Below are 57,671 nucleotides of genomic sequence, written 5' to 3'. Positions count from 1 at the left end.
AGTCGGCACCGATTTTGAGTGCGCCGGTACCGCCAACGGCTTGGGTGGTGATGACGCGGCCAGCGGCGATCAGTGGCGAGTCATTACCAAACAGCAATTTCTGTACGGCCTGGTCGTAGGCCGCAATGCCGTCGATTGGCAAGTAACCACGGGAAGCGTGTTGAGCGACGCGAATCGTCTCGGCTTCGACAACGGCGCGCAGGAGTGGAATTCGCCCCTCCTCGTTGCAGTAAACACCGACCCCCAGGTTGACCTTGTTGGTACGGGTATCGGCGTTGAATGCTTCGTTGAGGCCCAGGATTGGATCACGTGGTGCCATTTCGACAGCGGAGAACAGGCTCATTTTGCGGCGGCTCTGAATGGAAAGTGGAGGGACGTGTAGCGCTCCAGCCGAATGCACTAGAGCGGTGCACAAACGGGGAGCTAGTATAGAGGCCATCTGCGATTGATGGCGACAGACGATTCGGCTTTTACGGTAAGTTTTTCCGATTATTTCTCGACCGTTAGTCGATTGGCATCGTCAAAGGTTTTACCCGATGTAGGACGTTTGCCTTGAAAGCGAGGGCAATCGGCTCCACATTGAGCACAATCCAGTTTTTTCCTCGGGCGACATCGGTCGTTTGCGGTCTTTCCCGTTGCTGCCCGGTTCGCCCGGACAGGCGCGACTCCTGCTTCGAAAACCGAGAGGTATTTCATGTCTGAATTCCAGCTAGTCACCCGCTTCGAGCCCGCCGGCGATCAGCCGGAAGCCATCCGCCTGATGGTCGAGGGCATCGAAGCCGGGCTGGCGCACCAGACGTTGCTCGGTGTGACCGGCTCGGGCAAGACCTTCAGCATCGCCAACGTGATCGCCCAGATTCAGCGTCCGACCCTGGTGCTGGCGCCGAACAAGACCCTGGCCGCGCAGTTGTATGGTGAGTTCAAGGCGTTCTTCCCGAACAACGCCGTCGAATACTTCGTTTCCTACTACGACTACTACCAGCCCGAAGCCTACGTGCCGTCATCGGATACGTTCATCGAGAAAGACGCCTCGATCAACGATCACATCGAGCAGATGCGATTGTCCGCGACCAAGGCACTGCTGGAGCGCAAGGACGCGATCATCGTCACCACGGTGTCGTGCATCTACGGTCTGGGCAGTCCGGAAACCTATTTGAAAATGGTGCTGCACGTGGATCGCGGCGACAAGCTCGATCAGCGTGCGTTGCTGCGTCGCTTGGCGGATCTGCAATACACCCGCAATGACATGGAATTTGCTCGTGCGACCTTCCGGGTCCGCGGCGATGTGATCGATATCCACCCGGCGGAATCCGATTTTGAAGCGATCCGCATCGAGCTGTTCGATGACGAAGTCGAGAGCCTGTCCGCCTTCGATCCGCTGACCGGCGAAGTGATCCGCAAGCTGCCGCGTTTCACGTTCTATCCGAAAAGCCACTACGTGACCCCGCGAGAAACCCTGCTGGGTGCCGTCGAAGGGATCAAAGTCGAGTTGCAGGAGCGCCTGGACTACCTGCGCTCCAACAATAAACTCGTTGAGGCCCAGCGCCTGGAGCAGCGCACCCGTTTTGACCTGGAGATGATCCTCGAACTGGGTTACTGCAACGGCATCGAAAACTACTCGCGTTACCTGTCGGGCCGTGAATCCGGCCAGGCGCCGCCCACTTTGTTTGACTACCTGCCGGCTGACGCCTTGCTGGTGATCGACGAATCCCACGTCAGCGTGCCGCAAGTCGGCGCCATGTATAAGGGCGACCGTTCGCGTAAAGAGACGTTGGTGGAATACGGTTTCCGTCTGCCGTCCGCGCTGGATAACCGGCCGATGCGCTTCGACGAGTTCGAAAGCATCAGCCCGCAGACCATTTTTGTTTCGGCAACGCCAGGCAATTACGAGGCGGAACACGCCGGTCGCGTGGTCGAGCAACTGGTCCGCCCGACTGGCCTTGTAGACCCGCAAATCGAAATCCGCCCGGCGTTGACCCAAGTCGACGATCTGCTCTCGGAAATCGGCAAGCGCGTCGCGCTGGAAGAGCGGGTGCTGGTCACCACGCTGACCAAGCGGATGTCCGAAGACTTGACCGATTACCTGGCCGACCACGGCGTGCGGGTGCGTTATCTGCACTCGGACATCGACACGGTGGAGCGGGTCGAAATCATCCGCGATCTGCGTTTGGGCACCTTCGATGTGCTGGTGGGGATCAACCTGCTGCGTGAAGGCCTGGACATGCCGGAAGTCTCGCTGGTGGCGATCCTCGATGCGGACAAGGAAGGCTTTCTGCGTTCCGAGCGCTCGCTGATCCAGACCATCGGCCGGGCGGCGCGCAACCTCAATGGTCGGGCGATTCTCTACGCGGATCGCATCACCGGTTCCATGGAGCGTGCGATCGGCGAAACCGAGCGTCGTCGCGACAAGCAGATCGCCTTTAACCTGGCCAATGGCATCACACCCAAAGGTGTGTTCAAGGACGTTGCCGACATCATGGAAGGCGCCACCGTGCCGGGTTCGCGCAGCAAGAAGCGCAAAGGCATGGCCAAGGCGGCCGAGGAAAACGCCAAGTACGAAGCCGAATTGCGCTCACCGGGCGAAGTCGCCAAGCGGATCAAGGCGCTGGAAGAGAAAATGTACCAACTTGCCCGCGACCTGGAGTTCGAAGCAGCGGCGCAGATGCGCGACGAGATCAGCAAGTTGCGGGAGCGGTTGATCACTGTTTGATATTTGCGGTGCCTGAGCTGGCCTCATCGCGAGCAAGCTCGCTCCCACAAGGATTGAGGGTGTTCACATGATTTGTGGCCACTCACAGAACCCTGTGGGAGCGAGCTTGCTCGCGATAGCGGTCGTTTGAGCGCCGCGGATCTTGGTTAGTGCGCCTCGCCAGCCTTCAATCCCGCCGGCAACGCCTTGGTCAGCAACACCGCCAGCATGCTGACCCCCAGCGCAATCCCGACAAAGTGAAACGCATCGTTGTAAGCCATGATCGACGCCTGCTGATGCGCGATTTCACTGAGCTTGCCCAGCGCGGCCGTCTCACTGCCAAACCGATCCGTCAGCGACGCCATGCGTTCGGCCACCTGCGGGTTGGTCGGCACAATCGCTTCACGTAAATAATCAAAGTAAGTCTTGGTTCGCGCATCCAGCAACGTGGCGAGGAGGGCGATGCCAATCGCGCCGCCCAGGTTGCGCAGGATGTTGAACAGGCTCGACGCCGACCCCGCGTCTTGCGGCAGGATGTAGGCGGTAGCGATCAACGAAATGGTCACCATGATCAGCGGCTGGCCCAGCGCGCGGATGATCTGGATTTGATTGAACTGCGGCCCGGCGAAGTCCGGGTTCAACACCCCCGATGAAAAACTCGCCAATCCAAATAGCCCGAAACCCAACGTGCACAGCCATTTCGGCGAGACGTACTTCATCAGTTTCGGCACCAGCGGAATCAGAAACAGCTGCGGTACACCCATCCACATGATCACTTCACCGATTTGCAGGGCGTTGTAGTTCTGGATCTGCGCCAGGTACAGCGGCAACAGGTAGATCGATCCGTACAATCCGACACCCATCCCGACACTGGAAATACTCGATAAACCAAAGTTTCGATTGCGCAGGATGCCGAGGTTGATCAGCGGATTGGGCTTGGAAGTCTGCACGATCACAAAGGTGATCAGGCTGACCAGCGCAATGCTGCCCAGGGTCACGATCAGGCTCGATTCCAGCCAGTCCTTGCGATGGCCTTCCTCCAAAAACACCTGCAAACAACCGAGGCCCACGCCCAGCGTGAGAATGCCCAGGTAGTCGGTGCTTTTCAGCAGTTCCCAGTGGGCTTCTTTCTTCTCCAGGCCGTACATCAGGCCTGCGATCATGATCAGGCCCGGCGGAATGTTGATGTAGAAGATGTATTCCCAGCCCCAGTTCTCGGTCAGCCAACCGCCGAGGGTCGGACCGATGGAGGGTGCGAACGTCGCGGTCATGGCGAACATGGCCATGCCTTTGGCGCGGTGGTGTTCGGGGAGTTTGATCAGGGTGAGAGTGAACGCCAGCGGGATCAGCGCGCCGCCGGTGAAGCCCTGCAAGGCACGGAAGACGATCATGCTTTCCAGGCTCCAGGCCATGGAGCAGAGCAGAGAAGCGGCAAGAAATCCGAGGGATACCCACACCGCCAGCCGTCGCGCCGAGAGCAACTGCACCAGCCACGCTGTCAGCGGAATCATGATGATTTCCGCCACCAGGTACGAGGTGGAAATCCACGAGCCTTCTTCCAGGGTGGCCGACAGCGCGCCCTGAATATCCTTGAGCGACGAGTTGGTGATCTGGATGTCGAGCACCGCCATGAAGGCGCCGAGCATCACGCTCATCACCGCAATCCAGTCCCGCCGGGTCGGTTCGCCGACCGGGCGGATCAGTTGGTCACCGGCCATCGTCAGGCGTGTCTTTGATGTTCACTTTGGCGGTGACTGACATACCCGGACGAATCTTGCCTTGCAGCGGATTGTTCGCGGCGAAGGTCAGTTTGACCGGAATCCGTTGTACGACTTTGGTGAAGTTGCCGGTGGCATTGTCCGGCGGCAACAGGCTGAACTGCGCACCCGAAGCGGCAAAAAGGCTGTCGACTCGTGCTTCGATGGGCGTGTTGCTGTAGGCATCGAACGTCAGCTCGGCTGTTTGGCCGGGCTGCATGTGGCCAATCTGGGTTTCCTTGAAGTTGGCCTGAATCCAGATGTCCTGGTCCGGGACGATCGACATCAGGTAAGCACCCGCTTGCACATACTGACCCTCGCGGGCCGCGCGCTGGCCGACCAGGCCGCTGATGGGCGCGTGGATTTCGCTACGGGTCAGGTTCAGTTCGGCCTGGGCCAGATCGGTTTTGGCGTTGGCGATCATGGCGTCGAGGCGTTTGATTTCAGCGGCCAGGGAGTTGATTTGTTGGCGCTGGCTTTGGGCGTCCGCTTGGGCCTTGGTCACTTGCGAGCGGGCGATGTGGTTGTCGGCGGAGAGGGTGGTTACCCGTTCTTCCGAGACATAGCCGGGTTTGCGCAGGGTTTGCGCGCGAGACAAGTCGATCTGTGAGCGACCGAGACTCGCCTGGCTGGACGCGACTTGCGCCTCGCTGGCGGCGATCAGGCTGGCTTGCTGAGTCAGTTTGCTTCGGGCTTGCAGGCGTTCGGCTTCACGGGTGGCGAGGGCGGCATTGGCGCGGTCGACGGCAAGGTGGAAGTCATCGCCTTCGAGCTTGATCAGCAGCTGGCCTTTCTCGACGTGCTGGTTGTCCTGCACCAGCACCTGTTCGATGCGCGCGCCCAATTGACTCGACACACGGGTGATCTCGCCCTGGACATAAGCGTTGTCGGTGCTTTCATAGAATCGCCCCTTGAAGAACCATTGGGCGAAAAAGCCCCCGGCTATCAGCAGGACGAGCAGCAGGAAAATAAACAGGCGACGCTTGAGTTGGGCAGGCATGGGCAGACTGTAGTCGAGAATTTGTAAGGAAAGTTATCAGTGGTCGAATCTGGCACACAGCGAATGATGGGTAAATGCCATCGGCTGATAATCGGCCATTCACCGAGTCTAGAGCCCGTTGTAGACGCAACCTTGGCTTAAATGCCCTGCTCACTGGAGCCGGGCGGGCAACGCCTGTTACCATTCGCCCTTTGTTTTATCTTCATTTCGAGACTTGCCATGACCACCGTCCGCACTCGCATCGCGCCATCGCCTACCGGGGATCCCCACGTAGGTACCGCTTACATCGCTTTGTTCAACTACTGCTTTGCCAAGCAGCACGGCGGTGAGTTCATCCTGCGGATCGAAGACACCGACCAATTGCGTTCGACCCGCGAGTCCGAACAACAGATTTTCGACGCCCTGCGCTGGTTGGGTATCGACTGGAGCGAAGGCCCGGACGTTGGCGGCCCGCACGGTCCTTACCGTCAGAGCGAGCGTGGCGACATCTATCAGAAGTACTGCCAGCAGCTGGTCGAGATGGGCCACGCTTTCCCGTGCTTCTGCACCGCTGAAGAGCTGGACCAGATGCGCGCCGAGCAAATGGCCCGCGGCGAAACCCCGCGTTACGACGGCCGTGCGCTGTTGCTGTCCAAGGAAGAAGTCGCGCGTCGCCTGGCCGCCGGCGAGCCGCACGTGATCCGCATGAAAGTGCCGAGCGAAGGCGTTTGCGTGGTGCCGGACATGTTGCGTGGCGACGTCGAGATCCCGTGGGATCGCATGGACATGCAAGTGCTGATGAAGACCGACGGCCTGCCGACGTACTTCCTGGCCAACGTCGTCGATGACCACCTGATGGGCATCACCCACGTTCTGCGCGGCGAAGAGTGGCTGCCCTCGGCACCGAAACTGATCCTGCTGTACGAATACTTCGGCTGGGAACAACCGGAGCTGTGCTACATGCCGCTGCTACGTAACCCGGACAAGAGCAAGCTGTCCAAACGCAAGAACCCGACCTCGGTGACCTTCTACGAGCGCATGGGTTTCATGCCGGAAGCGATGCTCAACTACCTCGGTCGCATGGGCTGGTCGATGCCGGACGAGCGCGAGAAGTTCTCGCTGCAGGAAATGGTCGATAACTTCGACCTGAGCCGTGTGTCCCTCGGCGGGCCGATTTTTGACATCGAGAAGCTGTCGTGGCTCAACGGCCAATGGCTGCGTGACTTGCCGGTGGAAGAGTTCGCTTCGCGCCTGCAAACCTGGGCGCTGAACCCTGAATACATGATGAAGATCGCGCCACACGTGCAAGGTCGGGTTGAAACCTTCAGCCAGGTTGCACCGCTGGCCGGTTTCTTCTTTGCCGGTGGCGTGAATCCGGACGCCAAGCTGTTTGAATCCAAAAAGCTCTCGGGCGATCAGGTGCGTCAGTTGATGCAGTTAATCCTGTGGAAGCTGGAAAGCCTGCGTCAGTGGGAGAAGGACAGCATCACCGCAACGATTCAAGCGGTGGTCGAATCCCTGGAGCTGAAGCTGCGTGACGCCATGCCGCTGATGTTCGCCTCGATCACTGGCCAGGCCAGTTCGGTATCGGTGCTCGATGCGATGGAAATCCTTGGCCCGGACCTGACCCGTTTCCGTCTGCGCCAGGCGATCGACTTGCTGGGCGGCGTGTCGAAGAAGGAAAACAAGGAGTGGGAAAAACTGCTGGGCAATATTGCCTAAACGGCGTTTGACTCTGTAGGAGCTGCCGAAGGCTGCGATCTTTTGATCTCGATCTTCGGCGCTTCCCCCGAATTTACGGGGGGAGGGCGGTAAGTGATTGTTATGTCGGCAAAAAACTTTGAAATATTTTAAAAATAAGTTTGACAGCCTTTCGATGCGCCATTAAGATTCGCCCCGTCCTCAGCGATGAGGGGCTATAGCTCAGCTGGGAGAGCGCTTGCATGGCATGCAAGAGGTCGACGGTTCGATCCCGTCTAGCTCCACCAATTTACACTTCAAGGTCTGGCCACACCGGCCTTGAAGCGATCAACACTCAGCGTTGATCTGTTGTATAGAAGGGTTTGCGTCCCCTTCGTCTAGTGGCCTAGGACACCGCCCTTTCACGGCGGTAACAGGGGTTCGAGTCCCCTAGGGGACGCCAGTTTTACAGAAGCGATGTTGCAAGATGTCGCTCCGCCGCGAGGCGAAAAATCCGGGGCTATAGCTCAGCTGGGAGAGCGCCTGCATGGCATGCAGGAGGTCAGCGGTTCGATCCCGCTTAGCTCCACCAATTTTACAGTTCAAGGTCTGGCCACACCGGCCTTGAATCGATCAGCTCTCAGCACTGATCAGTTGTATAGAAGGTTTTGCGTCCCCTTCGTCTAGTGGCCTAGGACACCGCCCTTTCACGGCGGTAACAGGGGTTCGAGTCCCCTAGGGGACGCCACGATTACCCGCTCTGCGGGATTTTATAAGGGTCATTCAATTATTGAATGGCCCTTTTGTTTGTCTGGCGTTTGGCCAAATCCCCTATTTCTTTCAAACTGTTCTTCAGACCAGCGGTCACATCCACGACTTGCGTAAAATTATTATGAGAATAATATTCTAGTCGTAATATTCGGAGGCAACGATGAACGATAAAAAAGCTCAAACACGCGAACGCATCCTCAAGGCTGCCAGCGCTGCGCTGATTCAGCGCGGCCCGGCCGAACCGAGCGTGGGCGAAGTGATGGGCGCGGCCGGCCTGACCGTCGGCGGCTTCTATGCGCACTTCGAAAGCAAGGACGCGATGATGCTGGAAGCGTTCAAGCAACTGCTGGATCAGCGTCGTAGCTTGATTGCCGACATGGACGCTGAATTGACCGGCGAAGAGCGTCGTGCGCTGGTTGCTGCGTTTTACCTATCACGCAAACACCGTGATTCCTCTGAGTCGGCCTGCCCGATTCCGGCTTCGGTCGGTGAGTTGGGTCGTCTGCCGGACGCGTTTCGTGTGGCGCTGAATGAGCATGTGGAGTTGATGGTCGCGCAGTTGGCGGCCAGCCCGGAAGACACCGATAAAACCTTGGCCGACATAGCCTTGATGGTCGGTGGTTTGGCTTTGGCTCGCGCGTTGGGGCCGGGAGAATTGTCCGATCGATTGCTGCGCGCCGCCAAATCTGCGGTGCTGTGACCTAAAGGCGTTTGCCTGAGGAGTGAGAGCGATGAGCACGTTAAAGTGGGTTCGTGGCGTTAATGGCACCTTGGGCTGGTTTGCACCGAAACTGGTCGCGAGCAAAATGCGACTGGCTTTCATGACGCCGCGGGAATTGCCGCCGCGTGATTGGGAATTGCCGCTGCTGGCGAAGTCCGAGCGCATTACCCTGCGCTTCGGCCTCTCGGCGCTGCGCTGGGGGCAAGGCCCCGCGGTGTTGCTGATGCACGGTTGGGAAGGTCGGCCGACGCAGTTTGCCAGTCTCATCACCGCGCTGGTCGATGCCGGTTACACCGTGGTTGCGCTGGACGGTCCGGCCCACGGTCGCTCGCCGGGCCACGAAGCGAACGTCGTGCTGTTCGCCCGAGCCATGCTTGAAGCCGCTGCCGAGTTGCCGCCGCTGCAAGCCGTCATCGGCCACTCCATGGGCGGCGCCAGTGCCATGCTCGCTGTTCAGTTGGGCTTGCGCACCGAAACCCTGGTCACTATCGCCGCACCTGCGCGGATTCTCGGCGTGTTGCGCGGTTTCGCACGCTATGTACGTCTGCCGCCGAAAGCCCGCTCGGCGTTCATTCGTCAGGTCGAAAGAGACGTCGGCATGCGCGCTGCGGCACTGGATGTCGCGCACTATCAACTCGACATGCCCGGCTTGATCGTTCACGCCGAAGATGACTGCTACGTTCCGGTCAAGGAATCGCAGCTGATCAACGAAGCCTGGTTCGACAGCCGTTTGTTGCGCCTCAAAGAGGGCGGTCATCAGCGGGTGTTGGCAGATCCTCGGGTGATTGATGGCGTTCTCTCGTTGCTCGCCGGTCGCAGTCTGCAATCGCGCCAATCGGCCTGAGCATCCGTTACACTGCCCCGGTGAAAATTTTCTGACCGGGAGTGGGGCATGGGCTGGGATCGGGCAACGCCATTTATCATTGATCTGGAAGTCGGCGCAGAGGACATCGATGGGCTGGGTCACGCGAACAACGCGGTGTACGTGACCTGGCTCGAACGCTGTGCCTGGCGTCACTCCCAGCGCCTTGGCCTGGACCTGGTCGAGTATCGTCGGCTGGATCGGGCGATGGCGGTGGTGCGGCACGAGATCGATTACCTGGCGGCTGCCTATGAAGGCGATGAGTTGCAATTGGCGACCTGGATCGTCGATTGGGACCAGCGTCTGAAAATGACCCGACACTTCCAGTTGAAGCGCCCCAGCGACAACACCACGTTGCTGCGAGCGCAGACCACCTTCGTCTGCATCGAACTGTCGACCGGCAAGCCCAAGCGTATGCCAGCGGAGTTCATCGACGGCTACGGCCCGGCACTGCAACTCCCGGCCTGACTGTCCCTTGTAGGAGCTGTCGAGTGAAACGAGGCTGCGATNNTCTTTTGACTTTGATTTTTAAAAACAAGATCAAAAGATCGCAGCCTCGTTTCACTCGACAGCTCCTACATGAGCAAAACCTGTAAACTGCCGCACGTTTTTCGTTGAGTGTGTTTTTCATGCAAATTGCTTTGGCGCCCATGGAGGGGTTGGTCGACAACATCCTGCGGGACGTGCTGACCCGTGTGGGCGGTATCGATTGGTGCGTGACCGAGTTCATTCGGATCAACGATCAACTGCTCACGCCTGCCTATTACCACAAGTTCGGCCCGGAGCTGTTGACCGGCGCCCGCACCGCATCCGGCGTGCCGCTGCGAGTGCAGCTGCTCGGTTCCGATCCGGTATGCCTGGCGGAAAACGCCGCGCTGGCCTGCGAACTGGGTTCCGAGGTCATCGACCTGAACTTCGGCTGCCCAGCCAAGACTGTGAACAAGTCCCGTGGCGGTGCGGTACTGCTCAAAGAGCCTGAGCTGCTGAACCAGATCGTTGAACATGTCCGTCGTGCCGTTCCGGCGCACATTCCGGTGACTGCCAAGATGCGCCTCGGTTTCGACAGCCCGGACGGTGCGCTGGTGTGTGCCACGGCCCTGGCCGAAGGTGGCGCGGCGCACATCGTGGTTCACGCGCGGACCAAGACTGACGGCTACAAGCCGCCAGCCCATTGGGAATGGATCCCCCGGGTGCAGGATGTGGTCAAGGTTCCGGTGTTCGCCAATGGTGACATCTGGAGCGTCGAAGACTGGCGTCGTTGCCGCGAAATCAGCGGCGTCGAGGACATCATGCTCGGCCGCGGCCTGGTTTCGCGCCCGGACCTGGCACGGCAAATCGCAATGGCGCGGGCCGGTGAGGACGTCGTCGAGATGACTTGGGCCGAGCTGCTGCCATTGATTCAGGACTTCTGGCTGCAAGCCAAGGCGCAGATGACGCCACGCCAATCGCCGGGTCGCCTGAAGCAGTGGCTGGCGATGCTGACCCGCAATTACCCTGAAGCGGTCGAGCTGTTCACCGTGCTGCGTCGTGAGACCGAACTGGATCAGGTCTCGCGTTTACTGGGTCTTCAGGTGTCCGAGGCAGCCTGAATCCAACTGAAAAAAACAGTAAATAATCTCTTGAAAAGCAATCAGCGGTCCTTATTTAAGGATTACGCGATGCCGAATTCGGGTCGCGGAGACAAAAAAACTTGCTGATATGTTTCAGGAGATTTGAATCATGAGTACTGCATTTTCCATGGCACCACTGTTCCGTTCCTCGGTAGGTTTCGACCGTTTCAATGACCTGTTCGAAACCGCCCTGCGCAACGAGCCAGGCAGCACCTACCCACCCTACAACGTGGAAAAACACGGCGACGACCAATACCGCATCGTCGTAGCGGCCGCCGGCTTCCAGGAAGAAGACCTGGAGCTGCAAGTGGAAAAAGGTGTGCTGACCATCAGTGGTGGCAAGCGTGACGCGAGCGAAGCCGTCACTTATCTGTACCAAGGCATCGCACAGCGTGCTTTCAAACTGTCCTTCCGTCTGGCGGACCATATCGAAATCAAGGCCGCCGGCCTGAGCAACGGTTTGTTGAGCATCGACTTGTTGCGGGTGATTCCGGAAGAGGCGAAAGCCAAACGCATCCCGATCAACGGGACGCAAAAGCCGGCTCTGCAGCACTAAGGCAGAGCAATGAAAAGGGCGCCACTGGCGCCCTTTTTTGTGCCCGTCATCCAGATTGTTTCATGCGCTCCGGCGTTATTTAAGGAGCTTTTGGAAGTCCTCCACCGGCAGCGGCGGGCTGTGCAAATACCCCTGATAAAAATGGCAGCCCAGCCCCTGCAAGAACTCCAGTTGCTCCGGCGTTTCTACCCCTTCGGCAATCACTTTCAATTCCAGGCTGCGGGCCATGGCAACGATGGCGCGGATGATCTCGGCGTCGTTGGGGTCGGTGGTGGCGTCGCGGATGAACGATTGGTCGATTTTCAGGGTGTCGACCGGCAGACGCTTGAGGTAGGTCAGCGAGGAATAACCGGTGCCGAAATCGTCCATGGCGAAACTCACGCCGAGTTTTTTCAGGCTGCGCATTTTGTTGATGGTGTCTTCCAGGTTCTGGATCACGATGCCTTCGGTGATTTCCAGTTTCAGCAGCGAGCAGGGCAGACCGTGGCTGAGGAGGCTGTGTTCGATGCGTTCGACAAAGTCATTCTGACGAAATTGCCGTGGGCTGATATTGACGCACAGGCTGAAATCGAGCGGGTCTATCAGGCCCTTGGTAATCAGCTGCCTGAAGGCGCTGCAGGCTTCGTCGACGATCCAGGTACCCACTTCCAGAATCAGTCCGCTGTCCTCCAGCACCTTGATGAACTCGGTGGGCGATTGCGCGCCGAGGTCCGGATGGTTCCAGCGCACCAGCGCCTCGGCGCCGACGATGCGGTCGTTCCGGGCGTCCACCTGAGGCTGGTAGTGCACGCGGAACTCACCCCGGGAAAGGGCCAGGCGCAGGTCGGTTTCCATGCGCAGGCGTTCGCTCGCCGCCTTCTGCATGGTGTTGTGGTACATCTGCGCGGTGTTGCGGCCCGAATCCTTGGCCCGGTAGAGGGCGATGTCGGCGCGTTTGAGCAGGTCGGTCGGGGTCGAGCCGTGATCGGGAATCAGCGCGATGCCGATGCTCGGGGTTACTTGCAGGCGTTGTCCGTCGAGGAACATCGGCTCCGACAGCAGTTCACGCAAGGTGTCCGCCAGTTGCAGGACTTGCTCGCTGACCTCGTTGCGCGAGCCTTCGAGCCCGCTGAGCAGCACCACGAATTCGTCACCGCCCAAACGCGCGACAGTGTCTTCCATGCGCACGCTGGCTTCGAGGCGCGCGGTGATGATTTTCAGCACGGTATCGCCCACTGGATGACCGAGCGAATCATTGATGTGCTTGAAGTGATCAAGGTCGAGAAACATCAGGGCGCCGCGCAGGTTGTGGCGCTTGAGCAGGGCTATCTGCTGACTCAGGCGATCCATCAGCAGGGCGCGGTTGGGCAGGTTGGTCAAGGGGTCGTGGTAGGCCAGGTGACGGATCTGCGCTTCGGCGTTTTTCAGCAGGCTGACGTCCCGCGCGGTCAGCAGCAGGCAGGCGGTTTCGTTGAGGGTGATCGGTTCTACCGAGACTTCGACGGTCAGCAATTCGCCACGTTTATTGCGCCCGAGCATTTCCTGGTGATGCACCCGGCCCTTGATCTGGAGTTCGGCGAGCAGCGCCGAACGTTGTTTTTCCTCGGCCCAGATGCCGACCTGGTACACCGTGCGGCCGACCACTTCATCGGCGCGGTAGCCGGTCAGGCGGCAGAAGCCATCGTTAACCTCCAGATAACGCCCGGTGTCGCGCTCGGTGATGGTGATGGCGTCGGGGCTGGAGTGGAAAGCCTTGGCGAACTTCTCTTCGCTGGCCTTGAGCGCGGCTTCCGAGCGTTGCTGCTGAGTGATATCGCGCAGGGTGGTGACGATGCACGGCTGGTCGCCAACGCTGATCTGGCGGCTGGAAATCACGCAGGTCAGGGCTTGCCCGTCTTTGTGCTGAACGAGGATCGCCACGTTGTTCAGACCCTGTTCGCGGATGACCTGCTCGATCCGTCGCAGGCTTTGCGCCGAAGCGTCCCATAGACCGATTTCGTCGGCGCTGCGGCCAATCACGTCGGTGGTGCTCCAGCCGAAGGTCTGGGTGAAGCTGGAGTTGATCTCGATAAATTGGCCGGTGTCCTGACGGGTTACGCAAATCGGGTCCGGGCTGACCTGGAACAGGGTGGCGAACTTCTCTTCGGACGCCACCAGCAACTGCTCCCGCTCCACCTGGTCGGTGATGTCGAGCAGCGTACCGGCCATGCGCAGCGGGGCGCCGTTTTCATCGCGATAGAGCCGGGCGCGGCTTTCCAGGTAGCGCGAGCTACCGTCCGGGAGTTGCACGCGGTAGGTCAGTTGATAATTGCCGGCAGGGCCTTCTCGCAGGCTGCGATAGGCATCGCGCATGGTGTCGCGCTCTTCGCCGGGCACGCCTTCGAAAAAATCGTCGAAGGATTCATGGAAAGGTATGGGGTCCAGCCCGTGCAACTGGGCGGCGCGTGCCGAGCCGTATAGCATGCCACTGGGAATGTGCCAGTCCCAGGTGCCGAGTTGCGCTGAATCCAGCGCCAGGTCGAGGCGCTCCTGGCTGTCTTTCAGGGCATGTTCGGCGGCTTTGCGTTCGGTGGTGTCAAGGAACGTACTCAGCAGATAAGGCTGGCCTTCGAGCTCGACCTTTTGCGCGCTGAGGATGCCGTCGTGGATCTGGCCGTTGCTGGCTCGAAATTGCACCTCCATGCTGACCAGTTCGCCCTTGGCCTTGGTGGCGGCGACGAGTCGCTCCCGTTGCTCCGGATGCACCCAGAGGCCCAGTTCCAGGGTGGTGCGACCAATAGCGTTCTGCACTGGCCAGCCAAACAGGCTTTCGAAATACTGGTTGGCTTCGCTGATCAGCCCGTCTTCCTGGCGAGTCAGCAGGACCATGTTCGGACACAGGTGGAACAGCGTGGCGAAGCGTTTTTCCGAGCTGCTCAACGCCTGTTCGCGCTGGCGCTGGTGGGTGATTTCACGGATGACGCCAATCATGCGTGGCCGGCCGTGTTTGTCCGGCAGCAGGCTGCCGTTGATCTCCAGCCAGTGCAGGCTGCCGTCGGGCCAGCGGATGCGGTGATGCATCGCCTGTTCCAGCGGGGCGCCGGCGATCACCGCGTCGAAGGCGCGAATGGTTTTCGCCCGATCCTCTGGCGGCAGCAAGTCGAGGTATTCCAGATCCGCCGGCAACGGTTGCCGGGGATCGAAGCCGAACAGCGCCTGGGTACCCCGCGACCAGCTGATCTGCCCACGTTCGATGTCCCAATACCAGGCGCCCAAACGTGCACCGTTGAGGGCAGCCAGCAATTGTGGGGCGCTTTCCCAGCTCTGCTCCGACCGTTTTGGGTCAAGCGCCTGTATACGCGGCATCGGCGGAATACGGTCAACAGATTTCGGCATTGGCAAGCCTTGGCTGAGTGGGGTGTCAGTTTCAGTGACTCGAGGCTCTATAGAAGTAGCACAGCTTAGCCGAGAGTCCCTGGCAGATCGATTTGTGCATCCAGCAAGGCCATGAAGGCCCGTGCCGCATTCGACAGCGTCCTTTCTGTGTGCAGGATATAGCCTAGCTGGCGAGTGAGTTGTATGCCTGGTAAAGGTATTCGCGCAACCTGATCATCCAGCATGGTGCGCGGCAACACGCTCCAGGCCAGGCCGATAGAGACCATCATCTTGATGGTTTCCAGATAATTCGTGCTCATGGCGATGTTCGGCGTCAGGCCTTGAGCTTCGAACAGGCGCCGGACGATGTGGTGGGTAAAGGTGTTGCCGCCGGGGAAAACCGCCGGGTGCAGGGCAATGTCCGCCAGGCTGACCGGGCCGTGGCTGATCAGCGAGTGCTCCGGGGCGACCACGAAGTCCAGCGGGTCGTCCCACACCGGCGTGGCCTTGACCAGTGCGTGGGGCTCCGGCGCCAGGGTGATGACCGCCAGTTCAGCGCGGCCATGGAGGATTTCTTCGTAGGCCACTTCCGAATCGAGGAACTGAATATCCAGCGCTACTTGCGGGTAACGTCGGGTGAATTCCCTTAATAAGGGGGGCAAGCGGTGCAGGCCGATGTGGTGACTGGTGGCCAGGGTCAGGCGGCCGGTCACTTCGCCGGTCAGGTTGGTCAGGGCGCGGCGGGTGTCATCCAGCACATTCAGAATCTGATAGGCCCGCGGCAGCAAGGCGCGTCCGGCTTCGGTCAGGCTCACTTCACGGCCCAGGCGATCGAACAGGCGCACCTTCAATTGCTGCTCCAGCCCGGCAATGCGCTTGCTGATGGCCGGTTGCGTCAGGTGCAGCCGTTCACCAGCGCCGGAGAAGCTACCGGTCTCGGCAATCGCGATAAAAGCATTGAGGTTGGCGAGGTCCATTGCAGTATTCCAGTTGGTTATCCAAAGCATAAAAAATATGAATTTGAGTTATTTAATGTAACCCCCTAGGATCGACCTCACAAGCCAAGGGGTTATTGAATTGTTCAAGACCCAGAGGTCTGTGTGGCGAGTTTGTTAGTTCAAATTCGGATGCCAGAAGTCCATAGCCAAGGCGCTGCGACGAGTCATAGCTCGCTATGGCGAGGAGCAGCAACGCAGGATGTGGGCTACTGGCGCCGAAGTTGACTAACAAAACTCGCTACACAGACCTCTCCGGCATAGAAACACGCTGATGAGGACCGTCTGATGGCCGGCAAAACGCTTTACGACAAGCTTTGGGATTCCCATGAAGTGAAACGGCGCGACGATGGGTCGTCGCTGATCTATATCGACCGCCACATCATCCATGAAGTGACTTCGCCCCAAGCTTTCGAAGGCCTGCGTCTGGCCGGGCGCAAGCCTTGGCGCGTCGACTCGATCATCGCCACTCCGGACCACAACGTACCGACCACGCCTGATCGCAAGGGCGGCATCGAAGCGATTACCGACCAGGTCTCGCGTTTGCAGGTTCAGACCCTCGATGACTACTGCGACGAATATGGCATCACTGAATTCAAAATGAATGACGTGCGTCAGGGCATCGTTCACGTGATCGGTCCGGAGCAGGGTGCCACCTTGCCGGGCATGACCGTGGTCTGCGGCGACTCGCACACCTCGACCCACGGCGCGTTTGGTGCATTGGCCCACGGCATCGGGACTTCCGAGGTCGAGCACGTGTTCGCCACGCAGTGCCTGGTCGCCAAGAAAATGAAAAACATGCTGGTGTCGGTCGAAGGCAAGTTGCCGTTCGGCGTGACCGCCAAGGACATCGTGCTCGCCGTCATCGGCAAGATCGGCACCGCCGGCGGTAACGGCCATGCCATCGAGTTCGCCGGCAGCGCCATTCGCGACTTGTCCGTCGAAGGCCGCATGACCATCTGCAACATGTCCATTGAAGCCGGCGCACGTGTTGGCCTGGTGGCTGCCGACGAAAAAACCGTGGCTTACGTCAAGGGCCGTCCATTTGCCCCGAAAGGCGCGGAATGGGACATGGCGGTCGAAGCCTGGAAAGACCTGGTTTCCGACGCCGATGCGGTGTTCGACACCGTCGTCGAACTCGACGCCACTCAGATCAAGCCGCAAGTCAGTTGGGGCACTTCGCCCGAGATGGTCCTGGCGGTTGATCAGAACGTGCCGGACCCGGCGAAGGAAATGGACCTGGTCAAGCGCGGTTCCATCGAACGCGCCTTGAAATACATGGGTTTGAGCGCCAATCAGGCAATCACCGACATTCAACTGGACCGCGTCTTCATTGGTTCCTGCACCAACTCGCGGATCGAAGACTTGCGCGCTGCGGCGGTGATCGCCAAGGGCCGTAAAGTCGCTTCGACCATCAAGCAAGCCATCGTGGTGCCGGGCTCGGGCCTGGTGAAGGCGCAAGCCGAGGCCGAAGGCCTGGACAAGATTTTCCTCGAAGCCGGTTTCGAGTGGCGTGAACCGGGTTGCTCGATGTGCCTGGCGATGAACCCGGACCGTTTGGAGTCGGGCGAGCATTGCGCTTCGACCTCCAACCGCAACTTCGAAGGGCGTCAGGGCGCCGGTGGCCGTACGCACCTGGTCAGCCCGGCCATGGCCGCGGCGGCTGCCGTCCACGGTCGTTTCATCGACGTTCGCGAACTGATCTGAGGAACCGCACATGAGAGCTTTTACCCAACACACCGGTTTGGTCGCGCCATTGGACCGTGCCAACGTCGACACCGACCAGATCATTCCGAAGCAGTTCTTGAAGTCGATCAAGCGCACCGGTTTTGGTCCGAACCTGTTCGACGAATGGCGTTACCTGGACGTGGGCTATGCCTACCAGGACAACTCCAAGCGTCCGTTGAACAAGGATTTCGTGCTCAACGCCGAGCGTTATCAAGGCGCCAGTGTGCTGCTGGCCCGCGAGAACTTCGGTTGCGGCTCCAGCCGCGAACACGCGCCGTGGGCGCTGGAAGAGTACGGTTTTCGCAGCATCATTGCGCCGAGCTACGCCGACATTTTCTACAACAACAGCTTCAAGAACGGCTTGCTGCCGATCATCTTGACCGACGCTGAAGTGGATGAGCTGTTCCAGCAGGTCGAGGCGAATCCTGGCTACGAGTTGAAGATCGACCTGCAAGCCCAGACCGTGACCCGGCCTGACGGCAAGGTCTACCGCTTTGAACTTGACGAGTTTCGCAAGCATTGCCTGGTCAACGGCCTGGACGACATCGGCCTGACCTTGCAGGACCACGAAGCGATCGCGGCGTTTGAGGCCAAGCACCGTGCGAGCCAGCCGTGGTTGTTTCGCGACGCCTGATTTTGCGTAAGGCATGATCGCGCCATTGCGAGCAGGCTCACTCCTACATTTGAAATGCGTTCTCCTGTAGGAGCGAGCCTGCTCGCGATGAGGCCAGAATAGACACCCCAAGACTCACCCCAAAAAGGAAGTCCCCATGACCCGCAACGCCCAGCACAGCCAAGTTGTACAAAAGCAATTCGGTGAACAGGCCTCGGCCTATCTGAGCAGCGCCGTTCACGCGCAAGGCACTGAATTCGCACTGCTACAGGCTGAACTGGCAGGGCAGGGCGATGCCCGTGTGCTGGACTTGGGCTGCGGCGCCGGTCACGTAAGTTTTCACGTGGCCTCGCTGGCCAAGGAAGTGGTGGCGTACGACCTGTCGCAACAGATGCTCGACGTGGTGGCGGGTGCCGCCGTCGAGCGCGGTCTGACCAACGTCTCCACCGTGCTGGGCGCCGCCGAGCGCCTGCCATTCGCCGATGGTGAATTCGATTTCGTCTTCAGCCGTTATTCGGCGCACCATTGGAGCGATCTCGGCCTGGCCCTGCGAGAAGTTCGTCGGGTGCTGAAGCCGGGTGGCGTGGCGGCGTTCGTCGACGTGTTGTCACCGGGCAGTCCGTTGTTCGACACTTACCTGCAAAGCGTCGAAGTGCTGCGCGACACCAGCCATGTGCGCGATTATTCCGCCGGCGAGTGGTTGCGTCAGGTCAGCGAAGCGGGGTTGCATACCCGCAGCACCGCCCGTCAACGGCTGCGACTGGAGTACACCTCCTGGGTCGAGCGCATGCGCACACCCGAGGTGATGCGCGCGGCAATCCTCGAGTTGCAGCAGTCGATGGGTAATGAAGTACGCGAGTATTTTGAGATTGAGGCCGATGGTTCGTTCAGTACCGATGTGCTGGTGCTGATGGCTGAACGATAGCCGCCAAGCGATAGACTTTTTCCGGGTGCGCTCAAGGGCGCACCGACTGATGACATGAGGAAAGCATGAGCAAGCAGATTCTGATTCTCCCAGGTGACGGTATTGGCCCGGAAATCATGGCCGAAGCAGTCAAAGTACTGGAGCTGGCCAACGACAAGTACAGCCTGGGCTTCGAGCTGAGCCATGACGTGATCGGTGGTGCCGCCATCGACAAGCACGGCGTGCCGCTGGCTGACGAAACCCTGGACCGTGCACGCGCAGCCGACGCTGTACTGCTGGGCGCTGTGGGCGGCCCGAAATGGGACACCATCGAGCGTGATATCCGCCCTGAGCGCGGCCTGCTGAAGATTCGTGCGCAACTGGGCCTGTTCGGCAACCTGCGCCCGGCGATCCTGTATCCGCAACTGGCCGAGGCGTCGAGCCTGAAGCCTGAAATCGTGGCTGGCCTGGACATCCTGATCGTCCGTGAACTGACCGGCGGCATCTACTTCGGCGCGCCACGTGGCGTTCGCACCCTGGAAAACGGCGAGCGTCAGGCGTACGACACCCTGCCGTACAGCGAAAGCGAAATCCGTCGCATCGCCCGTGTCGGTTTCGACATGGCCATGGTGCGCGGCAAGAAGCTGTGCTCGGTGGACAAGGCCAACGTACTGGCCTCCAGCCAGCTGTGGCGTGAAATCGTCGAGCAAGTGGCCAAGGATTACCCTGAGGTCGAACTGAGCCACATGTACGTCGACAACGCCGCCATGCAGCTGGTGCGTGCACCGAAGCAATTCGACGTGATCGTCACTGACAACCTGTTCGGCGACATTCTTTCCGACCAAGCGTCGATGCTCACCGGTTCCATCGGCATGCTGCCGTCGGCGTCGCTGGATACCAACAATAAAGGCATGTACGAGCCGTGCCACGGTTCGGCGCCGGACATCGCTGGCAAGGGCATTGCCAACCCGTTGGCGACCATTTTGTCGGTGTCGATGATGCTGCGTTACAGCTTCAATCTGCAGGATGCGGCCGATGCGATCGAGAAGGCCGTCAGTCTGGTATTGGACCAAGGCCTGCGCACTGGCGACATCTGGTCGACCGGTTGCACTAAAGTCGGTACGCAGGAAATGGGCGACGCAGTAGTCGCGGCGCTGCGGAATCTGTAATCTCTCGGGCCCGCTGCAACTTTCACTCTTGAAAGCAGCGGCCCACTTTTTAAAGAAGGTGTAGTTGCGATGAAACGTGTAGGTCTGATCGGTTGGCGCGGTATGGTCGGTTCCGTGCTCATGCAGCGGATGCTGGAAGAGCAGGATTTCGATCTTATTGAGCCGGTGTTTTTCACCACTTCCAATGTCGGTGGCCAAGGCCCGTCCGTGGGCAAGGACATTGCTCCGCTCAAGGACGCTTACAGCATTGATGAGCTGAAAACCCTCGATGTGATTCTGACCTGCCAGGGTGGCGACTACACCAGCGAAGTCTTCCCGAAGCTGCGCGAAGCCGGCTGGCAGGGTTACTGGATCGACGCCGCTTCCAGCCTGCGCATGCAGGATGACGCGGTGATCGTGCTGGACCCGGTGAACCGCAAGGTCATCGACCAGCAGCTCGACGCGGGCACCAAGAACTATATCGGCGGCAACTGCACCGTCAGCCTGATGCTGATGGGCCTGGGCGGTCTGTTTGAAGCCGGTCTGGTCGAGTGGATGAGCGCCATGACCTATCAGGCGGCCTCCGGTGCCGGCGCGCAGAACATGCGTGAACTGATCAAGCAAATGGGCGCGACCCACGCCGCTGTCGCCGATCAACTGGCCGACCCGGCCAGCGCGATCCTCGACATCGACCGCCGTGTGGCCGAAGCCATGCGCAGCGACGCGTACCCGACCGAAAACTTCGGCGTACCGCTGGCCGGCAGTCTGATCCCGTGGATCGACAAGGAACTGCCGAACGGTCAGAGCCGCGAAGAGTGGAAAGCCCAGGCCGAGACCAACAAGATCCTCGGTCGCTTCAAGAGCCCGATCCCGGTCGATGGCATCTGCGTGCGCATCGGCGCCATGCGCTGCCACAGCCAGGCGCTGACCATCAAGCTGAACAAAGACGTGCCGATCGCCGACATCGAAGGGCTGATCAGCCAGCACAACCCATGGGTCAAACTGGTGCCGAACAGCCGCGAAGCCAGCATTCAGGAACTGAGCCCGACGAAAGTCACTGGCACCCTGAACGTACCGGTTGGCCGTTTGCGCAAGCTGAACATGGGTACGCAGTACGTCGGCGCGTTCACCGTCGGCGACCAACTGCTGTGGGGCGCGGCCGAACCGCTGCGTCGCATGCTGCGGATCCTGCTTGAGCGTTGATCGGTTGAAGCAATAAAAGAACCCGTGCCTTGCGAAAGGCGCGGGTTTTTTATGCCTGTGATTTATCGGTTGTCTGGTCTGGCCTCATCGCGAGCAGGCTCACTCCTACAGGGGGTGAGGGTGTATAGATGATTTCTGATCGACATCGAACATTGTAGGAGTGAGCCTGCTCGCGATGGCGCCGGGTCGACCACCGCAAATCCCAGGCAGAATTGCCTGCATCCCAACCACCCGGTAAAGTGCCGCTCCCCCCGTTTCGCCAGAGGTAGAACCATGAGCCAGTCCTTTGATATCGCCGTGATCGGCGCCACCGGTACTGTCGGCGAAACGCTCGTGCAGATTCTCGAAGAGCGCGACTTCCCGGTCGGCAATCTGCACCTGCTCGCCAGCAGCGAATCAGCCGGGCATTCGGTGCCGTTTCGCGGCAAGAACGTGCGGGTGCGGGAAGTCGATGAGTTCGACTTCAGTAAAGTCCAGCTGGTGTTCTTCGCTGCCGGCCCGGCGGTAACCCTGAGTTTCGCTTCGCGTGCCACGGCCGCCGGTTGCTCGCTGATCGACTTGTCCGGGGCCTTGCCGGCTGATCAGGCGCCACACGTCGTGCCTGAAGCCAATACACAGGTGCTGGCCGGTTTGAAAAAGCCGTTCCAGGTCAGCAGCCCAAGCCCTTCGGCCACCACACTGGCGGTCGTGCTGGCGCCGTTGCTCGGTTTGCTCGATCTGCAACGCATCAATTTGACCGCCAGCCTGGCCGTCTCCGCCCAGGGTCGCGAAGCCGTCACTGAGCTGGCACGGCAAACGGCCGAGCTGCTCAATGTGCGTCCGCTGGAGCCGACCTTCTTCGATCGGCAGATGGCCTTCAACCTGCTGGCGCAAGTGGGCAAGCCTGATGATCAGGGTCACACGCTGCTGGAAAAACGCCTGGTACGCGAGTTGCGTCAGGTCATGGCGCTACCTTTATTAAAGATTTCCGTCACTTGCATTCAAGCCCCGGTGTTTTTTGGCGATAGCTTTAACGTGACCTTGCAGTCATCGAGCGACATCGACCTGGCAAAAGTCAACGCCGCCCTGGAAGACGCGCCCGGTATAGAGCTGGTGGAAGCCGGCGATTACCCGACACCGGTAGGCGATGCGGTAGGGCAGGACGTGGTCTACGTTGGTCGGGTTCGCAGCGGGATCGACGACCTGTCGGAACTTAATTTGTGGCTGACGTCAGATAACGTACGCAAAGGCGCCGCGCTCAATGCTGTGCAGGTGGCTGAATTGTTGATAAAAGACCTCCTGTAAAAGATACTTGGCAACAATTTGTCGAATGAATCCAGCCGGGCGCTATGCTTGGCCGGACTGCTGAAAGCAGGCTCCCTCCGGGGCTTTGCGTGACATGAATGAAATGATCGCGCGCGACGACTCTTCGCCGCCGCGCGCAATGCCTTACGGCAGCGACTATCAACACCTTCTCGCTGGCCGAGGAATGTTCAAACAAAGGATGAGGCTATGGTTCAAGTTCGCAAACTGGTGTTAGCAATAGCGGCCGCCTCGGCGCTGTCCTCCGGTATGGCGCATGCCCTCGGGCTCGGGGAATTGACCCTGAAGTCGACGCTGAACCAGCCCCTGGTGGCAGAAATCGAGTTGCTCGACGTCAAGGACCTCACCGCTGCCGAAGTGGTGCCTAGCCTGGCTTCGCCCGAAGATTTCACCAAGGCCGGTGTCGATCGCCAGGCGTTTCTCAATGACCTGACCTTCACCCCGGTGCTCAACGCCAGCGGCAAAAGCATCCTGCGTGTGACATCCAGCAAGCCCCTCTCCGAACCCATGGTGAAATTCCTGGTTCAGGTGATGTGGCCCAGCGGTCGCCTGCTACGCGATTACAGCGTGCTGCTCGATCCGTCCAAATTCTCGCCGCAAACCGCCGATGCGGCTGCGCAGCCTGCACCGACGCAAACCATCACCGCACCGGTGACCGGTGGCACCAAAGCAACCCAATACACCACCGCGCCGCGCGATACCCTGTGGGAAATCGCTGCGAAGACGCGCAATGGCGGCTCGGTCCAGCAAACCATGCTGGCTATCCAGGCGTTGAACCCGGATGCCTTTATCGACGGCAACATCAACCGGTTGAAAGCCGGTCAGGTGCTGCGTATGCCGGATCAGGCGCAGAGCACCAGCCTGCCGCAACCGAAAGCCATTGCTGAAGTTACCGCGCAGAACACTGCGTGGCGTCAGGGGCGTCGCTATGTAGCGAAGCCCGGGACCGGACAGCAACAGCTCGATGCTACCAAACGCGCTCGCGGTGAAGGCCCTTCGTCGCAAGCGGCGACAGACAAGCTGAGTCTGGTCTCCGCCGAGGCCGGCAAGGCCGGCGGCAAAGGCGCCGCGGGCGACGCCAAGAACTTGAGCAACAAGCTGGCCGTGACCAAGGAAAACCTCGACACGAGCCGTCGTGACAACGCTGAATTGAAAAGCCGCATGACCGATCTGCAAAGTCAGATGGACAAGCTGCAGCGCCTGATCGAGCTGAAGAACAATCAGCTGGCCAAGTTGCAGGCTGAAGGCGCGGCGGATGCGCCGGCACCCGGTGCGACTGCTCCGGCAATGTCAGCCGAACTGGCGGCCAATCCTGCGGCAGCGCCTACGGAAGCGGCTCCGGCAACACCTGCACCTGAGGCTGCTGCGCCCGAGGCCACTCCGGCACCGGCTCCGGCCGAGACGCCAGTCGAGCCGACGCCGGCAGCATCCGACGATCAGCAATTCAAAGAACTGCTGACCAATCCGTGGCTGCTAGGTCTGGCAGGTGGCGGGGCGGTGGTGGCGCTGTTGCTGCTGCTGTTGCTGGCGCGTCGCCGCAAAGCCCAGCAAGAAGCCGAGAAGCATTTGCGCATGGCCCGTGACTTGGCCGAGGAGCAGGCGTTCTCCGCTGAACTCGACCTGCCAAAAGGCATCTTCGAAGACCTGGAAGTGCCGCCGCCGAGCGTGAAACTCGCTACCGCGCCAACCCCGACGCCACCGCCTGCACCAGCCCCGGCCCCCGCGCCAGCGCCGGTAATTGCTCCTGTGGTGGTAACGCCGCCGATCGCCGCGCCATTGGTTTCGCCTGCTGGCGAGCGCGATGACGACGTATTGACCAAGGCGCAGTCGCACATCACTGCCGGTCGTCTGAATCAGGCGGCTGCCTTGCTGGAAGACGGGATCAAGCAAGAGCCGCAACGCAGTGACCTGCGCCTTAAGCTGATGGAAGTCTACGGTCAGCAAGGCGACCGCGATGCATTCGTTGCCCAGGAACGCAAACTGGTGGCCAATGGCGACAACTTTGCTCAGGTCGAAAAACTCAAGAGCCGCTTCCCGGCCATGGTGATTGCGGCAGCCGGTGGTATCGCAGCCGCTGCGATCGCTGCCGAACTGGACGCGCAATACGTCAAGGATCTGCTGCAGGACGAGCCTGAAGCGTCGGCACCGGCAGTGCCCGATGACTTCGACAGTGCCTTCGATTTGAGCCTGGATGATCTGGACGCTTCCACTCCGGCTGTGGTTGAGCCAGAGCCAGTACCAGCGTCCGATGACCTCGACAGTGCTTTCGATTTAAGCCTGGATGACCTGGAAGCTGCCTCTGCGGCGGTGGTTGCACCAGAGCCAGAACCAGAGTCCGATGACCTTGATAGTGCTTTCGATTTAAGCCTGGATGATCTTGAAGCTGCCTCTCCAGCGGTGGTTGCACCAGAACCAGAAGCAGAGCCAGTGTCTGCGGCAGAGCTGGACGAGTTCCCGCTGGACGATGACCTGAGCTTCGAGTCGGTGTTGCAGCAGCAGACCGACATCAAGGAAAACCTCGATAACCTGTCGGACTTCGACCTGGATATGGATCTTGGTGGGGATGCCTCGCCGGCGACCCTGGCCGAAGATGACTTCCTGTTGAGCCTGGATGAAGGCGTCAAGGACCTGGATTTACCTGCCGCAGAAGCGCCGGCTGCTCCCGAGGTTGCGCTGGACGATCTGGAGCTGCCAGCCGATTTCGACCTGTCGCTGGCTGATGAAATGGACGCGCCAGACGCTCCGGACGCGTTTGCAGCCGAACTGGATGACGTCAACGCCGAGCTCGATCGTCTGTCCCAGAGTCTTGGCGAGCCGAGCTTCACGGCGGAAGACGCCATGGCCTCCGCAGCTGACGAGCCGGAATTCGATTTCCTTTCCGGCACTGACGAAGTCGCGACCAAACTCGATCTGGCCCAGGCCTACATCGACATGGGCGACGCCGACGGCGCCCGGGACATCCTCAATGAGGTGGTGACCGAAGGTGATGCAGGTCAGAAGAGCGAAGCCAAGGAAATGCTTTCGCGTCTGGCTTGACTGATCGGTAAGGCGTAAACAAAACGGCAGCCCATCGAGGCTGCCGTTTTTGTTTCAGCGGGGGGGTGATGGGGTCTGTCGGACCGCTATCGCGAGCAAGCTCGCTCCCACATTGGATCGGCGTTGCTCAAACTATTTTGTTTGACGCCAATCCCTGTGGGAGCGAGCTTGCTCGCGATGAGGGCGTCACATTCAACGCAGTACCGCCTGTTGTACTGGCGTCCCGGTCCGGCGGCCTTATAATGCCCGCCTTTGCGTACATCAGCAGGCTGTCACTCCTTGGCAAATATAGATAATCCGGCCGCCGAAATGGTGGCCGACGGCTTTTTCCGCATCGCGTTGGGCGTTGAATACAAAGGCTCGCGCTATCGCGGCTGGCAGCGCCAGGCCTCTGGCGTGCTCACGGTGCAGGAAACGCTCGAAAACGCCTTGTCCAAAGTCGCCGACTCACCGGTGTCGCTGCTCTGCGCCGGGCGTACGGATGCCGGTGTGCATGCGTGCGGTCAGGTGGTGCATTTCGATACTCAGGTCGAGCGTTCGATGAAAGCCTGGGTCATGGGCGCCAATATCAATTTGCCCCACGACGTCAGTGTCAGCTGGGCCAAAGTCATGCCGGCGCATTTTCACGCGCGGTTCAAGGCGATTGCCCGGCGCTATCGCTACGTGATCTACAACGACCAGATCCGCCCGGCGCACCTGAACGAAGAAATCACCTGGAACCACCGTCCACTGGACGTCGAGCGCATGGCCGAGGCGGCGCAGTACCTGGTCGGCACCCACGACTTCAGCGCTTTCCGTGCCGGCCAGTGTCAGGCCAAGTCGCCGATCAAGGAGCTGCATCACCTGCGCGTCACGCGCCACGGCAAAATGATCGTGTTGGACATCCGCGCCAGTGCGTTCCTGCACCACATGGTGCGCAACATCGCGGGCGTGCTGATGACCATCGGTGCCGGCGAGCGCCCGGTGGAGTGGATGAAAGAAGTGCTGGAAAGCCGGATCCGTCGTTCTGGCGGGGTGACGGCGCATCCGTACGGCCTGTACCTGGTGCAGGTCGAGTACCGTGACGAGTTCGAATTGCCCGAGCGTTACATTGGGCCGCACTTCTTGACCGGTTTCTCGGAACTTGACGGCTGACGCCCTCGAACGCTTTTGTTACCATCCGGGACTTTCTCGGATTTACCTTGGGGTTCTATCGACATGTCGGCCGTTCGCAGCAAGATTTGTGGGATTACCCGCATAGAAGATGCGTTGGCGGCGGTCGAGGCCGGGGCTGATGCGATCGGATTTGTGTTCTACGCCAAAAGCCCCCGGGCCGTGACGTTTCAGCAGGCGCGCTCGATCATCGAGGCGTTGCCGCCGTTCGTGACCACCGTAGGGTTGTTTGTCAACGCCAGCCGCTGCGAGTTGGGGGAAATCCTCGACGCCGTGCCGCTGGACCTATTGCAGTTCCATGGCGACGAAACCGCGGCCGAGTGCGAAGAATGGAATCGCCCGTACATCAAGGCGCTGCGGGTCAAGGCCAGTGACGATATCGCGGCCGCATGCGATGCGTTTCCAGGTGCCAGCGGTATCCTGCTCGACGCCTACGTTGAAGGCGTGCCCGGCGGAACCGGTGAAGCGTTCGACTGGTCTCTGATACCGCAAGGCTTGAGCAAGCCGATCATCCTGGCGGGTGGCTTGACGCCGGACAACGTCGCCGAGGCGATTGCAAGGGTTCGGCCTTACGCGGTGGACGTCAGCGGTGGGGTGGAGGCGAGCAAGGGCATCAAGGATCACGCAAAGATTCAGGCATTCATTAAAGCGGTACGCGGTAGCTGATGTGACGGCTGGCACACTGCCGCCGTCCACAGGCATGGCTGAGGGTTTTTGGGGTGTACGCAGGTCACGTTTCGCTGATCCGGCAACCCATCGATCATCGCCACACACATGAATTTAGCTCAAGGGCATACGCGGGGCTGCGAACCAGAGCGTTCGGGCCGCCGGTACTGGAGAAAGAAAGCATGAGCAACTGGTTAGTAGACAAACTGATCCCTTCGATCATGCGTTCCGAGGTCAAGAAGAGCTCGGTGCCTGAAGGTCTGTGGCACAAATGCCCGTCTTGCGAGGCTGTGCTGTATCGTCCGGAGCTGGAAAAGACCCTGGACGTTTGCCCCAAGTGCAACCACCACATGCGTATCGGCGCTCGCGCCCGCATCGACATCTTCCTCGACGCTGAAGGTCGTGCCGAACTGGGCGCGGACCTGGAGCCGGTTGACCGTCTGAAGTTTCGCGACGGCAAGAAGTATAAGGATCGCCTGACCGCTGCGCAGAAGCAGACCGGCGAAAAAGACGCACTGATCTCCATGAGCGGCTCCCTGTTGGGCATGCCGGTAGTGGTGTCGGCCTTCGAATTCTCCTTCATGGGTGGTTCGATGGGCGCCATCGTTGGTGAGCGTTTTGTTCGCGCCGCCAACTACGCGCTGGAAAACCGTTGCCCGATGATCTGCTTCGCCGCTTCCGGCGGTGCGCGGATGCAGGAAGCCCTGATCTCCCTGATGCAAATGGCCAAGACCTCTGCGGTGCTGGCGCGTCTGCGTGAAGAAGGCATTCCGTTCATCTCCGTGCTGACCGACCCGGTCTACGGCGGTGTTTCCGCCAGTCTGGCGATGCTCGGCGACGTGATCGTCGGTGAGCCGAAAGCCCTGATCGGCTTCGCTGGTCCGCGCGTTATAGAACAAACCGTGCGTGAAAAGCTGCCGGAAGGCTTCCAGCGCAGCGAATTCCTGCTGGAGCACGGCGCAATCGACATGATCATTCACCGTCAGGAGCTGCGTCCGCGTCTGGGCAATCTGCTGGCACAAATGATGGGCCTGCCGACGCCGAAATTCGTCGCCGCGCCAATCGAGCCAATCGTGGTTCCACCGGTACCCGCCAACATATGATCGAACGTACCCTTGGCGAGTGGCTCGCCTACCTTGAGCAGTTGCACCCTTCGGCCATCGACATGGGCCTGGAGCGCTCGCAACAGGTAGCGTCCCGCATGGGACTGGGCAAGCCGGCGCCTCGGGTGATCACGGTCACCGGCACCAACGGCAAAGGTTCTACCTGCGCATTCGTGGCTTCGTTGCTGCGGGCGCAGGGCCTGAACGTCGGTGTCTACAATTCTCCGCACCTGCTGCGTTACAACGAGCGGGTGCAGGTCAATGGCGTCGAAGCCTCTGACGCCGAGCTGTGCGAAGCCTTTGCAGCGGTCGAGGCGGGCCGTGGCGACACTTCCCTGACGTACTTCGAAATGGGCACCCTCGCGGCGTTCTGGCTGTTTCAACACGCCAGTCTCGATGCGGTGGTGCTGGAAGTCGGTCTGGGCGGGCGTCTGGACACGGTCAACGTGGTCGATGCCGACATGGCGCTGGTCACCAGCATCGGTGTCGATCACGCGGACTATCTGGGCGATACCCGCGAGTCCGTAGCGTTCGAAAAGGCCGGCATCTTCCGCCAGGGCGCGCCTGCGCTCTGTGGCGACCTGAGTCCTCCACAACCCCTGCTGGATAAAGCGCGCGAGCTCAATTGCCCGTTTTTCCTGCGTGGGCGCGATTTTGACCTCGGCATCACCGATCACAACTGGCAATGGCGCGGTCTTGACGCTCAAGGGCGAGTGGTCGAGCTGCACGATTTGCCGTTGCTCGATCTGCCGATGGAAAACGCCGCGCTGGCGTTGCAGGCTTACCTGTTACTCGGGTTGCCTTGGGTGGATGCACAAATTATTGCTGCGCTGAAAGCCACTCGGGTGGTCGGTCGCCTCGATCGCCGTCAGTTCGACTGGCAGGGCAAGCGCCTGAACCTGTTGCTGGATGTGGGTCATAACCCGCATGCGGCCGAGTACCTGGCTCGCCGTTTGGCCAGCCGACCACCAGCCGGCAAGCGTCTGGCGGTGTTCGGATTGCTGGCGGACAAGGATCTGGATGGTGTTGTCGGTGAATTGAATGCTAGTGTCCAGCAATGGGCCGTCGCGCCGCTGGATTCACCGCGAGCACGCCCGGTTGCCGATTTGCACGCGGCGTTGCAGAACCTTGGTGCCTCGGTAACATCCTATGACAGCGTGGCCGCCGCCCTGGAAGGGCAGTGCGCGCTGGCGACGAGCGACGACGAGATTCTGTTGTTCGGATCATTTTATTGTGTCGCCGAGGCCCTTGAATGGCTGGCCCGGCGCTCCACGGAGGAAGCGGCAAATGGCATTGCTGGATAAGGCATACAAACAGCGCATGGTTGGCGCCCTGGTTCTGGTGGCGCTGGCGGTGATTTTCCTGCCGATGCTGTTTTCCCGTCAGGACGAACAGCGTCAAGTGACGGTTGAAGCCCCGGCTGCGCCGCAAGCGCCTGCGGTGCCGCAAGTTCAGGTCGAGCCGGTGGTGGTGCCTGAGCCGCAAGCGCTGCCTCAGGAGCCTGTGCCGAGTGATGATGAAATCGCTCAGCAAGAAGCACCGTCCACGCCGGTTGCCGCAAGTGTTCCGGTTGCGCCTGCACCTGCTGCCAAACCAGTCGCGCCAGCTCCGGCACCAGTCAACAAACCAACAGTTGCACCTAGCCAGCCCATTACAGCTGCACCGGGCAAGCCGGACACGACTCAAAGCCGCGTCGATGCCAATGGCCTGTCGGTCAGTTGGTCGGTGCAACTGGCCAGCCTGTCGAGCCGTGCAAGTGCAGAAAGCCTGCAGAAATCCCTGCGCAGCCAGGGCTACAACGCCTACATTCGTACTGCCGACGGCAAGAATCGGGTGTTTGTCGGACCGCTGATCGAGCGTGCAGAAGCCGATCGTCTGCGTGACTTGTTGAGCCGCCAGCAGAACCTCAAGGGTTTTGTGGTGCGTTTCCAGCCTGAGCGTGGCTAAAACTATCGCCCCGATTTGAAATGCACTGACAATCGCAGCTTACCGATAGCCATGCGCTCTGCTAAAATGCGCCGCCTTATCCGTCTGTAGGCTGCACTGTGCCATTTACCTGGGTTGATTGGGCGATCGTTGCAATCGTCGCCATCTCCGCATTGATCAGTCTGAGCCGCGGCTTCGTCAAAGAAGCACTGTCGCTGGTGACTTGGATCATCGCAGGAGTCGTCGCCTGGATGTTCGGTGGTTCATTGTCCGAGTACCTCGCCGGATACATCCAAACGCCGTCGGCCCGTGTGATCACGGGCTGTGCCATCATGTTTGTCGCCACGTTAATCGTGGGTGCGATGATCAATTATCTTATCGGCGAATTGGTTCGCGTCACCGGGCTGTCCGGGACCGATCGATTCCTCGGCATGGCCTTCGGCGCCGCGCGTGGCGTGTTGCTGGTGGTCGTGGCGGTCGGGCTGTTGAGCCTGGGGCCGGTACAGCAGGACGGGTGGTGGCAAGAGTCACAGCTCGTGCCAAAATTTCTATTGGTCGCAGACTGGTCCAAAAACCTGATTCTCGGGTGGAGCAGTCAGTGGCTTGCCAGCGGTATCAGCATACCCGCTGAGATACCGTTCAAGGAGCACCTCTTGCCGATGGCCAAAACGCCTCAGTGAGTTGTGTTCAGTTCAGATCCATTAAGTAGGGGTTGCGTCGCATGTGTGGCATCGTCGGTATCGTCGGTAAGTCGAACGTCAATCAGGCGCTGTATGACGCGCTAACCGTCCTCCAGCACCGCGGCCAGGACGCTGCCGGTATCGTGACCAGCCATGATGGCCGGTTATTCCTGCGCAAGGACAATGGCCTGGTGCGTGACGTGTTCCATCAACGTCACATGCAGCGCCTGGTCGGCCACATGGGTATTGGCCATGTGCGTTACCCGACCGCGGGCAGTTCGACCTCGGCCGAAGCCCAACCGTTTTACGTCAACTCGCCTTACGGCATCACCCTGGCGCACAACGGTAACCTGACCAACGTTGAACAGCTGGCCAAGGAGATTTACGAATCTGACCTGCGCCACGTCAACACCAATTCCGATTCGGAAGTGCTGCTCAACGTGTTCGCTCACGAACTGGCCCAGCGCGGCAAGTTGCAGCCAACCGAAGAAGACGTGTTCGCGGCTGTCACTGACGTGCACAACCGTTGCGTCGGTGGTTATGCGGTCGTGGCGATGGTGACCGGTTACGGCATCGTCGGTTTCCGCGACCCGCACGGCATCCGCCCGATCGTCTTCGGTCAGCGTCACACCGACGAAGGCGTCGAGTACATGATCGCCTCCGAAAGCGTCTCTCTGGACGTGCTCGGTTTCACCCTGATTCGCGACCTGGCGCCAGGCGAAGCGGTCTACATCACTGAAGACGGCAAGCTGCACACCCGTCAGTGTGCGACCAACCCGTCCCTGACCCCGTGCATCTTCGAACACGTCTACCTGGCGCGTCCGGACTCGATCATCGACGGCGTGTCGGTCTATAAAGCACGCCTGCGCATGGGTGAGAAACTCGCCGAGAAGATTCTGCGCGAGCGTCCGGATCACGACATCGACGTGGTCATCCCGATTCCGGATACCAGCCGTACCGCGGCCCTGGAGTTGGCGAACCACTTGGGCGTCAAGTTTCGCGAAGGCTTCGTGAAGAACCGCTATATCGGCCGGACCTTCATCATGCCGGGCCAGGCTGCACGGAAAAAATCCGTACGCCAGAAGCTCAACGCCATCGAGCTGGAATTCCGCGGCAAGAACGTGATGCTGGTGGACGACTCCATCGTTCGCGGCACCACCTGCAAGCAGATCATCCAGATGGCCCGCGAAGCCGGCGCCAAAAACGTCTACTTCTGCTCCGCGGCACCGGCCGTTCGCTACCCGAACGTCTACGGCATCGACATGCCGAGCGCGCACGAGCTGATCGCCCACAACCGTTCAACCCAGGACGTGGCTGATCTGATCGGCGCTGACTGGTTGATCTATCAGGACCTGCCTGACTTGATCGAAGCGGTCGGTGGCGGCAAGATCAAGATCGAGAAGTTCGATTGCGCGGTGTTCGACGGCCAGTACGTCACCGGGGATGTCGACGAGGCTTACCTGAACAAGATCGAGCAGGCACGTAATGATGCCTCCAAGGTCAAGACGCAGGCGGTCAGTGCGATCATTGATCTGTACAACAACTGAGTAACTACCGGCCCTGAGGGGCCGGTTTTGTATCTACTAAAGAATTCTTATTTATAAAAAACGGGGCAAGGAGTGACAGCATGAGTCAGGATTGGGATGCCGGTCGGTTGGACAGCGACCTCGAAGGCGTAGCGTTCGACACCCTGGCCGTACGCGCCGGTCAGCACCGCACGCCGGAAGGTGAACACGGTGATCCGATGTTCTTCACTTCCAGCTACGTATTCCGTACCGCTGCTGATGCGGCGGCACGCTTTGCCGGTGAAGTGCCGGGCAACGTTTACTCGCGCTACACCAACCCGACCGTGCGTGCGTTCGAAGAGCGCATTGCCGCGCTGGAAAGCGCCGAGCAAGCCGTGGCCACAGCGACCGGCATGGCCGCGATCATGGCGGTGGTGATGAGTCTGTGCAGCGCCGGCGATCACGTACTGGTGTCGCGCAGTGTGTTCGGTTCGACCATCAGCCTGTTCGAGAAGTACTTCAAGCGCTTCGGCATCGAAGTCGATTACGTGCCCCTGGCAGACTTGTCCGGTTGGGATGCGGCGATCAAGGCCAACACTAAATTGTTGTTCGTCGAGTCGCCGTCCAATCCACTGGCTGAACTGGTGGACATCGCCGAGTTGTCGAAAATCGCTCACGCCAAGGGCGCGATGCTGGTGGTCGACAACTGCTTCTGCACCCCGGCGTTGCAGCAGCCGCTGAAGATGGGCGCGGACATCGTCGTGCATTCGGCGACCAAGTTCATCGACGGCCAGGGCCGTTGCATGGGTGGTGTTGTGGCTGGTCGTAGCGAGCAGATGAAAGAAGTCGTCGGCTTCCTGCGCACTGCCGGGCCGACCCTGAGCCCGTTCAACGCCTGGATCTTCCTCAAGGGCCTGGAAACCTTGAGCCTGCGCATGAAGGCGCACTGTGCCAATGCCCAGCAACTGGCCGAATGGCTGGAGCAGCAGGAAGGCATCGAGAAAGTCCATTACGCCGGCCTCAAAAGCCATCCGCAGCATGAATTAGCCCTGCGTCAGCAGAAAGGCTTTGGTGCGGTCGTGAGTTTCGAGGTCAAGGGCGGCAAAGAGGGCGCGTGGCGCTTCATCGATGCGACCCGCCTGATTTCCATCACCGCCAACCTCGGTGACAGCAAAACCACCATTACGCACCCAAGCACCACCTCTCACGGCCGTCTGGCGCCGCAAGAGCGTGAAGCCGCGGGCATTCGTGACAGCCTGATCCGCATCGCGGTCGGTCTGGAAGATGTGGCAGACCTGCAAGCCGATCTGGCGCGCGGGTTGGCTGCCTTGTGATCGAGTTGTCCACGCCAGGCACTGGCACCAATGGCCGCGTTGCACTGGTCACGGGTGCTGCGCGGGGCATTGGTCTGGGGATCTCGGCCTGGCTGATCAGCGAAGGCTGGCAGGTGGTGCTGACTGATCTTGATCGGGTGCGCGGTTCGAAAGTGGCGAAGGTGCTCGGCGACAACGCCTGGTTCATTGCCATGGACGTCTCGAACGAAGCGCAGGTGGCGTTAGGCGTCGCCGAGGTGCTGGGGCAGTTCGGGCGTCTGGATGCACTGGTGTGCAACGCGGCGGTTACCGATCCGCACAACATCACCCTTGAAAGCCTTGATCTGGCGTACTGGAATCGGGTGCTGGCGGTGAATCTCAGTGGGCCGATGCTGTTGGCCAAGCACTGTGCGCCGTATCTGCGCGCTCACAGCGGTGCAATCGTCAACCTGGCCTCGACCCGCGCCGGGCAGTCGGAACCCGACACGGAGGCTTATGCGGCGAGCAAGGGCGGTCTGTTGGCCCTGACTCATGCCTTGGCGATCAGCCTCGGGCCGGAAATCCGCGTCAATGCGGTCAGCCCCGGCTGGATCGATGCGCGGGATCCTTCCGCACGCCGTGCCGAACCGCTGACCGATGCCGATCATGCCCAGCATCCGGCGGGCAGGGTAGGGACGGTCGAGGACGTGGCGGCGATGGTGGCCTGGCTGTTGTCGAAGAACGCCGGTTTTGTCACCGGCCAGGAGTTCGTGGTCGATGGCGGCATGACCAAGAAGATGATTTACAGCGAGTAATCGGGCAGGGGTGCTGTCCTTAGCATTCATGTTGAATGTGCCGCCGCCTTCGCGAGCAAGCTCGCCCCAACATTTAGAAAGCATGTTGCCTGACGAAACGCGGTCCAGTGTGGGAGCGAGCCTGCTCGCGAAAGCGGTCTGACGGTTCGCGACCTTGGTGTGGAATGCAACGATTTTGTCTTTTTCAGAAAAACTTCAAGCGGGGTATTGACTTAGCTTCGGTACCTGCGTAAATTTCGCGGCCTCGGAGATGCAAACGGGTGATTAGCTCAGCTGGGAGAGCGTCTGCCTTACAAGCAGAATGTCGGCGGTTCGATCCCGTCATCACCCACCACTTCCGAGAGTCTTGCGAAAGCAAGATGGAAGCTTTTAAAAGCCTCCACCGACGCGCAGCGGTAGTTCAGTCGGTTAGAATACCGGCCTGTCACGCCGGGGGTCGCGGGTTCGAGTCCCGTCCGCTGCGCCATATTTTCCGAGTCAGATTTATTCTGGTTCGAGATTGAAAGCCTCGAAGCTTTCAGTCAGACGAGTTACTTGGACGCAAGTCCAAAGCGATACGCAGCGGTAGTTCAGTCGGTTAGAATACCGGCCTGTCACGCCGGGGGTCGCGGGTTCGAGTCCCGTCCGCTGCGCCATATCTGCCTCAAGGCCCACTGAACGCCTTGGAGCTACGAAGAAAGCCGCTGGTAAAGCCAGTGTCTACTTCGAGTCGATAGCAAAGACCCTGGTCGAAAGACCGGGGTTTTTTGTGTCTGCGATTTGGCTTTTCATGTTTGACCCGTAACCATGGGCAATCGCATCTGCCGGCCAAATGCGGCCGTGCATCGATTTGTTCCTCTTCTCGACGATTCCCCTCAATAACGCTCAGCCCTGATCAACCGGTGGCTGTGTGGCAGAAACACCTGTCGTTCATTCACGTATCCAAGTTTTCCTGGGGGCGAAACGCATAAAGCGCTTGGTTTGACGCATCAACACTAATTAGAATGAGTCGCATTTAAAATATTTCTTCGCGCAGGGTTCCTTTAGATGAGTGATGCAGCGATGCCGGCGGCGCAAACCTTTCACGACCTGTACCGCGACCATCGTGGCTGGCTCGAAAGCTGGTTGAGACGACGCATGAGCAACGGCCATGATGCGGCGGACTTGAGCCAGGATACGTTCGTGCGTTTACTCGCCAGCTCCCAGCACATCGCCGACCTGCAAGAACCCCGCGCCTATCTGGCGACAGTCGGCAAGCGACTGCTCACCAATTTCTATAAGCGCCGCAGCCTGGAGCAGGCCTACCTCAGTGCGCTGGCGCTGCTGCCTGAGGACTGCGTGCCGTCGCCCGAGCAACGTTGGTTGCTGCTGGAAACCCTGCAAGCCCTGGACGAATTGCTCGATGGATTGCCGACCGCGGTGCGACGAGCGTTTCTCTGGAGCCAGCTGGAGGGCTTGGGTTATCACGAGATCGCCGAACGCCTGCAAGTCTCCGAGCGCACGATCAAGCGCTATATGGCGCAAGCCTATGAACATTGCCTGCTGGTGGAATTGTGACTGGTTCGACACCTTCGGCTGAAGCCCGGCAAGCCGTGCGGGCTGCCGCTCAATGGCTGGCACTCATGGAGTCAGGCGCCGCCAATGATCGCGACCGTGCCAATCTGCAGCACTGGCGTGACAGCCATCCCAGTCACGAACATGCCTGGCAGAAAGCCCAGCTCTTGCGCCAACGCTTTACCGACCTGCCGTCGGCACTGGCCATGGCCAGCCTGGATCGGCCGCAGACGAGCCGGCGCACGGTGCTCAAACGCGCCGTCGGGGCGGTGGCGCTGGTGCCGACCGCCTGGCTGATCAGTCGGCAGCTACCTCTGGATGTCTGGCGCGCTGACCTGCGAACGGCGACCGGGGAGGGCAAAAAGGTCCAGTTGGCCGATGGCAGCTCGCTGCAATTGAACACCGCGAGTGCCGTCGATATCGACCTGAAGAACCGCCGGCTGACACTCGTGGAAGGCGAAATAGCGCTCAATGTGCCCGGCGCATCGCCGTTGACGATCCAGACGCGCTTCGGGCAAGTGCTCGCCAGCCAGAGCGAGGTGTGCGTTCGTCAGGGGCAGACGGGGTGCAAGGTGTCGGTGCTTAAAGGTGCGGTGCAGTTGCAGCCTTTGCGCGGACCGGTCTTTTCATTGCGCGCAGGCCAGCAAGTCAGCCTTCAGGCGATGGGCGCCGGGCGCGTCGAACCTTTCGATGTGCTTGCGCCAGGCTGGCGCGACGGCGTGTTGATGGCACAGAACCAGCCCCTGGGCGATTTTCTGCGCGAACTCAGCACCTATCGTCCGGGATTGTTGCGCTGGGAACCGGAACTCGAATCCCTGCGTGTCACCGGCAGTTTCCGTCTGGAAGACACCGATCGCATCCTGACGTTACTAGCGGCCAGCTTGCCGCTGGAGGTGCATAGGCGAACCCGATACTGGGTCACGTTGCTGCCGCGCAAAAATAGTGTTTGAGGTGTGTCCCCTTTTTTCGTGTCGCTTGTCATTCAAGGCACGTGAAACGAAATCAGAGAGATTCTCAATGCCCGTAGTGATGCCCTGCAGTACGCGTCTGGGTTCTTCCAGGCTGCGCCCGTTGTTGCACTTGAGTCTGATGCTGAGCCTGAGTGCCTGTCCGTTGTTCATCACTGCCGGTTGGGCCGAAGACGCGCCTCGACGCAGTTATCAGGTGCCGGCAGGCAGCCTCAGTGCAGCGCTGACCCGTTTCGCCGGGCTGGCCGGGGTCAATCTGTCAGTGGACCCGGCACTGGTGGGCAGTCGCACCAGCCCTGGACTTTCCGGCGAGTACGCGGTCGAGGAGGGCTTTGCCCGCCTGTTGCAGGGTTCCGGTCTGCAACTGCAGCCGGTAGGCGAAGAGGCGTACATCCTGACCCCGGCGCCAGAAAGCGGCAGCCTGCAACTGGGGGCCACCTCGATTGTCGGTGCCACTGACTCGGAGCACGGCGATCCGTATGCCGGCGGCCAGGTCGCGCGTCGCGGTTCACAGGGCCTGCTGGGCTCGAAAGACTTTATGGAAACGCCGTTCAGCATGACCACCTACACCAGTGAGGTGGTCAAAAACCAGCAGGCGCGTACCTTGGGCGACCTGATCGCCAACGATCCCTCGGTTCGCGCCACCAACCCGGCGGGTGGGCGCTATGAGCAGTTCACCATTCGCGGGCTGAGCCTGTTCAACAGTGATGTTTCCTACAACGGTCTCTACGGCGTCCTGCCGACCTATACGATCGACATGGAGATGGCCGACCGCGTCGACGTCCTCAAAGGCCCGAGCCAGCTCATCAACGGCATCTCGCCGCGGGGCAGCGTGGGTGGTGGGATCAACGTGGTGCCCAAGCGCGCGACCGACAAGCCCATCACTTCATTCACCGGCAGCTACGCATCCGACAACCAGGTCGGTGGTGCCGTGGATGTCGGCCGGCGCTTCGGTGAAGACAATAAGTTTGGCCTTCGTTTCAATGGCGTGAAGCAGTCCGGCGACACCGAATGGGATCACCAGAATGTCGACCGCGAGATGGCCGTGCTGGGCCTGGATTTTCGCGGTGAACGCCTGCGACTCTCGACGGACATCGGGCGCACCGAACGTGATACCGACGCACCGCAGGAGCGCGTACAGGTTGGCCCTAACGCGCAGGTTCCGCATGCCAGCGATGTGCGCCGCAACTATGCGCAGCCCTGGAGCAAGGCGAGTACCAACGACACTTTCGGCATGGTGAACGGCGAATTCGATGTCAACGATTCCGTGATGTTGTACGGCGGTGTGGGCGCGCGCAAAAGTAACCATGACTTTCTCCGTCATGCCGTTTCGGTTACCAACAACGCTGGCAATTTCAGCGTTCTACCCCGTGACTTCACCCGTGACGAAAATGTCCGGACGGGCACTGCGGGGGTGCGCAACTGGTTTCATACCGGCCCGGTGAGCCATGAAGTCAACCTGGCTGCCAGCTATTACTACATGGACTTCGAAAATGGCGGCGCCCGTTATGCCGCAGGCAACAGCAACCTCTACAACCCCGTGACAACACCAACGCCTGTCAGACCCACGCGACAGGATTCGAAGGTCTACACCGAGAACCGCTCCACCGGTGTGGCGTTGTCCGACACCCTGGGCTTCTTCGATGACCGGCTGCTGCTGACCCTCGGCGCCCGCTGGCAGCGCGTGAAGGTTGACGACTGGACCGATAACGTCAGAGGCGACACCGGCTACGACGAGGAAAAGGTTTCGCCGTCGGGCGGCATCCTGTTCAAGGCAACCGACAAGCTGTCGCTGTATGCCAACTACATGGAAGGCCTGAGCCAGGGCAAGATCGCGCCGTCGACCTCGGTGAACGAGGACGAGATTTTCCCGCCGTTCATCAGCCGCCAGGTCGAAGTCGGCGCCAAGTATGACGCCGGTGCGTTCGCCGTCACCGCCGCCGTGTTCCGGATCAAGCAGCCGGCCTACGAGACCAACGCCACGACCCGCGTCTTCGGCCCGAACGGCAAGCGTGAGAACACCGGTGTGGAATTGAGTGTGTTCGGTGAACCGCTCGATGGTTTCCGTCTGCTGGGCGGTGTCATGTACATCGACAGCGAGTTGAGCAACACCACCAATGGCACCTTCGACGGCAACCGGGCACCGGCGACACCGAAATACAACGTCAACCTGGGCGCCGAGTGGGATGTGCCGGCTGTGCAGGGCCTGACCCTGACCAGCCGCGGCATCTATTCCAGCTCGCAGTACCTGGACCAGTCCAACAACAAGGAAATCGACTCCTGGGAGCGTTTCGACGTGGGCGCACGCTATGCGTTCAAGGTCGAGGAAAAGAACATCACCCTGCGTGCCAATGTCGAGAACGTGGCGGACAAGCGCTACTGGAGTTCGGCCGGAGCCTCGGATGACAGCGAGCCTGGCTTGACGCTGTCGACCCCGCGCACCTACCTCCTTTCGGCGACCGTCGACTTCTGATTCACCCGTGTCATGCGCCCCAGGGACCGGGGCGCCATCGTTGGACCATGACCTGATTCGTATAGAGGAAGGACCTATGCACCCCATCAGTTAATGAACATTAAAGACACTTGCGTATAAGTCGCTATCTGTCGGTAGCCTATAGCGAAGTTGTCAGTTGTATTAAAAGATCATGGCTAGATCATGGCACTTCCGAAGTTCATACCAGGTTTATTAACTTGGTTTTTTGCGTGCCTGATAGTTTTTAAAGTAGTTGAAATCGCTATATGTAAATTCCCAAATAGGTTGTAAGAATTAGTTGCAACAGCTCGGTAATGAGAATAAGTTGCATATCGACTTTAACGAGGGTGAAGCGATGTTGAATGATGGCGTATTGCACTCTAATACTTTGCAAAAAACCAATGCCGACTATTTGGCTCGACAAAGCAAGTTCGAATCTAATGTACGCAGTTATCCACGCAAGTTGCCGCTGGCCATTGCCAAGGCGCACGGGCTTTGGGTGACCGATGTCGAGGGCAATACTTACCTCGATTGCCTGGCCGGCGCCGGTACTTTGGCCCTGGGGCACAATCACCCGGCCGTCATGGCCAGCCTCGACAGCTTCCTCGCTTCAGGCCTGCCGATGCATACCCTGGACCTGACCACTGCGGTCAAGGACGCTTTCAGCGAAACCCTGCTCAGCCTGTTGCCGGACCAGGGTCGTGATTACTGCCTGCAATTTTGCGGGCCGTCCGGGGCGGATGCAGTGGAGGCCGCGCTGAAACTGGCCAAGACCTACACCGGGCGCAACAACATCATCAGTTTCTCCGGGGCCTACCATGGCATGACCCACGGCGCCCTGGCCCTGACCGGCAACACGGCGCCGAAAAATGCCATCGCCAGCCTGATGCCCGGGGTGCAGTTCATGCCGTACCCCCACGAATACCGTTGCCCGCTGGGCATTGGCGGTGAGGCCGGGGTCGAGGCCTTGACCCACTACTTCACCCAGTTCATCGAAGACGTCGAAAGCGGCGTGTCATTGCCGGCGGCGGTGATCCTTGAAGCGGTGCAAGGTGAGGGCGGGGTCAACTGTGCCCCGGCGAGCTGGCTGCGGGCGATCCGCGAGGTGACGCGCAAGCACGGCATCCTGTTGATCCTCGACGAAGTGCAGACCGGTTTCGGCCGCACAGGCAAGATGTTTGCCTTTGAACACGCCGACATCGAGCCGGACCTGATCGTCATGTCCAAAGCGGTCGGTGGCGGTTTGCCCATGGCGGTGCTGGGCATCCGTCGTGAGTTCGACGCTTGGGAACCAGGCAATCACGCCGGGACTTTCCGCGGCAACCAGATGGCCATGGCCGCCGGGCTGGCCACGTTGCAAGTACTGCAACAGCAAAACCTCGCCGTCCAGGCCGAGCGCCGTGGCCAGTGGCTCAAGGACCGACTGGTCGAGTTGCAGGCGCATTATCCGGCCCTTGGCCAAGTGCGCGGTCGGGGCCTGATGCTGGGCATCGAGATCGTCGATGAGCGCCAGCCGGCGGATCGCCACGGACATTTCCCGACGGACCCGGCGCTGGCCGTGGCCATTCAGCAACAGTGCTTCAAACAAGGCCTGTTGCTGGAGCGCGGCGGGCGTAAGGGCAATGTCATCCGCCTGTTGCCGCCATTGATTATCGACGATGAACAATGCCAGCAAGTTATCCAGCGTTTCGATAACGCGATGGCCGCAGCGTTATTGCAGTTACGCCCTTGAATGAATCAATCGAAGTTGCGTTGGCAGTCCACCGAATTGCAGTTTAATGACAGTGCTGCAAGTAACTTTAGTGATCGTCTGATTGTTTAAAAAGGTTCAGTGACGTGATGTCGTTACGTGGGGTTTCGTCGGCCGAAAAACAGGTCGATCAGCAACTAATTTATTCGCCATATAACGTGTCCAGTGGCCTCGCGGGCTATTGTGGAGCACCCATGAATCATCCAGATCGCAGTGTTTTATCGAATATGGTCAGTGAGTTGGCGACGACGCGTGCGTTGCTTAATTGTTTGATCAAAGAGTTCGCCTTGCCGGAAAACTGCCTAAGTTACAGTTGGCCGACGCAGATGCAAGGTATCGCCCCGGGCAGTTACCTCGAGGGGCTGGAATGGAAGGGCATTCCCCTGACCATCAGCCTGCCCAACCAGCAGCAGTTCTTTGTGATGGTGGACCGCCGGGATGGTCTGGGCAGTCACCGTTACCTGTCGGACGTTTATGCCCGGCGTGGCGAGGGCGACTGGTCGTGCCTGAGGTTTACCGAGTTCGTCGAGCAGTTGCTCGCGGCGTGCGAACACATGACCCGCGCCAGCAACGACGAGTTACTGGATCAGGTGTTGCAAAGTCAGTTGCTGACCGCGGCCATCGTTGGCCACAACATGGACGGCCAGCACCCGGCACCGCTCAGCGGTTACCTCGCCAGCGAGCAGGGCTTGTGGTTCGGTCATCCGAACCATCCGGCACCGAAGGCGCGCCTGTGGCCAGCTCATCTGGCCCAGGAAACCTATGCCCCGGAATTCCAGGCCCGCACGCCGTTGCACCTGTTCGAGGTGCCGCTGGAAGGATTGAACGTCGGGGCCAACGGCCTGAGCAAAGCCCAAGTGCTGGCCGGTTTTGCCGATCAAGCGCAGGCGCGGCCGGGGCACGCGGTTATTTGCATGCATCCGGTACAAGCCCAGCTGTTCATGCAGGATGGTCGGGTTCAGCGTTTGTTGAAATCCGCAGCCATCGTCAATCTTGGCGCCACAGGGCTGATGGCCAACCCCACGGCGTCCATCCGCACCTGGTACATCGAGGGCCATGAGTTTTTCATCAAGGGCTCGCTGAATGTGCGCATCACCAACTGTGTCAGGAAAAACGCCTGGTACGAATTGGAAAGCGCGCTGATGATCGACCGCGTCTTTCGTAACCTCCAACTGACCCGGCCCGAAACCCTTGGCGGGCTCTCGGTGGTGGCCGAACCGGGCAATCTGAGCTGGGCGCCGCAACAGGCCAGCGAAGCCGATAACCACTGGTTCCGCGAACAGACCGGGGCGATCCTGCGGGAGAACTTCTGCCTCGACACCGGCACCGACTGCAGCATCATGGCCGGTACGCTGTTCGCTCGTGGCCTGCATTTACCGCCGTTGGTGCATGAGTTCCTGAGCCGGTTCAACGGCAACGACATCGACGATCAACAGCTGTTGAGCTGGTTCGACGACTATCAGGCGCTGCTGCTACGACCGGTGCTGGCGCTGTTCTTCAATCACGGCATCGTGATGGAACCGCACCTGCAGAACAGCGTGCTGGTGCATGACAACGGTCGTCCTCAACGCTTGCTGCTGCGGGATTTCGAAGGGGTCAAACTGACCGACGAATTGGGGGCTTCCCGGATCGACGCAGACGTTCATCCACGGGTGCGTGAGTCGCTGCTCTATTCCCGCCAGCAAGGCTGGAATCGCATCGTCTATTGCCTGTTCGTCAACAACTTATCCGAGGCGGTACTGGCCTTGAGCTGGGAGCGTCCGCACCTGGCGCCGCTGATGTGGCAACGGGTGGAGCAGCAATTGATCAGCATCCGTGCCGAATTGACCCGCGCTGCGCCTGAGTTGGACGCACTGATCGCCGGTCAGCCGATTGCCTGCAAAACCAACCTGAAAGTCCGTCTGGCGGCCAAGGCTGATCGCCAGGCCAGCTACGTCAGTCTGGTGTCCCCGTGGGGCAAGGAGGCCAAGCATGGATAAGCTGCCCGCAGCGATACTGGCCGCCATCGATGAAGCCCGCACGCAGCACGAAGATCCGCTGGCACTGTTCATCTATGACCTCGACGCGTTGAAACAGCACGTGACGCAGGTGATGGCGGCACTCCCTGAAGGCGTGGAGCTTTACTACGCGATCAAGGCCAACAGCGAACCGCAGATCCTCGCCGCCATCGCGCCGTTGGTTCACGGCTTCGAGATTTCCTCCGGCGGCGAGATCGATCGCCTCCAGGCCTGCCCGACGCGCAAGCCATTCGTCTTCTCCGGCCCCGGCAAACTGGACTCCGATCTGCGTTCGGCGCTGCAACACCAGGTCGAAGCGATTCACATCGAAAGCCTGAATGAAATCGTCCGCCTGCAACGGCTGGCACTGGAAGCGGGGCACGTGCAAGACGTCTTGCTGCGGATCAACCCCGAACTGCCGTCGCCGCTCTCCAGCAAACTGGCGATGGCCGGCACGGCCACGCCGTTCGGGATCGATGAGTCGGAACTCGCTCAGGCGGTGAGCTGGGTCGATAACGCCAGCCACCTGCGGCTCAAGGGTTTCCATGTGCATGCGATGTCCCATCAGTCGCTGGTGGAACGCCATGAACAATTGCTTAATCTGTACCTGCAGCGCTGGCCGCAATGGAAAGCGTTGTCGGCCGATCCTGCGGCGATCACTCACCTCAATGTGGGCGGTGGCATCGGGGTCAATTACCTCGGGCCGCAGCAATTCGATTGGCAGCGCTTGTGTACGCATTTGGGGCAGAGCCTTGTAGCGTGTGCCGATGCGCCCATCGTGCGCTTTGAGCCCGGTCGTTTTATCAGCGCCTTCTGCGGCTACTACGCCATTGAAGTGCTGGATAAGAAAACCAGCCACGGCAAGCACTTCCTGGTCTGTCGTGGCGGCACCCATCAGTTCCGTTTGCCGGTTGCCCAGGGGCATGATCACCCGGTCATTCATCTGGCCCGGCATCGCGTAACACCAACGGCGACACAACAGGACTGGACCGTCGTGGGGCAGCTCTGCACGCCCAAGGATGTGCTGAGCCGCGATTGCCCGCTCACAGGGGTGGAGATCGGCGACATGCTGGTGCTGCCGCTGGCGGGTGCCTATGGCTACAACATCTCCCATGTCGACTTCCTCTGTCATCCACGACCACCGCAGGTGTTTGTGCAACAGGCCGGAGCCGCCCCGTGGGATTGACGTTTGCCGTGCCGCGCTGGTTGGTGGTGGTCAATGTGTTGTTGGGCACGCTGACGGTCAGCCTGAACAACAGCTCGCTGAATCCGGCGTTGCCGGCGTTCATGGAGGCTTTTGATATCGGTCCGCTGTTGGCCACCTGGATTGTGGCTGCGTTCATGGTGAGCATGGGCATGACCATGCCCCTCACCAGTTTTCTCAGCCAGCGGATGGGGCGCAAATCCCTCTATTTGTGGGGCGTGGCGTTGTTTGTCTGCGGTTCGCTGCTGGGGGCGTTGGCCAACTCCATCGCGCTGGTGATTGCCGCGCGCGTGGTGCAAGGGATCGCCAGCGGGCTGATGATTCCGCTGTCGCTGGCGATCATTTTTTCGGTGTACGCCAAGGGCGAGCGGGGCAGGGTCACCGGCCTGTGGGGCGCGGCGGTCATGCTGGCGCCGGCATTGGGGCCCTTGTGCGGGAGCCTGATGCTGGAGTGGTTCAGTTGGCGCTCGCTGTTCCTGATGAATGTGCCGATTGGCCTGCTGGCGCTGATCCTTGGCGTCGGCGTTTTGCCGGCTTCTGAAGCATCGGAACGCAAACCTTTCGACCTGACGGGTTACCTGTTGATCGCGACAGGAATCGGCCTGCTGATGATCGCCGTTGGCCGTCTGCGCCATGCCGAGGCACTCACTGATCCGCTCAACCTTGGCATGCTGCTGGCGGCGATCCTTTGCCTGGTTGCGTTTGTACGACTGGAACTGAACCGGACTTCACCGCTGCTCAACCTGCGCATCTTTGCCCTGCGCGGTTATCGCTTGAGCGTGATCATCGCCGTGGTGCAGTCGGTCGGCATGTTCGAATGCCTGGTGCTGCTGCCGCTGCTGGTGCAAGTGGTGATGGGCTACAGCGCTATCTGGACCGGCCTTTCGCTGCTGTGCACGGCGATGTTCGCCAGCCTGTTCGGGCATCTCGGCGGCAAGTGGCTGGACCGTCACGGCCCACGCGGCGTGGTGCTCTGGGGGCTGCTGCTGACCGGGGGCGCCACATTGGGATTGGGCGTGCTGGGGGCTGGCGCTTCAATCGGTGTGGTGTTTTTCCTGATGATGGTCCGCGGCGCCGGGTTGGGCCTGTCCTATATCCCCATCACCACCGCCGGCCTCGATGCGCTGCCTGAACCGATGGTCACTCAAGGTGCGGCGATGAACAACATTTCCCGTCGTCTCGTCTCGTCACTGGCCATCGTGATTGCCTCGCTCTGGCTGGAGTTTCGCCTGGCCGCCGAGTCGGCGGGCGGCATTGTTTCGGTGGCGACCCCGGGGGCGATCAGCGAGGTCTTCATGGCCACCGGCATCCTCATCCTGCTGGCATTGCCCTGTGCCTGGCGTTTTCCCGTTCACGCATCCGACGAGCCGGCCGAGGCATTGCCCTCAGCCCTCGAACACCGTTAATTCTTTCACGGACAAGGTTATGACTATGGCGACTTCTACACAGGCAACACATCAGGCTGCGGATTCTGCACCAGGCGTCTGGCTGGCGACGGCCGATCCGCGCCACTATCAGCAAGTGGAACAGCGCGTGGTGGGCCAACTGCTTCAAACGCTGCTGTATGAAAACGTCCTGCCGTATCGCCATTCCCCGCTCGATGGCGGTCAGTACCGTTTTGTCGTCAGCGGCGTCGATGCGCAGCAACAACCGGTGGAGTACCACTGCAGCGGATTGCTCAGCGAAAGCTTCGAGCTGATCCGCCTCGACTATGCCAGTCTCGAACGCGTTGACGCGTTGGGTGCGCGCCGCCAGCCGCACCTTCATCAAGCATTGGCTGAGCTGCTGAGCGAGCTTCAGGACAGCCCGCACCTGCCACGCTTCACCCATGAGCTTGAACAAACGATGCTCAAGGATCTGCAATCGCGCAGCCAGGGTTATCAAGCGGCCAAGCCAGCGCATCAACTGGATGTGGATGCGCTGGAACAGCACTTCATGGACGCCCACAGCTATCACCCTTGCTACAAATCGCGCATCGGTTTCTCGCTCAAGGACAACGCCAGTTACGGGCCGGAATTTGCCGCGCCCATCGCGATTGTCTGGCTGGCGGTTGCGAAAACTTGCGGGGCGATGAACATCTCGCAGCAGCTGGATTACGACGGGTTTATCCAGCAGGAATTCGGACTTCAGCGCTGGCAGCAACTCGCTGAAAGTCTCACCGATCAAGGCAAGGCAATGGGCGATTACTGGCTGATGCCGGTGCACCCGTGGCAGTGGGAAAACATCATTGTTCCTGTGTTCTATCCCGAGTTGGTCAGCGGTGAGGTGATCTATCTGGGCACTACGGATGACCGTTATCAGGCGCAACAGTCGATCCGCACCCTGGCCAACGTCACTGAGAAAAAGCGACCTTACGTCAAGCTCGCGCTGAGCATGACCAATACCTCCAGCACCCGAATTCTGGCCCGGCATACAGTGATGAACGGCCCGATCATCACCGACTGGTTGCAGCAGTTGATCCGCAGCGACAGCACCGCCCGCGACCTTGGCTTTGTGATTCTCGGTGAGGTGGTTGGCGTCAGCTTTGACTACGATCACCTGCCCGCTACGCGGATGTCCCAGGCCTACGGCACGATGGGTACGCTGTGGCGCGAGAGCATTCACCAGTACCTGCAAGATGATGAGCAAGCGGTGCCGTTCAATGGTTTGAGTTCCGTGGACAACCGCTACGGCAGCGGTGCACAAACCCCGTTCATCGATGCGTGGATCGCTCAATACGGCCTGCACGCCTGGACGCGCCAACTGTTGCAGGTGGCGGTGTCGCCGATCATTCACATGCTGTACGCCGAAGGCATCGGCATGGAATCCCATGGGCAGAACATCGTCCTGATCGTGAAGCAAGGCTGGCCGCAGCGTATTGCCCTGAAAGACTTCCACGACGGCGTGCGCTATTCACCGCAGCACCTGGGACGCCCCGATTTGTGCCCGACCCTGGTGCCGCTGCCCGCCAGCCACGCCAAGCTCAACCGCAACTCGTTCATCCTCACCGACAACCTGGATGCGGTCCGGGATTTTTCCTGTGATTCGTTCTTTTTCATCGCTCTGGCCGAGATGGCGATCTTCCTGCATCAGCACTATCAGCTCGAAGAGGCCCTGTTCTGGAAAATGACCGCCGAGGTCATCACGGCTTACCAGGCTGAACATCCGCAACACCGCCCGCGTTATGCAGCGTTTGATGTCTTCGCACCGTTCTATGAAGTGGAAGAACTGACCAAGCGCCGCCTGCTGGGCGATGGCGAACGTCGATTCAAGTCGGTGCCGAATCCGCTGCACGCGTTCCGACCGCAATCATGCTGAGGACCAATCTGCTCAAGCAGAAACTCAGAACAGGTGAGCCGGTCTACGGCCTGATCAGCTCGATTCCGTCACCTGCGGCCATCGAACTGATTGCCGAAGCCGGTTTCGATTTCGTGATCATCGATATGGAACACGTGCTGATCAATCCCGAGACCGTGGAGAACATGATCCGCACCGCCGAGAGTTACGCGCTGACCCCGCTGGTGCGGGTAGCGGACCTCAACCCGAAAACCCTGCTGCGCCTGCTCGATGGCGGCGCCCAGGGCATTGTCTTGCCGATGATCGAAGGCCCTGAACCCCTGGCCGAAAGCATTCGAGCCTGCAAATACCACCCGCAGGGCACCCGCAGCCTGAATGCCGGGCGCCCTGGCGCCTTTGGCAAACACAGCCTGGCGGAGTACGTCGCACTGGCCAACGAGCAAATCATGATCGTGGCGATGATCGAGAGTGCCGAAGGGGTGCGACGTGCGGCAGAGATTGCCGCGGTACCTGGTCTGGACATGATCCTCGAAGGGGGCGCCGACTTGTCGCAATCGATGGGCATGCCCTGGCAGATCGACCGGCCCGAGGTGCAGCAAGCGCTGCTCGCCAGCTGGCAAGCGGCGAGTGCCGCGGGCGTGCCGTATTGCGCGATTCCACGTCAGCCGGGCGACCACGAACGGTGGTTGAGCCGGGGCGTTAAAAGTTTTGTTTTGGGTGACGAGCGTGGCATCGCTTTTCGTGCCCTCCAGGCCAAATTGGCCGCTACTTCAGCAGAAGGAAAATAATCGGATGAACTTCACCACAATGGCCGCCGACAAGGTGATGCAGGATCTGGTCGATTGTTTACTGGCCGAACATTTTTTCGGCACCGAGCCGCTGAACCTGGTGGCGCCCTCGTCATCGGCCGATCAGCCGTTTACCGGGTTGAGCGCCGAACAACGGATCTGGGAATGGCCAACCGATCCCCAAGGTTGCATCGTCATTGCCCTGCGTCCCGGCATTACCCAGCAATGGGAGAAAGTACCGGGCACGCCGGTTTGGGCGCGACAGAATGACCAGCTGACCGCGCTGTCACCCGAGGCCTTCACGACCCAGGTGCTGGCCGGGATGACCGATCGCTACCCGGACAATGAAAAAGGCTTCGCCCTGTTTCTGGATGTGCTGCGCACCAGCGTCCGGCAAACCGAGTTGTCCCTGGCCCATCGGGTTAACAGCGAAGGCTTGCTGGAAAAGAGCAACGCGGACTTTTTCCTGGCGATGGAGCAGTGGGCTTCGTTGCGTGATCGTCCCTACCATCCGTTGGCCAAAGCCAAGCAGGGTTTGGACGACGCGGAGTATCAGCAGTATCAGGCGGAATTTGCCCGTCCGGTGGCGCTCAATTGGGTCGCGGTCGATCGCACGTTGCTGCAATGCGGCGTCGGTGTGACGGACCTGGCGCAGAGTTATCCCGCTCAATACTTGTTGCCGCCGCTGCTGCAGGCCAGCTTGCAACAAGAGCTGCTGCAGCGGGGCATTGCCCAGAGCCACATCGCGCTGCCGGTGCACCCGTGGCAGTTCGAACACGTGCTGGAGGCGCAACTCGGCGACGCGTTCGCCAAGGGTGATTGCCATCGACTGGACTTCACCGACGGTGATTTCTTCGCCACCTCGTCATTGCGCTCGATGACCCCGTGCTTCAACAGCGCCGATTACCTCAAGTTGCCGATGGCGATCTATTCGTTGGGCGCTTCGCGTTATCTGCCCGCAGTAAAAATGATCAACGGCGGCTTGAGCGAGGCGCTGTTGCGTCAGGCACTGAGCAAGGATGAAACGCTGCAACAGTCCCTGCATCTGTGCGACGAAACCAAATGGTGGGCGTTCATGCCGCCAGACGCGACGCTGTTCGACGAAGCGCCGCGTCACCTGTCGGCGATGGTGCGCGGCTATCCACCTGCGCTGCTCGAAGACCCGGACTGCCGACTGGTGCCCATGGCTGCGTTGGGCACGCCACTGCCGGGTAGCAACCAGCACTTTTTCGATGACTGGATGAGCTACCGTCAACTGCCGGCCAATGCGGCGTCGGTGATGACGTTGTTCCGCGAGTTGTGCCACAGCTTCTTCGATATCAACCTGCGGATGTTCCGCATCGGCATGCTGGGGGAAATTCACGGGCAGAACGCGGTGCTGGTGTGGAAGGCCGGTTATGCGCAGGGCTTGCTGTTGCGCGATCACGATTCGTTGCGCATCTTCGTGCCGTGGCTGGAACGCAACGGCCTGGCCGACCCGGCTTACCGGCTGAAGAAGGGGCACGCCAACACGCTGTACCACGATCGCCCTGAAGACCTGCTGTTCTGGTTGCAGACCCTGGGTATTCAGGTCAACTTCCGCGCCATCATCGATACGCTGGCTGAGGTCTACGCATTGCCGGCGACCGGTTTGTGGACGGCGATGGGCGAGGTGCTCAATGAGCTGATCGATACCATCGAGTTTGACGCCGAGGCGCGGATGATGATCAAGCACCAGTTGTTCGAAGCGCCACATTGGCCGCAGAAATTGCTGCTCACCCCGATGATCGAACGCGCGGGTGGCCCGGGCAGCATGCCGTTTGGCAAAGGGCAGGTGGTCAACCCGTTTCACAGGCTCGATCGTAATGCCTGAACCGCGACGTGAACCCTCCAGGCGCACGCTGTTGCGCCTGTCCCTGGGGGCGCTCGCCCTCAGGTTTTCTGTGCCAGCGTGGGCCGAGACTGGCGCCGCGCCGTTGCGGGTGATCACGCTGTTTCAGGGCGCCACCGACTGCGCCGTGGTGTTGGGCGTGACCCCGTGTGGCGTGGTTGATTCCTGGAGCGAAAAACCGACCTATCGCTATTTGCGCACGGCACTGGGCGCTGTGCCCCATGTCGGGCTGGAGACCCAGCCCAGCCTTGAAGACATCGCACTGCTCAAGCCAGACGTGATTATTGCCTCACGCTTTCGCCATGAGCGCATTGCACCGTTACTCAAGCAGATCGCCCCGGTGGTGATGCTGGAGGAAGTGTTTGAATTCAAGAAGACCCTGGCGCTGATGGGCGCTGCTTTACACCAGCAACAGAGGGCCGACGAGATTTTGAACCGATGGCAGCAACGCGTGGCACAACTGTGTCAGCAACTGCAGCAGACATTTGCCGGACGCTGGCCACCGACGGTGTCGATTCTGGACATCCGCGAAGACCACATCCGCAGTTACTTGCCGGCGAGTTTTCCCGGCTCCGTGCTCACCGAACTGGGATTCAACTGGAGTGACAGCAGCCGGGAGGCGAGCGGGGTATCGATCAAACTCACCAGTAAGGAAAGCCTTGCCGTGGTGAATGCCGACATCTTTTTTGTGTTCCTGCGCGCGCAGAACGCGGCGGTGCAGCGCAACTACGAGAGCCTGGAGCAACACCCGCTGTGGAAGCAGATGCGTGCCCCGCAGCAAGGACAGGTGTGGCAGGTCGATGGCGTCGCGTGGAGTCTGTCGGGCGGGATGTTGGGGGCGAACCTGATGCTCGACGACGTGGCCCGTGTGGCCGCCGCGCAGGTGGCCTCATGAGCCCTGGAGTAAAACTGTGCAGCGCGGGTGTCGTGTTGCTGCTGTGCTGCGTGTTGAGCCTGGCGGTCGGAGCCACCTGGATTCCACTGCCACAGATTGCCGCGGCGTTTGTCCATCCCGACCCGCTGAGTATCAGTCATGTGCTGGTGACCACCACGCGCCTGTCGCGCACCTTGATGGCGATTTCCGTAGGCGCCAGCCTGGCGGTCGCGGGCGCCCTGATGCAGGCACTGACGCGCAATCCGTTGGCGTCCCCCGGACTGTTCGGGATCAACGCCGGTGCGACCTTTTTTATCATCCTGTTTTCCTCGATCTTCTCGCTGTCATCCCCGGATGCCTGGTTATGGTCGGCGTTCCTTGGCGCTGCCGTGGCGGGTTGTCTGGTGTGGCTGATCGGCAACATGGGGCAAGGCAGTCTCAGTCCGCTGCGCATCGTGCTGGCGGGCGCGGCGATCGCCGCGTTGTTCTCCGCCTTCAGCCAGGCGCTGCTGGTGGTGAACCAGGATGGACTGGACACGGTGCTGTTCTGGCTGGCCGGTTCGTTGTCCGAACGCAACCTGTCGAGCGCCACACCCTTGTTGCTGACTGATCTGTTCGGGTTGTCGGGGACGCTGATGCTGGCCGGGCAGGTCAACGTGCTGAACGCCGGGGAAGAGATTGCTACGGGGCTGGGGCAGAGAACCGGCCTGATCCGGCTGCTGCTGAGCGTGCTGGTGATCTGTCTCGCGGGCAGCGCGGTGGCGTTGGCCGGCAGCATTGGATTCATCGGCTTACTGGTGCCGCACATGGTGCGCAAGGGGTTGTCCATCGACCATCGCTGGTTGCTGCCCGGTTGCGCGCTGCTCGGCGCCATTCTCTTGCTGTTGGCGGATACGTTATCGCGGGTTTTGATCCTGCCTCAGGAAGTGCCGGTGGGGGTGATGACGGCGCTGTTCGGCGCACCGTTTTTCATCATGTTGGCCCGGCGTGGAGGTCGTTATGGATAGGGTGGTGACGTGGCGCCGGGGAGGGTATTCCCGGCGGGTCAACCTTTCCACGTGGTTGCGGCTGGCGGCGGCGCTGGTGCTGACGGTGCTGGTAATGCTCGGCTCATTGTCGCTGGGGAAAGTCATCCTCTCGCCCCTCGAGGTGATGCGAATCCTGTTTTCCAGCCAGGACGCCAGCCTGACGTTGATCGTCGAGCAACTGCGTTTTCCACGCATTGTGTTGGCGGCGCTGGTGGGTGCTGCGTTGTCGGTGTCTGGGCTGATCCTGCAAAGCATCATCCGCAACCCGCTGGCATCGCCGGACCTGCTCGGCATCACCAGCGGCGCTAGCGCAGCTGCCGTGCTTTACCTGTCGTTCTTGTCCGCAACGCTGGGGCAACAGTTTCTGCCCTTGGCCGCGATGCTCGGTGCGGCTCTGGCCACATTGGCCATTTACCTGTTGGCCTGGAAGCAGGGAACCTCACCGCTGCGACTGGTGCTGATCGGCGTGGGCGTCTCGGCGATGTTGACGGCCGCGACCACCTTCATTCTGGTGTTCAGTCCGCTGACCACCACCCTGTCGGCCTATGTCTGGCTGACCGGCAGCGTGTACGGCGCCAGTTGGCCCGAACCGCTGGCGCTTGCGAGTTGGTTGTTGGGCATTTGTCCGTTGCTGGTGCTGCTGGCCCGTCAGGTGATGGTGCAACAGCTGGATGACAACCTGGCCCAAGGCATCGGCGTGCGCGTGCAATGGCTGCGGGCCGGTTTGTTGCTGGTGAGTGTGGCGTTGGCCGGTGCGGCCATTGCCTGGGGTGGGGCGATCGCCTTTGTCGGGCTGATTGCGCCGCATATTGCCAAACGCCTGGTGGCCCCCGGTTTCGCTGGGCAAGCCGTGATGGCAGCCCTGACTGGCGCAATCCTGGTGATGCTGGCCGACCTGGTCGGGCGCACGCTGTTTTTGCCCCTGGATCTACCGGCCGGGATCTTTGTCTCGGTGCTGGGCACACCCTTTTTTCTCTATTTATTGATTAAACAGCGTCATTAAGGAATTCAACGTATGACGTCGATTGCAAGTCGCGGCCTGACCCTGAGTTATCAGCGCCAGGTGATTATTGACGCGCTGGACATGCAACTGCCCAAGGGCAAGATCTCGGTGCTGATTGGCAGTAACGGCTGCGGCAAAAGTACCTTGCTCAAGTCCTTTGCCCGACTGCTGAAACCGCAGCAAGGCTCGGTGATTCTCAACGGCGTGGATATCCAGCAAAAATCCACGGCGGCGGTGGCGCGTGAGTTAGCCATCCTGCCCCAGACACCGACGGCACCCGAGGGTATTACCGTTCGCCAACTCGTGGCTCTGGGCCGATACCCGTATCAGAGCTGGATGCAGCAGTGGTCGGCCGAGGATGAAGCCATGGTCAATCGCGCGCTGACGCAGACCAGTCTGCAAGCGCTGGCGGATCGGCCGGTGGATGCCTTGTCCGGTGGGCAGCGCCAGCGTGCGTGGATCGCCATGACCCTGGCCCAGGACACCGGCATCGTGTTGCTGGACGAGCCGACAACCTTCCTCGACCTGGCTCACCAGATTGAAGTGCTGGACCTGCTGCGCGACCTCAATCGGCTCGAGAACAAAACCATCATCATGGTGCTTCACGACCTCAACCTGGCCTGTCGTTATGCCGATCATATGGTCGCGGTGCATGAGCGTACGGCATTTGCCCAGGGCCGGCCTGAGGATGTCTTGACTCAGGCGCTGGTCAAAACCGTGTTCGACCTCAACTGCAGGATTATTCCTGACCCGTTCTTTGGTACGCCGATGTGCATCCCGTTCGGTCGGGAATTGCCACAATGAATCTGGCTCACCACTTCACCACGCAAGAGTGGAACGTATTGGGCGGTGGGTTGCGTTTGAAGGACTGCACCGAGCGGGACCCATTACGTTCGCTGATGGCGCGTGACCTGTTGCAGGAAGATGTGTGCGAGCGTTTGCTGGACGCATTGAGCCCGGTCATTGGCTCACCGTCGCGGGCGATCACCGCCTCGCTGCTGGGTAAGCGCCTGTCGTTCCTGGCCACCGGCGCCTGTTTGTACGCCATGTCGGTGTACGACAAAGGACTGTTGCTGTCGCTGGACAACACGGTGATCGAGTACGGCCATGATGACGGGCTGTGGACGTCTTCGATGCCGATGGCTCATTCCCTGCCGCTGACGTTTGGGGCAGGTGAGCGCGAGGCCTGGCGGGAAACTCTGGTGCAGGCGCTGTTTGCCGGACTGTTGAAGCCGCTGTGGCAAACCTTCAACCGTGTGAGTGGCGTTTCACGGCGCATCTTGTGGGAAAACACTGCCGTACGCGTGTATTCGTTGTATGAAAAACGCATGGCAAAAATCGATGAGCCGTCGGTACGTGAGCGCTATGAAGCCGACTTCAAGTGGTTGCTGACTCAGGCAGAACCAGCGCTGTTCGGCCTCGATTACAACCCGCTGAGCCATTTCCGCCGACCGCCGACACTGCTCGACGAGGGGCAGCGCAGCATTCGCTTTCGGCGCACGTGCTGCTTCTACTACCTGGCTACCGAGCCCGCTGAATATTGTTCAACCTGCCCACTATTGCGTCCGGGAAAATGCCGATGAGTTATCAGATCAACCCTCGCCAACAGCTCGTCACCCCGAAGTTGCTCAACGCCTACCGGTCGATCCCTTCGTCGACCATCGGCCATTTTTCCGATCGGGGTTTCCTGCGGGGGATCAAGCCGCTGTTCAACAACATCCGCATGGTCGGCAATGTCGTCACTGTCAAAGTTTTCCCACCGGATGGCAGCATTTTGCGTGAAGCGCTGTTGCTGAGTGAGCCGGGCGACGTGCTGGTGATCGAATGTGTGGGCGACGAGGAGTGTGGCTGTTGGGGCGAACTGCGCACCCTGGCCGGGCTGATCAAAGGGTTGGCCGGAGTGGTGGTGTCGGGTGCGGTCACGGATGTCAGCGCATTGCGTCTTCATGGGTTACCGGTCTTTTGCCGGGACGTCAGTGCGTACACGACCCGCGGCATTGGCGCCCATGGGGAAGTCAATCAGTCGATCAATGTGGGCGAGGTTCAGGTGCGGCCGGGGGACCTGGCCATTGGCGATGATGACGGTGTCTTCATCCTCGATGCTGGGCGTGCGGCCGAGCTGCTTCCCGAGCTCTTGGCCAAAGAGGAAATGGACCAGCAACGCAGGGCCGAATTTTTGCTGAGGCTCAATCAGCGAAAGGGCTGACTTCCCGAGCTGAAATGAAAAGGGGCAACTGTGCAGTTGCCCCGTTTTTGCATCGGGTCGCTCAGAAACCGAGCTTGTCGCGCAGTCCGTAATACCAGGCGCCCAATGCAGCGAATGGTGTGCGCAGCAGTTGTCCGCCAGGGAACGGGTAGTGGGGCAGGTCGGCAAACGCGTCGAAACGCTCGGCCTGGCCACGCAACGCTTCGGCCAACACCTTGCCCGCCAGGTGCGTATACGTCACGCCATGGCCGCTGCAACCCTGGGAATAGTAGATGTTGTCGCCCAGGCGTCCGACTTGAGGAAGTCGCGACAAGGTCAGCAGGAAATTGCCGGTCCAGGCGTAATCGATCTTCACGTCCTTGAGCTGCGGGAAGGCCTTGAGCATCTTTGGCCGAATAATCGCCTCGATGTTCGCCGGATCCCGCGCGCCATACACCACGCCACCGCCGAAAACCAGGCGCTTGTCGGCGGTCAAACGGTAGTAGTCGAGCAGGTAATTGCAGTCCTCGACGCAGTAATCCTGCGGCAACAGGCTCTTGGCCAATGCGTCGCCCAGGGGTTCAGTGGTGATCACCTGAGTCCCGCAGGGCATCGATTTGGCGGCCAATTCCGGCACCAGATTACCGAGGTACGCGTTGCCCGCAACGATGATGAACTTGGCCCTGACTTTGCCCTGAGGCGTATGCACCACCGGACTCGCGCCGCGCTCGATGCGTACCGCTGGTGATTGCTCATAAATGGTACCGCCCAACGACTCGACAGCTGCCGCTTCGCCCAACACCAGGTTCAGCGGATGAATGTGTCCGCCGCTCATGTCGAGCATGCCGCCGATGTACTGATCGCAAGCGACCACTTCACGGATGCGACGCTGATCCATCAATTCAAGCTGCGTGTGACCGAACCGCTCCCACAGACGCTTCTGCGATTCCAGATGGCCCATCTGCTTGGCGGTAATGGCGGCGAATACGCCACCGTCCTTCAAGTCGCACTGGATATTATATTTGGCAACGCGCTCACGAATGATCCGCCCACCTTCGAACGCCATCTGCCCCAGCAACTGAGCCTGCTTGGGACCGACACTGCGCTCGATCACATCGATGTCGCGGCTATAACTGTTAACGATCTGGCCACCGTTACGCCCCGACGCACCAAAACCTACCTTCGCCGCTTCAAGCACCGTTACCCGGAAACCGTTTTCCAGCAGAAACAGGGCAGCGGACAGACCGGTGTAACCGGCACCGATCACACAGACATCAGTCTCTACGTCATCCTGCAAGGCCGGGCGCGGCGGAACCGCATTGGCCGACGCGGCGTAATAGGATTCCGGGTAGGGGGTGTTCGCCATCCTGCAGCCTCTGTTTAATATATTTTACGAGTGCATCGATCCTACCCGAGATAAAAATCGACCGCCAGCCACCGCAAAATCTTCTTTGCAGCGGCGAAATTAAATATTTTGCATATTCATAGGGTTAGCTCGAAAAAAGGTGTTGACACCCCTTTGGAATTCCGTAGAATGCCGCCTCACAGCAGGCACGTAGCTCAGTTGGTTAGAGCACCACCTTGACATGGTGGGGGTCGTTGGTTCGAGTCCAATCGCGCCTACCAAACAAAATCCGCTCTGCTGGGCGGTCTAGAAGGGCTCACCGAAAGGTGGGCCCTTTTTTGTGTGCGCCCA

General features: G+C 60.2%; 45 protein-coding genes and 8 tRNA genes (1 of these 53 running past the window's edge). 47 read left to right on the top strand and 6 right to left on the bottom strand.

Annotated features, from left to right (window positions below; translation table 11 throughout):
* On the bottom strand, positions 1-343 hold the beginning of the coding sequence (locus VD17_RS13500; RefSeq protein ID WP_033061869.1) for an amino acid aminotransferase. Its footprint begins 854 nt before the window's first position; 343 of the gene's 1,197 nt are visible here — the first part of the coding sequence; the start codon lies at positions 341-343; its stop codon lies off the left edge, out of view.
* 351 nt (positions 344-694) lie between these two features.
* Here VD17_RS13500 and uvrB point away from each other — a divergent pair, with 351 nt between their 5' ends.
* The gene (gene uvrB, locus VD17_RS13495; protein ID WP_033061866.1) at positions 695-2,710 is read left to right on the top strand and encodes an excinuclease ABC subunit UvrB; all 2,016 of its coding nucleotides are present in this window, start codon (positions 695-697) and stop codon (positions 2,708-2,710) included.
* A 146-nt stretch (positions 2,711-2,856) separates the two neighbouring features.
* Here the strand turns inward: uvrB and VD17_RS13490 are convergent, their stop codons facing one another.
* Both VD17_RS13490 and VD17_RS13485 read right to left on the bottom strand, forming a co-directional pair.
* A complete protein-coding gene (locus VD17_RS13490; RefSeq protein ID WP_185753146.1) occupies positions 2,857-4,347 on the bottom strand; it encodes an MDR family MFS transporter in 1,491 nt (496 codons plus the stop codon).
* Positions 4,348-4,396: 49 nt separating this feature from the next.
* Positions 4,397-5,446: an HlyD family secretion protein gene (locus VD17_RS13485; protein WP_033061863.1), complete on the bottom strand. Its 1,050-nt coding sequence runs from the start codon at positions 5,444-5,446 to the stop codon at positions 4,397-4,399.
* A 219-nt stretch (positions 5,447-5,665) separates the two neighbouring features.
* On the opposite strand from VD17_RS13485, the gene gltX reads away from it, so the two are divergent.
* The 10 genes from gltX (at position 5,666) to VD17_RS13435 (ending at position 11,625) form a co-directional block, all read left to right on the top strand.
* Positions 5,666-7,147: a glutamate--tRNA ligase gene (gltX, locus tag VD17_RS13480; protein WP_008151288.1), complete on the top strand. Its 1,482-nt coding sequence runs from the start codon at positions 5,666-5,668 to the stop codon at positions 7,145-7,147.
* A gap of 190 nt (positions 7,148-7,337) precedes the next feature.
* Positions 7,338-7,413, top strand: a tRNA-Ala gene (locus VD17_RS13475).
* Positions 7,414-7,492: 79 nt separating this feature from the next.
* A tRNA-Glu gene (locus tag VD17_RS13470) sits at positions 7,493-7,568 on the top strand.
* A gap of 53 nt (positions 7,569-7,621) precedes the next feature.
* Positions 7,622-7,697 (top strand) — tRNA-Ala (locus VD17_RS13465).
* A gap of 80 nt (positions 7,698-7,777) precedes the next feature.
* Positions 7,778-7,853, top strand: a tRNA-Glu gene (locus VD17_RS13460).
* A 183-nt stretch (positions 7,854-8,036) separates the two neighbouring features.
* Positions 8,037-8,576, top strand: coding sequence for a TetR/AcrR family transcriptional regulator (locus tag VD17_RS13455; RefSeq protein ID WP_046054228.1), 540 nt, complete (start codon positions 8,037-8,039; stop codon positions 8,574-8,576).
* Positions 8,577-8,607: 31 nt separating this feature from the next.
* Positions 8,608-9,441, top strand: a complete 834-nt coding sequence (locus VD17_RS13450) for an alpha/beta fold hydrolase (RefSeq protein WP_046054227.1) — start codon at positions 8,608-8,610, stop codon at positions 9,439-9,441.
* Between the two features lie 48 nt (positions 9,442-9,489).
* Positions 9,490-9,927, top strand: a complete 438-nt coding sequence (locus VD17_RS13445; RefSeq protein ID WP_046054226.1) for an acyl-CoA thioesterase — start codon at positions 9,490-9,492, stop codon at positions 9,925-9,927.
* A 161-nt stretch (positions 9,928-10,088) separates the two neighbouring features.
* The gene (locus tag VD17_RS13440) at positions 10,089-11,048 is read left to right on the top strand and encodes a tRNA dihydrouridine synthase (protein WP_046054225.1); all 960 of its coding nucleotides are present in this window, start codon (positions 10,089-10,091) and stop codon (positions 11,046-11,048) included.
* A 130-nt stretch (positions 11,049-11,178) separates the two neighbouring features.
* Positions 11,179-11,625 carry an Hsp20 family protein gene (locus VD17_RS13435; RefSeq protein WP_046054224.1) on the top strand — a complete coding sequence of 149 codons (447 nt, stop codon included), beginning with the start codon at positions 11,179-11,181 and terminating at the stop codon, positions 11,623-11,625.
* 75 nt (positions 11,626-11,700) lie between these two features.
* Here VD17_RS13435 and VD17_RS13430 read toward each other — a convergent pair whose 3' ends face one another.
* Together VD17_RS13430 and VD17_RS13425 are read right to left on the bottom strand one after the other, a co-directional pair.
* The gene (locus tag VD17_RS13430) at positions 11,701-14,979 is read right to left on the bottom strand and encodes an EAL domain-containing protein (RefSeq protein ID WP_046054223.1); all 3,279 of its coding nucleotides are present in this window, start codon (positions 14,977-14,979) and stop codon (positions 11,701-11,703) included.
* 65 nt (positions 14,980-15,044) lie between these two features.
* Positions 15,045-15,935: a LysR family transcriptional regulator gene (locus VD17_RS13425; protein ID WP_008151271.1), complete on the bottom strand. Its 891-nt coding sequence runs from the start codon at positions 15,933-15,935 to the stop codon at positions 15,045-15,047.
* A gap of 306 nt (positions 15,936-16,241) precedes the next feature.
* Between VD17_RS13425 and leuC the strand changes: the two genes are divergently transcribed.
* The 35 genes from leuC (at position 16,242) to VD17_RS13250 (ending at position 55,996) form a co-directional block, all read left to right on the top strand.
* Positions 16,242-17,660, top strand: coding sequence for a 3-isopropylmalate dehydratase large subunit (gene leuC / locus VD17_RS13420; RefSeq protein WP_008151269.1), 1,419 nt, complete (start codon positions 16,242-16,244; stop codon positions 17,658-17,660).
* 10 nt (positions 17,661-17,670) lie between these two features.
* Positions 17,671-18,315, top strand: coding sequence for a 3-isopropylmalate dehydratase small subunit (gene leuD / locus VD17_RS13415; protein WP_046054222.1), 645 nt, complete (start codon positions 17,671-17,673; stop codon positions 18,313-18,315).
* Positions 18,316-18,451: 136 nt separating this feature from the next.
* On the top strand, positions 18,452-19,219 hold the full coding sequence (locus VD17_RS13410) for a class I SAM-dependent methyltransferase (RefSeq protein ID WP_046054221.1): 768 nt from the start codon (positions 18,452-18,454) through the stop codon (positions 19,217-19,219).
* Positions 19,220-19,284: 65 nt separating this feature from the next.
* Complete coding sequence (gene leuB / locus VD17_RS13405; protein ID WP_046054220.1) at positions 19,285-20,367, top strand: 3-isopropylmalate dehydrogenase; 1,083 nt, start codon at positions 19,285-19,287, stop codon at positions 20,365-20,367.
* Between the two features lie 69 nt (positions 20,368-20,436).
* Positions 20,437-21,549 (top strand): aspartate-semialdehyde dehydrogenase, encoded by a 1,113-nt coding sequence (asd, locus tag VD17_RS13400; RefSeq protein ID WP_033061853.1) that lies wholly within the window; start codon positions 20,437-20,439, stop codon positions 21,547-21,549.
* A gap of 273 nt (positions 21,550-21,822) precedes the next feature.
* A complete protein-coding gene (locus VD17_RS13395; RefSeq protein WP_046054219.1) occupies positions 21,823-22,833 on the top strand; it encodes an aspartate-semialdehyde dehydrogenase in 1,011 nt (336 codons plus the stop codon).
* A gap of 207 nt (positions 22,834-23,040) precedes the next feature.
* Positions 23,041-25,887 (top strand): FimV/HubP family polar landmark protein, encoded by a 2,847-nt coding sequence (locus VD17_RS13390; RefSeq protein ID WP_046054218.1) that lies wholly within the window; start codon positions 23,041-23,043, stop codon positions 25,885-25,887.
* A gap of 309 nt (positions 25,888-26,196) precedes the next feature.
* Complete coding sequence (truA, locus tag VD17_RS13385; RefSeq protein ID WP_033061849.1) at positions 26,197-27,021, top strand: tRNA pseudouridine(38-40) synthase TruA; 825 nt, start codon at positions 26,197-26,199, stop codon at positions 27,019-27,021.
* Between the two features lie 63 nt (positions 27,022-27,084).
* A complete protein-coding gene (locus VD17_RS13380) occupies positions 27,085-27,705 on the top strand; it encodes a phosphoribosylanthranilate isomerase (protein ID WP_046054217.1) in 621 nt (206 codons plus the stop codon).
* Between the two features lie 182 nt (positions 27,706-27,887).
* Complete coding sequence (gene accD, locus VD17_RS13375; protein WP_033061847.1) at positions 27,888-28,808, top strand: acetyl-CoA carboxylase, carboxyltransferase subunit beta; 921 nt, start codon at positions 27,888-27,890, stop codon at positions 28,806-28,808.
* Positions 28,805-30,112, top strand: coding sequence for a bifunctional tetrahydrofolate synthase/dihydrofolate synthase (folC, locus tag VD17_RS13370; protein WP_046054216.1), 1,308 nt, complete (start codon positions 28,805-28,807; stop codon positions 30,110-30,112). Before accD ends, folC begins: the two co-directional genes overlap by 4 nt.
* Positions 30,096-30,755, top strand: coding sequence for an SPOR domain-containing protein (locus VD17_RS13365; RefSeq protein ID WP_046054215.1), 660 nt, complete (start codon positions 30,096-30,098; stop codon positions 30,753-30,755). Before folC ends, VD17_RS13365 begins: the two co-directional genes overlap by 17 nt.
* A gap of 98 nt (positions 30,756-30,853) precedes the next feature.
* A complete protein-coding gene (locus VD17_RS13360; protein ID WP_033061843.1) occupies positions 30,854-31,414 on the top strand; it encodes a CvpA family protein in 561 nt (186 codons plus the stop codon).
* A 41-nt stretch (positions 31,415-31,455) separates the two neighbouring features.
* Positions 31,456-32,961 carry an amidophosphoribosyltransferase gene (gene purF, locus VD17_RS13355; protein WP_007905939.1) on the top strand — a complete coding sequence of 502 codons (1,506 nt, stop codon included), beginning with the start codon at positions 31,456-31,458 and terminating at the stop codon, positions 32,959-32,961.
* An 80-nt stretch (positions 32,962-33,041) separates the two neighbouring features.
* Complete coding sequence (locus tag VD17_RS13350) at positions 33,042-34,253, top strand: O-succinylhomoserine sulfhydrylase (RefSeq protein ID WP_046047729.1); 1,212 nt, start codon at positions 33,042-33,044, stop codon at positions 34,251-34,253.
* Complete coding sequence (locus VD17_RS13345) at positions 34,250-35,026, top strand: SDR family oxidoreductase (protein ID WP_046054214.1); 777 nt, start codon at positions 34,250-34,252, stop codon at positions 35,024-35,026. Before VD17_RS13350 ends, VD17_RS13345 begins: the two co-directional genes overlap by 4 nt.
* A 258-nt stretch (positions 35,027-35,284) precedes the next feature.
* Positions 35,285-35,360: transfer RNA gene (locus tag VD17_RS13340), tRNA-Val, on the top strand.
* 55 nt (positions 35,361-35,415) lie between these two features.
* Positions 35,416-35,492: transfer RNA gene (locus VD17_RS13335), tRNA-Asp, on the top strand.
* A 92-nt stretch (positions 35,493-35,584) separates the two neighbouring features.
* A tRNA-Asp gene (locus VD17_RS13330) sits at positions 35,585-35,661 on the top strand.
* 391 nt (positions 35,662-36,052) lie between these two features.
* Positions 36,053-36,562: a sigma-70 family RNA polymerase sigma factor gene (locus tag VD17_RS13325; protein WP_008145604.1), complete on the top strand. Its 510-nt coding sequence runs from the start codon at positions 36,053-36,055 to the stop codon at positions 36,560-36,562.
* Entirely contained in the window at positions 36,559-37,509 is a 951-nt protein-coding gene (locus VD17_RS13320) for a FecR domain-containing protein (RefSeq protein ID WP_046054213.1), read from the top strand. The genes VD17_RS13325 and VD17_RS13320 overlap by 4 nt, the downstream gene beginning before the upstream one ends.
* Positions 37,510-37,576: 67 nt before the next feature.
* A complete protein-coding gene (locus VD17_RS13315) occupies positions 37,577-40,000 on the top strand; it encodes a TonB-dependent receptor (protein WP_046054212.1) in 2,424 nt (807 codons plus the stop codon).
* A gap of 355 nt (positions 40,001-40,355) precedes the next feature.
* A complete protein-coding gene (locus tag VD17_RS13310) occupies positions 40,356-41,732 on the top strand; it encodes a diaminobutyrate--2-oxoglutarate transaminase (protein ID WP_046054252.1) in 1,377 nt (458 codons plus the stop codon).
* Between the two features lie 212 nt (positions 41,733-41,944).
* Positions 41,945-43,729, top strand: coding sequence for an IucA/IucC family protein (locus VD17_RS13305; RefSeq protein ID WP_046054211.1), 1,785 nt, complete (start codon positions 41,945-41,947; stop codon positions 43,727-43,729).
* The gene (locus tag VD17_RS13300; RefSeq protein WP_046054210.1) at positions 43,722-44,933 is read left to right on the top strand and encodes a type III PLP-dependent enzyme; all 1,212 of its coding nucleotides are present in this window, start codon (positions 43,722-43,724) and stop codon (positions 44,931-44,933) included. The genes VD17_RS13305 and VD17_RS13300 overlap by 8 nt, the downstream gene beginning before the upstream one ends.
* Positions 44,930-46,357: a DHA2 family efflux MFS transporter permease subunit gene (locus VD17_RS13295; RefSeq protein ID WP_046054251.1), complete on the top strand. Its 1,428-nt coding sequence runs from the start codon at positions 44,930-44,932 to the stop codon at positions 46,355-46,357. Before VD17_RS13300 ends, VD17_RS13295 begins: the two co-directional genes overlap by 4 nt.
* A gap of 19 nt (positions 46,358-46,376) precedes the next feature.
* Entirely contained in the window at positions 46,377-48,248 is a 1,872-nt protein-coding gene (locus VD17_RS13290) for an IucA/IucC family protein (protein WP_046054209.1), read from the top strand.
* Positions 48,242-49,015, top strand: coding sequence for an HpcH/HpaI aldolase family protein (locus VD17_RS13285; RefSeq protein ID WP_046054208.1), 774 nt, complete (start codon positions 48,242-48,244; stop codon positions 49,013-49,015). Before VD17_RS13290 ends, VD17_RS13285 begins: the two co-directional genes overlap by 7 nt.
* A 4-nt stretch (positions 49,016-49,019) precedes the next feature.
* Positions 49,020-50,867 (top strand): IucA/IucC family protein, encoded by a 1,848-nt coding sequence (locus tag VD17_RS13280; protein WP_046054207.1) that lies wholly within the window; start codon positions 49,020-49,022, stop codon positions 50,865-50,867.
* Positions 50,860-51,780 carry an ABC transporter substrate-binding protein gene (locus VD17_RS13275; RefSeq protein ID WP_046054206.1) on the top strand — a complete coding sequence of 307 codons (921 nt, stop codon included), beginning with the start codon at positions 50,860-50,862 and terminating at the stop codon, positions 51,778-51,780. The genes VD17_RS13280 and VD17_RS13275 overlap by 8 nt, the downstream gene beginning before the upstream one ends.
* Positions 51,777-52,766 (top strand): FecCD family ABC transporter permease, encoded by a 990-nt coding sequence (locus VD17_RS13270; RefSeq protein WP_046054205.1) that lies wholly within the window; start codon positions 51,777-51,779, stop codon positions 52,764-52,766. The genes VD17_RS13275 and VD17_RS13270 overlap by 4 nt, the downstream gene beginning before the upstream one ends.
* On the top strand, positions 52,759-53,790 hold the full coding sequence (locus VD17_RS13265; RefSeq protein ID WP_046054204.1) for a FecCD family ABC transporter permease: 1,032 nt from the start codon (positions 52,759-52,761) through the stop codon (positions 53,788-53,790). Before VD17_RS13270 ends, VD17_RS13265 begins: the two co-directional genes overlap by 8 nt.
* A gap of 12 nt (positions 53,791-53,802) precedes the next feature.
* On the top strand, positions 53,803-54,594 hold the full coding sequence (locus VD17_RS13260; RefSeq protein ID WP_046054203.1) for an ABC transporter ATP-binding protein: 792 nt from the start codon (positions 53,803-53,805) through the stop codon (positions 54,592-54,594).
* Positions 54,591-55,373 carry an IucA/IucC family C-terminal-domain containing protein gene (locus tag VD17_RS13255; protein ID WP_046054202.1) on the top strand — a complete coding sequence of 261 codons (783 nt, stop codon included), beginning with the start codon at positions 54,591-54,593 and terminating at the stop codon, positions 55,371-55,373. The genes VD17_RS13260 and VD17_RS13255 overlap by 4 nt, the downstream gene beginning before the upstream one ends.
* Positions 55,370-55,996 carry an RraA family protein gene (locus tag VD17_RS13250; protein ID WP_046054201.1) on the top strand — a complete coding sequence of 209 codons (627 nt, stop codon included), beginning with the start codon at positions 55,370-55,372 and terminating at the stop codon, positions 55,994-55,996. The genes VD17_RS13255 and VD17_RS13250 overlap by 4 nt, the downstream gene beginning before the upstream one ends.
* 61 nt (positions 55,997-56,057) lie before the next feature.
* On the opposite strand, the gene VD17_RS13245 is transcribed toward VD17_RS13250, so the two are convergent.
* On the bottom strand, positions 56,058-57,341 hold the full coding sequence (locus VD17_RS13245; RefSeq protein ID WP_046054200.1) for an NAD(P)/FAD-dependent oxidoreductase: 1,284 nt from the start codon (positions 57,339-57,341) through the stop codon (positions 56,058-56,060).
* A 183-nt stretch (positions 57,342-57,524) separates the two neighbouring features.
* On the opposite strand from VD17_RS13245, the gene VD17_RS13240 reads away from it, so the two are divergent.
* Positions 57,525-57,601, top strand: a tRNA-Val gene (locus VD17_RS13240).
* The last annotated feature ends 70 nt before the right edge of the window (positions 57,602-57,671 follow it).

Origin of the sequence: Pseudomonas fluorescens (assembly GCF_000968015.1) — a bacterium.
Classification (GTDB): Bacteria; Pseudomonadota; Gammaproteobacteria; order Pseudomonadales; family Pseudomonadaceae; genus Aquipseudomonas; species Aquipseudomonas fluorescens_W.
This window is presented reverse-complemented; position numbering and strand designations above follow the sequence as displayed.

Coding starts and splice junctions, on each gene's coding strand:
- uvrB (WP_033061866.1), top strand. CDS start 695: ATGTCTGAATTCCAGCTAGTCACCCGCTTCGAGCCCGCCGGCGATCAG.
- VD17_RS13450 (WP_046054227.1), top strand. CDS start 8,608: ATGAGCACGTTAAAGTGGGTTCGTGGCGTTAATGGCACCTTGGGCTGG.
- VD17_RS13305 (WP_046054211.1), top strand. CDS start 41,945: ATGAATCATCCAGATCGCAGTGTTTTATCGAATATGGTCAGTGAGTTG.
- VD17_RS13380 (WP_046054217.1), top strand. CDS start 27,085: ATGTCGGCCGTTCGCAGCAAGATTTGTGGGATTACCCGCATAGAAGAT.
- VD17_RS13485 (WP_033061863.1), bottom strand. CDS start 5,446: ATGCCTGCCCAACTCAAGCGTCGCCTGTTTATTTTCCTGCTGCTCGTC.
- truA (WP_033061849.1), top strand. CDS start 26,197: ATGGTGGCCGACGGCTTTTTCCGCATCGCGTTGGGCGTTGAATACAAA.
- VD17_RS13315 (WP_046054212.1), top strand. CDS start 37,577: ATGCCCGTAGTGATGCCCTGCAGTACGCGTCTGGGTTCTTCCAGGCTG.
- VD17_RS13395 (WP_046054219.1), top strand. CDS start 21,823: ATGAGCCAGTCCTTTGATATCGCCGTGATCGGCGCCACCGGTACTGTC.
- leuB (WP_046054220.1), top strand. CDS start 19,285: ATGAGCAAGCAGATTCTGATTCTCCCAGGTGACGGTATTGGCCCGGAA.
- VD17_RS13310 (WP_046054252.1), top strand. CDS start 40,356: ATGTTGAATGATGGCGTATTGCACTCTAATACTTTGCAAAAAACCAAT.
- VD17_RS13350 (WP_046047729.1), top strand. CDS start 33,042: ATGAGTCAGGATTGGGATGCCGGTCGGTTGGACAGCGACCTCGAAGGC.
- VD17_RS13430 (WP_046054223.1), bottom strand. CDS start 14,979: ATGCCGAAATCTGTTGACCGTATTCCGCCGATGCCGCGTATACAGGCG.
- asd (WP_033061853.1), top strand. CDS start 20,437: ATGAAACGTGTAGGTCTGATCGGTTGGCGCGGTATGGTCGGTTCCGTG.
- VD17_RS13365 (WP_046054215.1), top strand. CDS start 30,096: ATGGCATTGCTGGATAAGGCATACAAACAGCGCATGGTTGGCGCCCTG.
- VD17_RS13260 (WP_046054203.1), top strand. CDS start 53,803: ATGACGTCGATTGCAAGTCGCGGCCTGACCCTGAGTTATCAGCGCCAG.
- VD17_RS13290 (WP_046054209.1), top strand. CDS start 46,377: ATGACTATGGCGACTTCTACACAGGCAACACATCAGGCTGCGGATTCT.
- VD17_RS13275 (WP_046054206.1), top strand. CDS start 50,860: ATGCCTGAACCGCGACGTGAACCCTCCAGGCGCACGCTGTTGCGCCTG.
- VD17_RS13445 (WP_046054226.1), top strand. CDS start 9,490: ATGGGCTGGGATCGGGCAACGCCATTTATCATTGATCTGGAAGTCGGC.
- VD17_RS13300 (WP_046054210.1), top strand. CDS start 43,722: ATGGATAAGCTGCCCGCAGCGATACTGGCCGCCATCGATGAAGCCCGC.
- VD17_RS13390 (WP_046054218.1), top strand. CDS start 23,041: ATGGTTCAAGTTCGCAAACTGGTGTTAGCAATAGCGGCCGCCTCGGCG.
- VD17_RS13255 (WP_046054202.1), top strand. CDS start 54,591: ATGAATCTGGCTCACCACTTCACCACGCAAGAGTGGAACGTATTGGGC.
- accD (WP_033061847.1), top strand. CDS start 27,888: ATGAGCAACTGGTTAGTAGACAAACTGATCCCTTCGATCATGCGTTCC.
- purF (WP_007905939.1), top strand. CDS start 31,456: ATGTGTGGCATCGTCGGTATCGTCGGTAAGTCGAACGTCAATCAGGCG.
- VD17_RS13455 (WP_046054228.1), top strand. CDS start 8,037: ATGAACGATAAAAAAGCTCAAACACGCGAACGCATCCTCAAGGCTGCC.
- VD17_RS13265 (WP_046054204.1), top strand. CDS start 52,759: ATGGATAGGGTGGTGACGTGGCGCCGGGGAGGGTATTCCCGGCGGGTC.
- gltX (WP_008151288.1), top strand. CDS start 5,666: ATGACCACCGTCCGCACTCGCATCGCGCCATCGCCTACCGGGGATCCC.
- VD17_RS13285 (WP_046054208.1), top strand. CDS start 48,242: ATGCTGAGGACCAATCTGCTCAAGCAGAAACTCAGAACAGGTGAGCCG.
- VD17_RS13435 (WP_046054224.1), top strand. CDS start 11,179: ATGAGTACTGCATTTTCCATGGCACCACTGTTCCGTTCCTCGGTAGGT.
- VD17_RS13270 (WP_046054205.1), top strand. CDS start 51,777: ATGAGCCCTGGAGTAAAACTGTGCAGCGCGGGTGTCGTGTTGCTGCTG.
- VD17_RS13250 (WP_046054201.1), top strand. CDS start 55,370: ATGAGTTATCAGATCAACCCTCGCCAACAGCTCGTCACCCCGAAGTTG.
- folC (WP_046054216.1), top strand. CDS start 28,805: ATGATCGAACGTACCCTTGGCGAGTGGCTCGCCTACCTTGAGCAGTTG.
- leuC (WP_008151269.1), top strand. CDS start 16,242: ATGGCCGGCAAAACGCTTTACGACAAGCTTTGGGATTCCCATGAAGTG.
- VD17_RS13425 (WP_008151271.1), bottom strand. CDS start 15,935: ATGGACCTCGCCAACCTCAATGCTTTTATCGCGATTGCCGAGACCGGT.
- VD17_RS13440 (WP_046054225.1), top strand. CDS start 10,089: ATGCAAATTGCTTTGGCGCCCATGGAGGGGTTGGTCGACAACATCCTG.
- VD17_RS13410 (WP_046054221.1), top strand. CDS start 18,452: ATGACCCGCAACGCCCAGCACAGCCAAGTTGTACAAAAGCAATTCGGT.
- VD17_RS13325 (WP_008145604.1), top strand. CDS start 36,053: ATGAGTGATGCAGCGATGCCGGCGGCGCAAACCTTTCACGACCTGTAC.
- VD17_RS13245 (WP_046054200.1), bottom strand. CDS start 57,341: ATGGCGAACACCCCCTACCCGGAATCCTATTACGCCGCGTCGGCCAAT.
- VD17_RS13280 (WP_046054207.1), top strand. CDS start 49,020: ATGAACTTCACCACAATGGCCGCCGACAAGGTGATGCAGGATCTGGTC.
- leuD (WP_046054222.1), top strand. CDS start 17,671: ATGAGAGCTTTTACCCAACACACCGGTTTGGTCGCGCCATTGGACCGT.